Origin of the sequence: Companilactobacillus metriopterae, assembly GCF_002762335.1 — a bacterium.
Lineage (GTDB): Bacteria > Bacillota > Bacilli > Lactobacillales > Lactobacillaceae > Companilactobacillus > Companilactobacillus metriopterae.
Genome location: NZ_CP024610.1, coordinates 634,386 through 692,056, shown reverse-complemented (window position 1 = coordinate 692,056; position 57,671 = coordinate 634,386). Strand labels below are relative to the sequence as shown.

The following is a 57,671-nucleotide window of genomic DNA, read 5'->3' as shown; positions in this document are numbered from 1 at the left end:
ACTACATGACTGCTCAAGAAGCAAAAGATTATGGTTTAATCGATGAGATTATGATCAACAAAAAATAATTTTTGACCCCAACATTTTTGATGTTGGGATTTTTTAGTTCATTTATTTGTTAATTTACTTTATCTGCCCTAATCTATAACTAGATAAGGGGGTAATTAAGATGAATACAACTAGCAGAATAGTAAACAGGAAGGCATTCATAATAACACTTTTAGCTGGTACATTTACTATGTCAATTAGTCAGTCATCGCTTTCAACTGCCTATCCCAATTTGATGAAATACTTCAACGTAGGTCCAACAACTATTCAATGGCTAACAACAGGATTCACGCTAGTAATGTGTTTGACAATGCCTATAAGTCCTTGGTTATTAAATAATGTTTCTTTTAAAAAACTATACTTAGGAATTATTTCTATATTTTCAATTGGTACCGTAATTATTATGCTCGCTCCAAACTTTCCTGTAGCGATGCTAGGTAGAATTCTTGAGGCACTAGCCGTTGGTATTTTATTCCCTTCATTTCAATCAGTATTACTTGAAATAACAACCAAAGATCAACGTGCAAGGACTATGGGTATTGCCGGTTTAGTCATGGGTTCAGCACTAGCATCTGGACCTATTATCTCAGGAATTGTTTTGAAGTTTGTTTCCTGGCAAGGACTTTTTGCATTCTTTCTAATCATTATGATTATTATTTTTATCAGCTCACTATTTTACATTACAGATGTATCGGAAAAACATAGTTATACATTTGATATATACTCAACTGTTAGTTTAATCGGTATTGTGGGATTATTGTATGTAATCAATCAAGCGGGAACATCTATGTCTTTAAATATTGAACTAATTGCAATTTTAATTGTCAGTCTGGTTCTATCGACATTATTTATTCACCGTCAATTAACAATTCCACAACCACTTTTAGATTTAAAAGTTATGAAAAATATAAATTTTGATTTAGCAGTTCTACTGACTGGATTTTCTTATATTTCTTTAATTGTAGTTACTATTATTTATCCACTATATTATCAAAATGTATTACACATGAGTGTTCTTAATTCAGGTCTATCTCTAGTTCCACCCGCAATATTATTAAGTATTTTAAATCCTATATCTGGACGTTTAGCCAAGTCATTAGGATTCAAACGTTTATTACTACTAGGAATGATAATTATCACCATAGGATGGTTATCACTGGTAATAATACCTAACAAGAATTTTATAGAAATGATTATCATTGCCTGCTTAATTGAAGGGGGAAATGCTTTCGTCATGATGCCTGCCACTACTCTAGGTGGTAACTCATTACCTAATAATTTAATCTCTCATGGAACAGCAATAATTACAACCGTCAGACAAATCCTCGGATCTCTTGGCGTAAGTCTAGCAACGATAATTCTTTCGTCTACAAATAAAAATTTTAACTTGCCTGAAGACTCAGGACAAATTGAATATAAATATGTGTTTATTACATTCTTTGTTCTGGCATTAATCGGTTGTTGCTTTGCAATTTTAATAAGGAATTATTCAAATAAAAAAGAGTCGTAAGTATAAACTTACGACTCTTTTTTATTTATATTTTTAAACTTTTGCTTCTTCTGCAATTTGATTTAGTTTTCTTAACCTATGATTAATACCTGACTTGGAAATAGCACCACTAGGTACCATATCCCCAAGTTCCTTAAGTGAAACTTCAGGATTATCCATTCTTAAAATTGCAATTTCTTTTAATTTTTGTGGTAAAGAATCTAAACCAACTGTATCGCGTAAAAATTTGATATTGTCAATTTGCTTTTCTGCAGCTTCAACAGTTTTATTTATATTAGCATTCTCGCAGTTAACAAGACGATTCACAGAATTTCTCATATCTCTAACAATTCTGATATCTTCAAATTTTAACATTGCATTCGTTGCACCGATTAACTGCAAAAATTCTGCTATTTTTTCAGCTTCTTTCAAATAAACAATGAAACCATTACGTCTGTTTGTAGTTTTAGCATTCAATCCAAATTTGTTCATCATAGAAGCAATATCATCATTATGTGATTCATATAATGAATAAATTTCTAAATGATATCTTGATGTTTCAGGATTATTCACACTTCCTGTAGCCAAAAACGCACCACGAAGGTATGAGCGCATACGCTGTTTTTCTTCCAACATATCTTTTGGAACGTCTGTATTAATTCCAAAACTATTTTTATCAATAATACCTAAATCGCTTAAAATAAGTTCTGTATCATATTTTAATCTTACTAAATATTGATTGTTCTTTTTTAATTTCATTTTCTTGCGAACCAATAATTCTGATTCGACACCATAATTTTGTTTGATTAAAGAAAAAATTCTTCGAGCAATAGCAGGATTTTCAGTGACTGCTGTCAGAACAAAATGATGATTTTGTAAACTGACTGATCCATTCATGCGCAACAATGCAGATAACTCTACTCTGGCATGTTCCGGATGAACTTCTAATCCTGTTAATTCTTTCTTTACTTCACTTGCATATGAAGACACTACGATCTCACCTCATTTTTTCTATTACCTGATCTCATAGCTAGGTTTAATATTTCTTCTGTTATTTTATCTCCGTTATGGAAAGCTCCCTTATTGTGTAACGACAAGAAATTATCTTGTACAACTCGACAGCCCATTTCACGAAGACGTTTGTAATCTGTTTCTACTTGTTTTACATACTCATCATACTTTTTCAAATCCATGTAATCATTTGGAATTGGTGCCGTATTAACTAAAACAGTATCTACGTAATTACCACCTAAATGATCATTAATCACTTGGACATGGTCAGCATCTGTAAAGCCTTCTGTTTCACCAATTTGCGTCATAATATTGCAAACATAAACTATTTCTGCAGAAGTTTGACGCATGGCTTCCCCTAACTCTTTAATCATCAAATTAGGAAGAATGCTTGTAAATAAACTACCTGGTCCTAAAACTATTACGTCTGCTTGCATAATTGATGCAATAACAGGTAACAATGATTCTGGTTCTTTTTCTGGTTCTTCTGAGTTGGTAACCCAAACTCTCTTAACATGCTTACCAGAATGGGTAATATCATGTTCTCCAGAAATAACACTTCCATCAGTGAATTCAGCATTCAAAGTTAATTTAGTATTACTGGCTGGAAATACTCGACCATCTATCTTCATCATTTTTGACAACTCTTGAACTGCATCAAAAATATTAGGTGACATTTCTGTAAGTGCAGCAATAATCAAATTACCTATTGCGTGACCTGCAAAAAAGTCGTCATTACTTTTGAAACGATATTGAAAAACATCAAGTTCAACATCTGGTAAATCTGATAGAGATGCTAGAACATTACGAATATCCCCAGGTGGAACCACATTAATATAGTCTCGGATAATTCCTGAAGATCCTCCATCATCAGCCACAGTAACAATAGCGGTGATTTCAGCATCTTTATTCCTCAAACTATTTAAAATAACTGGTAATCCTGTTCCCCCACCTATAACAACAACTTTAGGTCGACGTCCTTTTACAACTCGGACAATTCTATTTGTTGCCATGCTCAATTACCTTCTTTTGAGATTTTTCCATATCACGATGTGATATATCGGTGTTATATCCTAACTTAGCTAAATCTTTTGATAAGCGTTCTGTAATAGCTACAGAGCGATGTTGACCACCTGTACAACCAATAGCAATTGTCAGATTACTCTTACCTTCTGCTTTGTAACCAGGAACTATATCCTTTAGTAAATCAAAGAATTTAGTATAAAAATTCTCAGTTCCATCAGCGTTCATAACATAATCATAAACTTCTTTATCTTGACCAGTTTTGGCTTTTAATTCATCGATATAAAATGGATTTTTTAAAAATCTCACATCCATCACAATATCAGCGTCTATTGGTAAACCATATTTAAACCCAAATGACATTGTTTGAATTTGAAAAGTGGGTTTTGTATTACTATTTTGGAAATTTTCAAAAATTTGTTCACGCAATTCTCTAGGAGACAAATCACTCGTATCAATTCTGACACTAGCACGGTGTTTTAATTCAGAAAGAAGTTTTCTTTCCATATTTATTCCATCAAGTAGTCGACCTTCACCTGCTAGCGGATGACTACGTCTGGTTTCTTTGTATCTTGAAACCAATACTTGATTAGATGAATCTAGAAATAGAATTTTCATTTCTACTTCTTCACCTAATTCAATTTCATCAGCTTCTACTTTAGAAATCATTGAAAAAATTTCATCATAAAAATCTCTAGAACGAATATCTACAACAAGGGCGACTTTATTGATATTACCTGATTCATAAACTAGTTCCCAAAATTTTGGTAGTAAGTTTGGAGGCATATTATCGATACAAAAGTATCCCATATCTTCAAATGCCTTCATGGCTACTGATTTACCAGCGCCACTCATTCCCGTTACAACTACTAGTTTCATTGGTTCTCTTGACATGTTTGCACCTCTCATTATTTGTTAATTATAACACAGCAACCCTGGTGTGTCTTTTAGAAAAAATAACCTCATTTCTATTATGAAATGAGGTTATTTTTATTTACTCTTTTTTGTTCTTTCAATATCACGCTTCAAAATTGGAGCAAGGTACTTACCAGTATAACTTTCGTCTACTTTAACTACTTGTTCCGGTGTTCCGGTAGCAATGATTGTTCCACCACCATCTCCTCCTTCTGGTCCTAAATCAATTAACCAATCAGAAGATTTTATAACGTCCAAATTATGTTCAATAACCAAGACAGTATTACCTTCATCAACTAATCTTTGAAGTACCTCTAACAGTCTCTTTATATCATCAGTATGTAAACCTGTTGTTGGTTCATCTAAGATATAGAAGTTTTTTCCGCTAGATTTTTTGTATAATTCAGAAGCTAATTTCATACGTTGAGCTTCTCCACCAGACAATTGTGTCGCTGATTGTCCAAGTGCAACATATCCTAATCCAACATCAACAATTGTTTGTAGTTTACGTTTAATCTTTGGAATAGTATTGAAGAACTCTAAAGCATCTTCAACTTTCATATCTAAAATTTCAGAGATATTTTTATCCTTATAAGTTACTTCTAAAGTTTCTGAATTATATCTAGTACCATGACAAACTTCACAAGGAACATAAACATCTGGCAAGAAATTCATCTCAATTTTGATAATTCCATCACCACGACAGTTTTCACAACGACCGCCCTTAACGTTAAATGAGAAGCGACCTTTTTTATAACCACGTAATTTGGCTTCATTTGTTTGTGCAAATAAATCACGTACGTCATCAAATACTCCAGTATAAGTAGCAGGATTACTTCTAGGAGTTCTACCAATAGGACTTTGATCAATCGCTATCAGTTTTTCGAGTCCTTCATATCCCTTAATAGACTTATACTTTCCAGGTTTTTCTGAGTTATTATTCATTTTCTGAGCTAAGGCTCTTTTTAGAATCATGTTAACTAATGTAGATTTACCTGAACCAGAAACACCAGTGACTGAAATAAATTTACCTAACGGGAAGTTAACTTTTAAATTCTTCAAATTATTTTCTGAAGCTCCAGTAATTTGAATTTTGTCTCCATTCCCCTTACGACGTTTTAATGGAACTGGGACAAATTTTTCACCTGATAAATACTTACCCGTTAATGAATTAGGATTATTTTTCACTTCTTCAGGTGTTCCTGCTGCCATAATTTCTCCACCATGTGATCCTGCACCTGGTCCGACATCTATTAAGTAATCTGATGCCAACATAGTATCTTCATCATGTTCAACAACAATCAAAGTATTGCCAAGATCACGCATCTGTTTCAATGAAGTAATCAATCGATCATTATCTCTTTGATGAAGTCCGATAGATGGTTCATCTAAGATATACATAACTCCTGACAAATTAGAACCTATTTGTGTTGCCAAGCGAATACGCTGAGCTTCTCCACCAGATAGTGTTCCAGCTGAACGAGAGAGTGTTAGATAATCTAAACCAACGTTGATCAAGAAGCTAATACGATCTCTAACTTCTTTTAATATTGGTTTTGCGATAACAGTTTTTTGTTCACCTAAAGTTAGATTGTCAAAGAAAGGCATATCTTCCTTGATAGAGAAACTTGAAACTTCAGCAATATCTTTTCCATCAATTTTAACAGCAAGGGCTTTTTCGTTTAGTCTCTTACCTTTACAAACAGGACATTTTAACTCTGTCATGTATTTACGCATAGTTTCTCTTACGAAATCACTATTTGTTTCGTGATAACGACGATCAATATTTGTAATCACACCTTCAAATGGTACGTCCACATCTCTAACACCACCAAAATCATTTTCGTAGTGGAAATGGAAAGTTTTGTCTCCTGCACCGTAAAGTATCATGTTCTTTTCTTTTTCAGATAACTTTTTAAAAGGTTTATCCATATCGATTTTGAATTCTTTACAAAATTGTGCCAACATTTCTGGATAATATTGTGAACTGATAGGATTCCAAGGCACTATAACACCGTCATTTAGGGTAAGAGTATCATCTTGAATTACTAGATCAATATCTACTTCTAACTTAACGCCAAGACCGTCACATCCCTCACAAGCACCAAAAGGAGCATTAAATGAGAACAATCTAGGCTCTACTTCTCCAACTGTGAATCCACATTTTGGACAAGAATTATTCTCTGAAAATATCATTGGTTCTGAACCAATAACATCGACATTCATGTAGCCATCTGACAATCTTAGAGCAGCTTCAACTGAATCAAATAATCTAGAACGAACTGAATCACTAACAACAATGCGGTCAACAACAACATCGATATCATGTTTTTTATTCTTATCTAACTCAATTTCATCATTGACGTCCATTGTTTCTCCATCAACTCTGATACGAACATAGCCTTGTTTTTTGATTTGTTCTAATTGCTTTTTATGTTGACCTTTTTTACCCCTAACAACTGGAGATAGAACTTGAATCTTAGTTTTTTCTTCAAGATTCATAATTTCATCAACCATTTGTTGAGCAGATTGGCTAGTTATTTCAGTCCCATCATTTGGACAAATAGGTGTACCAGCTCTAGCCCACAATAATCTTAAGTAATCATTGATTTCAGTAACTGTACCTACCGTAGAACGAGGATTTTTTGAGGTAGTTTTTTGATCAATTGAAATAGATGGACTTAACCCATCAATAGAATCTACATCTGGTTTATCCATTTGACCTAAAAATTGTCGTGCGTATGATGAAAGACTTTCGACGTATCGTCTTTGACCTTCGGCATACAATGTATCAAACGCCAAAGAACTTTTTCCAGATCCAGATAATCCTGTAACAACCACAAATTCATTACGTGGAATAGTAACATCAATATCTTTCAAATTATGTTCTCTAGCGCCATGAATAATTATTTTGTCATTTAACATAATTAATCAATTTCCGCCTTTAATTCTAAAATAGTATCTCTCAAATTGGCAGCAGCTTCGAAATCTAATTTCTTGGCGGCATTCTCCATTTGTTCATTCAAATTAACAAGTAATTCTTGTTTTTCTTTCTTAGTCATATCTGCAAAGCTAACATCATCTTGAATAATACTTTCACTTTCTGAAGCAGTATTATCAACTTTTTGAACTGCAGTAATAGCATCACGGATTGGTTTAATAATAGTTGTAGGTGTAACACCATGTTCTTTATTAAAGGCCATCTGTCTTTCTCTTCTATCCATGGTTTTATCAATAGCACCTTGCATAGAGTCTGTAACGCTATCCGCATACATGATTACTTTACCAGAAGAATTACGCGCAGCACGTCCAATGATTTGAACAAGTGATCTCTCTGATCGCAAGAAACCTTCCTTGTCAGCATCCAAAATAGCTATCAAGGAAACTTCTGGCACATCGATACCTTCTCTAAGTAGATTGATACCAATCAAAACATCAAACTTGCCTAATCGGAGATCACGAATTATTTCTGTACGCTCAAGTGTTTTGATATCACTGTGTAAATATTTGACTTTAATTCCTAAATCTTTGAAATAATCTGTTAAATCTTCAGCCATTTTCTTGGTTAAAGTTGTTACAAATACACGTTCATTTTTTTCAACACGTTCATTGATTTCACCGACAAGATCATCAATTTGTCCCATAATTGGTCGAACTTCAATCTCAGGATCTAATAGTCCAGTAGGACGAATGATTTGTTCAGCAACTTTGTCAGTACGTTCCATTTCGTAAGGCCCAGGAGTGGCAGAAACATACATAATTTGGTTAACATGTGTTTCAAATTCATCAAGAGTCAATGGTCTATTATCCAACGCACTAGGTAATCTAAATCCATAATCTACAAGCATTTGTTTTCTGGCACGATCACCATTATACATCCCTCTAATTTGAGGCATAGTAACATGGGACTCATCAATCATGATATTAAAATCATCTGGGAAAAAGTCTAGCAACGTATATGGTGGTTCGCCTTCAGCTCTGCCTTCCATATGTCTAGAGTAATTTTCAATACCAGATGTATAACCCATTTCGCGCATCATCTCAATATCGTATTCTGTTCTTTGTTTTAGACGTTGTGCTTCCAGAAGTTTACCTTCTTTGGTAAACAATGCTACTTGTTCTTCCATCTCTTTTTGAATTCTCTCAAGAGCGGCTTCCATAACTTCTTCATTGATCATAAAGTGAGTTGCCGGGAAGATTTCTACACGATTTAAAGTACCTGCAACTTCACCAGTCAATGCATTCATTTCAACAATACGATCAATTTCGTCACCAAAAAATTCAATACGATATGCATTGTCATCTCGTGAAGCTGGGAAAATATCGACAATATCACCGCGTACTCTAAATCTTCCACGTTGAAAATCGATATCATTTCTTTCAAATTGATTAGTTACTAATTCTTCTAGTAATTTATCTCGACTAATTTCTTGACCAACTTTTAAAGAAATAACACTTGCAGCATATTCTCTAGGATCACCCAATCCAAATATACAAGAAACAGATGCAACAATAATTACATCATTTCTCTCAAGTAACGCACTTGTTGCCGCATGTCGTAACTTATCAATCTCATCATTGATACTAGAATCTTTTTCGATGTAGGTATCACTTGAAGGCACATATGCTTCTGGTTGGTAGTAATCGTAGTAACTGACAAAATACTCAACTGCATTGTTAGGGAAAAATTCTTTGAATTCTCCATACAATTGTCCGGCCAAAGTTTTATTATGAGAAATAATTAAAGTCGGCTTGTTTAAATCCTTGATAATATTTGCCATAGTAAATGTTTTACCAGTACCTGTAGCACCCTCTAAAATCATCTCTTTATCGCCAGCTCTAAATTCTTTTTCAAGTTTTTCAATTGCTTGACCTTGATCGCCAGCAGGAGAATATTTAGAGACTAGTTCAAATTTGTGAGTATCATCTCTTTCAAGCATATATCTAACCTCCATTTAATCGCACATAGTAACCCATTATAATTTATTGAATATTTTAACATAACAAACGTATGTTCGCCATTATTAGCAACCTAAAAAAAGAGACCTTTAAAGGTCTCTTTTTAATCCCAACTTTTAATTGTTTTTACATACTCATTTAATTTATTCTCAGATTTTGCTTCAGTATCAGCAGTTACTCCAACATAAAACTTCATCTTGGGTTCTGTACCTGATGGTCTTATAGCTACCCATGTACCATCTTCCAAGATATATTTAAGCACATCTGCTTTAGGAAGATCAGTTTCTCCTAGATAATCAATTGTTTTGGTAACTTTCACACCATTGATATCTGATAAACCATCTTCACGAAATTCCTTCATAATCTCTTGCATGCGATCTTTTCCAGATATACCGTCAAATGTCTTGGAAATAGTCTCTTCATGATAAAAGCCGAGTTTGTTATACAACTCTTGCAATGCATCATAAATTGTCATGCCTTTTGATTCATAATATGCAGCTACTTCTGTTAATAAAATAGTTGCTTGCATTGCATCTTTGTCACGGACAAACGGTTTAACTAAGTAACCATAACTCTCCTCAAATCCAAATAGGAATTCATGACTATTAGTTTCTTCAAAATCTTCAATTTTTTCTGCAATATATTTGAAGCCAGTAAGTACATCAAAAATTTCGATATCGTAACTCTTAGCAACAGCTGCTGCTAATTCTGATGAGACAATTGATTTTATCACTGCCCCATTAGCTGGCAATTGACCTAACTCCTTCTTGGCTTGGAGTAAGTAGTTAAGCATTACTGCAGCAATTTGATTACCTGTCATTAAAGCATATGATCCATCAGGTTGGCGAACAGCAGCACCTAAACGATCAGCATCTGGATCTGTGGCAATAAGAATATTAGCGTCTACTTTTTCACCTTCAGCAATTGCCATATCAAAAGCTTGGGCAAATTCTGGATTAGGTGCTGGTGTAGTAGCAAACTCTGGATCCAATATTGCCTGCTTTGCGACCATAGAAAATTGTTTAAATCCTAAATTTTCAAATACTCGAGGAGCAATCATTTTACCAGTTCCATGTAGTGGAGTGTATACCACTTTAATTTTATCAGCTACTTTTTCAATCAAATCATGATTTACAATTACACTGTTCAGTTCTTTAAGATATAGTTGGTCAACATCTTCACCTATTATCTGTAATAAGTTTTCATCACGCAATTGTGAAATAGACTTCACCTTAATTGCAAATAAATCATTCGCTGCACGAGCATAATTAGTTATGTTATCAGATTCTTCTGGTGGCATTTGTCCACCATCTGGACCGTATATTTTAAATCCATTGTATTGTTTAGGATTATGACTAGCTGTAATCATAATTCCGGCATAAGTATTTAGTCTTCTTACTGCAAATGATAATTCTGGTGTTGGACGCAAACTATCAAAAACGAAAGAATTAATATTGTGTTGTCCTAGAACTCTTGCTGATTCATAAGCAAATACTTGAGAATAGTATCTAGAGTCATAGCTGATTGCCACACCTCTTTTTTTGATATCATCTCCCAAAGTATCCATAAATGATGCTAGTCCTTCAGTGGCTTGACGGACTGTATAAATATTCATTCTGTTTATTCCAGGTCCAATAAGTCCGCGCATACCTGCTGTACCAAATTCCATAGGTGCATAGAATGCTTCTTGGGCAACTGCTTCATCTTTTTGCATATCTAATAATTGATTTTTTAATTCAGGATCCATATTTTCGTAATTAATCCATGTTTGCATTGTATCTTGCCAAGACATATTGGTTCCTCCTGTTATGTAAGTCCTTACATTTGATTATATCAATCAATCTGTCATTTTTAAAATCGTTTTTTATATGATAGAAAATTAATCTTAAATTGTTCTTAAATGTAAAAATATTATTCAGATAAATAAAAAAAGACTGTCTCCAGTCTTTATTTTTGTGCAACAATTTTTCTACGATTGTAAAGCATTAATGCCAATGTAGCTATACCTAAAACAATAACTCCGATGATAGTAGCATTTACAGACAATTCATATGTTACCCAAGCAATCAAACTTCCCGCGAAGTCCAACGAGGCTACACCATTAGTACCATGAGGTATTAATTTGGGACTAACAGTATGAACTGCTTTTGTAAATGTAGGTGCTAGTGCAGTAGCAAACCACAAACTGCACATGATACCAACTATACCAGTAATTAGAGTTCTAAATGCATTTCCTTTTGTATAAGGAAGTACCAAAGGAAATACATAGATTAAACCTGCCAATGAAGCAAGTGGTAAAAACATGTTCCCTGGTAAGATAACTGACAAGAATAGTGTAATAGGAACTAATAATAATCCTACTGCCAATGTAACTGGATGACCAATGATAACTGAAGGTGTAATACCTATACTAATATCACGGTTTGTTTTGTATTTGTTAACAAGCAAGTATTGAGCTCTCTGTGAAGTAGGGTTCAATCCTTCCATGAATACTTTAGTAATTCTAGGTATCAATACCATAACAGCTGCCATAGTGATACCAAGCGTTAGCATCTTAGCAACAGTATAATGGGCAATTAATCCTAATAAAATACCAATTATAACACCCAAAAATGCTGGATCTCCGAATAATCCGTATCTCTTTTGCATTTTTTCTGCATCAATATCTATTTTATTGATTACAGGAATACGCTCAATAATCCAGTTTACAGCAATAGCAAATGGAATGAATCCGACCGAAAATGCTTGAGGGAATGACACTCCCTTGTATTCTTCACCATAAAATTCTTCCATTTTTTTCTGTGATAAATCACATCCTACTAATGTAAATACTATTGTAACAACTAATGCAAAGAATCCTAACCAAAAACTATTTGTAGCAATAGTTACAAGAGTTCCAACAAAAGCATAGTGCCAGTAACTCCATAAATTGATGTTCATTGTATTTGTAGTTTTAGTGAATAACATGATCATATTAATAACTAGTCCTACTGGAATGACGATAGCTCCTAATTTTGTACCATAAGATACTGTAGCAGCTGCTGGCCAACCAATATCCAAAACCTTTAAGTTCAATCCATATATCTGAACCATTTTGTTAACTGCTGGTCCAAGATTTTCAGCTAATAATTCTGTAACAATTGTAAGACCAACAAAACCAACACCGACCATAATACCAGATTTGATAGATTTCGCTACTCCAAGTCCTAAACAAAGTCCTAAAATAATGAAAACAATGGGCATCATAACATTGGCACCCAAGCTCATTATGTAATTAATAACAACCATAATTCCCTCCCAATAATAAAGCGCTACTTGTAAGTATCATTTAAATTACGAGGTTATTCAAGAACTATTTTAAATAAATAAAAAAAGAGTAACTTTTTATGAGTTACTCTTTTTATTTTACATCTGCTAAATCAGCATCTGATAATGTTTGAATGTAATTGAAAGCTTCTTGTCCGGCAATACCACCGTCTCCAACTGCTGTTGTAATTTGTCGTAAATCTTTTTTACGAACATCTCCAATAGCATAAACTCCTGGAACTGAAGTTTCCATTTTATCATTTGTTTCAATCCAGTTTTCTGAATCCAAAATACCTAAATCTTGGAATGGATCTGTCATTGGTTGGATACCGACATAAATAAAGGCACCACTTGCAGGAACTACTTTTTCATCGCCAGTTTCTTTGTCTACGTATTTAACTCCACTAACTTTTCCATCTTCACTAGTGATTTCTTCGACGTCTGCATTCCAAACAAAATTAATTTTGTCATTTTTAAATGCACGATCTTGAAGAATTTTTTGAGCACGTAATTGATCACGACGGTGAATGATTGTAACTGATTTAGCTAATTGAGTTAGGTAAACACCCTCTTCAACGGCTGAATCTCCCCCACCAATTACTGCTACATCTTGATTTTTGAAGAAAGCACCATCACATACAGCACAGTAAGATACTCCTCGTCCAGACATCTCTTCTTCTCCAGGAACACCAATCTTTTTATATTGTGATCCTGTAGCGATAATTACTACACTAGTTTCATAGTCCCCATCATCAGTATGGATAATTTTCTTTGATCCTTTATCCTCAATACTTTCAACAGTTCCATATTCAAAAGTTGCTCCGAATCTAGTTGAAGAATTATACATCTTTTCACTTAAGTCTGGTCCTAAAATAGAATCAAAACCAGGATAATTCTCTATCTCTGCTGTATTGTTCATTTGACCGCCGTAAATCCCGCGATCTAAAATTGCTACCGAAAGATTTGCACGTGAAGCATAAAGTGCGGCAGTTAGTCCCCCAGGACCTGCACCAATAACTACAACATCATAATTTTTCATTATTGACACCCTCCTTTAATCATTACCACATGATAGCACTTTAATTATAAAATGCTATTTTATTTGCTCATAATATGGTTCATCATATTTTTTTCTACGATAAATAAATAATGTTACTGCTACTATCAAGAATACCAACGATAATAATTGAGATATTCTCAACCCGGGAATTATGTACAGACTATCTGTTCTCATTCCTTCTATAAAAATTCTGCCCACTGGATACCAGATTAGATATGATAAGAAAACCTCTCCACGTTTCAAAAAGTTTTTCCTGTGCCTAATGGAAAGAATTATAATCAGTCCTATTAAATTCCATAGAGATTCATACAGAAAAGTAGGTTGACGATATGCTCCGTCAATAAACATCTGATTAATAATAAAGTTAGGTAGATGCAAACTTTGTAGAAAAGATAAACTCACTTTGGCACCATAAGCTTCCTGATTCATAAAGTTACCCCAACGACCAACAATCTGACCAATCATCACAGCTGGTGCTGCAATATCCAGCATAGTCCACGCTGATATATTTCTTTTCTTGGATAATACTAATAACACTATAAAAGCAGCTATTAAACCACCATATATGGCTATACCACCATGCCAAATTTTTATTATTTCACCTGGGTTAGCTAAGTAAAAAGGTAACTCAAATACTACATAGTACAATCTTGCACCAATTATAGCTATTGGAACACCGTATAATACTAAATCTAGGATATTCTCGGTATCTACACCTAGATGTTTTGCTTCACTAATTGCTAATGCAATTCCTAAGATTGCGCCTAAGGCAATTATCAAACCATACCAATGAACTTGTAAGCTACCAACAGTAAAAGCTATTGGATTCAAAGATAAAAATTCTAAGTTCATCATTTTTCACTATTCCTTATCATTTTCTTCGTTTTCTTTGATCAAATTATTAAGGTTCTGTTCAAATTTTTCTGTGGCATCATATCCCATACGTTTAGCACGGAAGTTCATTGCTGCTACTTCAATAATAATTGAGATATTACGACCCACTTTAACAGGTATATTAATTCTTGGTACAGTAACATCAAAATATTTTCTACTGTCTTCCATTGTTCCTAAGCGGTCATAATTCTGATCTGGTGACCAATCTTCTAGATTGATAATAAGCTGAACTTCACTACGTGAGCGAACTGCACCTGCACCAAAGAGATTCATAACATCTATTATTCCAATTCCACGAATTTCCAACAAATGATTTAAAATTTTGGGTGCTTCACCCATTAAAGTTTTTTCATCCTGTTGATATACATCAACACGGTCATCTGCAATTAATCTGTGCCCTCTTTTTACTAATTCAAGAGCTGTTTCACTTTTACCAATTCCTGAATGACCAGTTAGCATTATTCCAATTCCGTAAACATCAACCAAAACACCATGAACAGATTCTCTAGGTGCTAACTCGCGATCCAAATAGTCTGTAATAATACTTGATAGTCTAGTTGTAGGAATTTTTGAACCAACTACTGGAACCTTATTTTCAGCTGCTGCTTTTAAAAGTTCAGGAGTGGGTTCGATATCTCTAGCTACTAGCAGCATTGGTGTATCTTCGCGACATAATTCAAGCATTACTTTATAACGATTGTTAGAAGTCATTGTTTTAGAGTACGCAAATTCAGTTTGTCCAAATAATTGAATTCGTTCACTAGGATAATAGTCAAAGTACCCTGTCAATTCAATACCTGGTCTTGATATATCACTAGTTGTGATTTTCTTATTTGCAGCAAATTCTTCTCCACCAAGATAAGTTAAATCATTTTCCTTAACAAATTTTGAAACTGTAACAAAATCAGCCATAATTATGCCTCACTTCTTATTAGTTATATTCTATTTTATCATTTTAAAGTATATAAAAAAAACGTGTAATTTATACACGTTTTTGAAAATTCTTCATCAAATATGAATTTATAATGGAATTACATATTGAAATTAATATTGCTATGAACAATGCTGACCAAAAACTCGTAAAATTAAATCTTGTTGATCCTACTATCCAAGATGTTAGCTCCAAAGTAATGGCACTTATTATAAAAGTGAAAAAACCAAAAGTTAACATTGTTATAGGTAACGAAACAAAATTTAGAAACGGTTTAATGGTTGCATTTAAAATTACTAAAATAACACTAGCAATTAGAGCAGATCCAAAACTACTTATAAAGAAGTATCTAGGAAATAGTGCAGTTATTGCTAGAAATAAAACAGTATAAATTCCAACTCTTGCGATAAAGCGTAACATTATTTTTTCTCCTCATCTGAAACCTTGACTGAATTAGTAACATCTTTTCTACTACCATCAGTGATCTGTATATTTCTAGTTTCTGGAATTAGGAATATAGCCACTATATAAGCTATAACAGTTAAAAAATAAGTTAGCGGAGTTAGGATAATCAAAATTAATCTGACCCATACTACGTCAATACCTAAATAATCGGCAATACCTCCGCAAACACCAGCTAAAATTCTATTTTTACTTGATCTTGTTAATTTCTTTTTCATCTCTCAACCTCAGTATAGTCAATGTACAACAGTCTAAGATTGTTTTCAATATTAATCTTCAGATTCAATATCCTTTGAATAAAGTTCTACAACATGTCCTGTTTCTAGGTAGACAACCCATTCACAAAGATTCTTAGCATAGTCACCAATACGTTCTAGATAACTTGAAACTAGCATATATGAAGTTCCACTTAATACTGAATCACTATCTTCTTGCATTGCTTTTATACAGTCATCTACTATCTCAGCAGATTTTTTATCTATTTTGAAATCTCCAGCAGAAACCCTTTCAGCCATTTCTTTATCTTTTTTCAGATAAGCTTCAAGTGCGTTTTCGACAATATTGGTACTCATATCGCCTAATTCAGCAATCTTCTTTTCAATTTCAGGAATACGATGTTCACCTTTAACTCGAATGGTTTCTTGCGCAATACTTACCGCATGATCACCCATTCTCTCTAAATCAGAACTTGCTTTCAAAACAGTCACAATCATACGCAAATCAGATGTAACTGGTTGTTGTAGAGCAATAGTTTCAAAAGAACTCTTCTCTAACTCTGTTTCTCGGGAATTTAGATTTTGATCAGCATCGATAACTTCTTGTGCAATTACCTTATCATGTGCAATATATGCTTCTACAGCCTTTGTTGTTGCCTCAATGGCCATCATACCCATTTCTGAAAATCTAAGATGTAAATCATTTAATCTTTCTTCTAAATTTCCTGCCATAATTATCCTCCTACCCGAATTTTCCTGAAATATAATCTTCGGTTTCTTGTTTTTCTGGATTTAAGAAAATCTTCTTAGTTTCAGCAACTTCTATCAAATCACCGTTTAAAAAAAATGCAGTTTTATCAGCAATTCTTGAAGCTTGCTGCATGCTATGTGTAACAATGATTATTGTGTATTCTTTTTTTAAAGATAATAACATATCTTCAATCTTACCAGAAGATATTGGATCCAGAGCACTTGTAGGTTCATCTAAAAGAATAATTTCTGGTTTTACTGCTAGAACTCTAGCAATACATACTCTTTGTTGTTGACCACCAGATAAAGAAAGAGCGTTCTCATGTAACTTATCTTTTACATCTTCCCAAACCGCTGCTTGTTTTAAACTAGATTCAACGGCTTCATCAATGTAAGTTTTGTCCTTAATTCCAGCTAATCTCAAACCATATGCTACATTTTCATAAATGGAAAAGGGAAAAGGATTAGGCTGTTGGAATACCATCCCTACTTTTTTACGTAGTTCAACAGTATCAACATTTGGGGCATAGAGATTTTTATCTTCCATTTCGATATTTCCAGTAATAGTAACATTAGGTATTAAGTCATTCATCCTATTTAAACATCTAAGATAAGTAGACTTACCGCAACCTGATGGTCCAATAAGTGCTGTAATTTCGTTCTTTTTGAAAAATAAATTAATCCCCTTTAGCGCTTCTTTTTTACCATAGAATAAGTGAACATTAGAAGATGTTAAAATTGTTGGATTTTCTGCCATTTTTTGAAGCCCCCTTATCCAAAATGTCCTGAAACATAGTCTTCAGTTAGTTGAATCTTTGGTCTAGTAAAGATCTTTCTTGTTTCATCAAACTCTACAGCTTTTCCCATGTTGAAAAAGGCTGTATAGTCGCTAACACGTGATGCTTGTTGCATATTATGTGTAACGATAATAATTGTGTAGTTATCTTTTAAATTTAACATTGTCTCTTCAATGTTTGCTGTTGAAATTGGATCTAGCGCACTAGCAGGTTCGTCCATTAACAAAACGTCTGGTTTCATTGCGATAGCTCTTGCAATACAAAGTCTTTGTTGTTGACCACCTGACAAAGCCAAAGCACTCTTGTTAAGATCATCCTTAACTTGTTCCCACAAAGATGCTTGTTTTAGTGTTGTTTCAACAATTTCATCTAATTCATTTTTATCTTTCATACCGTGTCGTTTAAGTGCAAAAGTTATATTTTCATAGATAGATTTAGAAAAAGGATTAGGTCTTTGGAATACCATTCCGATATGTTTTCTCGTTTCATAAATATCAATATCATTTTTATTGATATCTAAACCTCTATAGATGATTTCTCCTTTAACACTTGCACCAGGAACATTATCATTCATACGATTAAGTGATCTTAAGAATGTAGACTTACCAGATCCAGAAGAGCCAATAAGAGAAGTGATTTTGTATCTTTCAAATTGCATTGATGTTTTTTCTAAGGCTTCTTTTTCACCATAGAAAACTTGAACATTCTTTGTTTCCATAGCAATTTCGTGTTTATTACTATCTAGTTCCAGAATATATTTATCTGCCATCCCTATTCACCCCCTGTTATCTTCTTATATACTTTGTTTCCAATATATCTTGCTAATAAGTTAAATATCAAAACAGCAATAATCAAGATAGCAGATGATCCTGCGGAAACTTGATCAGCATTAGCAACTAGTCCTTCAGAATTAACCTTCCAAATATGTACAGCTAATGTTTCAGCTGGTCTCATCAAGTTAAGTGGATTAGTAGGACTGAAAATATTAAAGTTACTAAATTCCAGTGGTGGAGCACTTTGACCGGCTGTGTAGATAAGAGCAGCAGCTTCACCGAAAATTCTACCCGCTCCTAAAACCATACCTGTGATGATACCAGGCAATGCACTAGGGATAATTACATGAATCACTGTTTCCCATTTTGATAAGCCAAGTGATAGACCAGCTTCACGTTGTGAGCCAGGTACAGCTTTTAGAGAGTCTTCAACACTTCTTGTTAAAATTGGTAGATTGAATACCGTAAGAGTTAGAGCACCTGATAAAATTGAAAATCCCATGTGAAAATATATTACGAAAACTAAAAATCCAAATAAACCAACCACGATTGATGGTAATGAACTTAAAACTTCTATTGAGATTCTAATGACATTTACAATTTTACTTTTTCCAGCATATTCTGATAGATATATTCCTGAAGAAACAGAGATAGGAATAGAAATCAGCATTGATATAACTAGAAGATAAAACGAGTTGAACAATTGAACACCAACACCACTACCCTTTGAAAAATCCGATGAAGTAGATGTTAGAAAATCCCAGTTCACGTAGCGAAGTCCGCTACCCAAAATATAAAGTAGTAGTGAAGCAAGAATTATAACAATAATTCCTGACAGAGTATAAATAATTCCTGTGGCTATTTTATCTTTTACTTTTGCATTAAACACTAGAACTCACCTCGCTTAGCAATGGCTCTTGTAACAGTATTAAAAATAAGTGACATAAGTAATAAAATTAGCGCAAGTGACCATAGTGCGTTGTTAGAAGTTGATCCTTGAACAGAATTCCCCATATTCATTGTTAGAACTGATGTTAGTGTAGACGAAGGTGATACCAAACTCGTTGGCATCAACATAGCATTACCAATAACCATTTGAACAGCAAGTGCTTCACCGAATGCACGTGACATTCCAAAAATAATTGCTGTCAAAATTCCTGGTGTGGCAGCACGTAAGACCACTTTGCTAGTAGTTTGCCATCGTGTGGCACCCAGAGCCAATGAAGCTTCACGATAGTTGCGTGGCACAGCCTTTAGAGCATCAACAGTCATTGATGTAATAGTTGGTAAAATCATAACAAATAATACAAACGCACCTGAAAGTACACCCAGTCCACTTCCTCCGGCAACGTCCTTTACAAAAGGTACAACAACTGTCAAACCAATAAATCCATAAACAACTGATGGAATACCAACTAGTAGTTCAATAACAGGTTGAAGAATTTTCTTACCCCATTTTGATGATATTTCAGTCATATATACAGCTGCTGCAATAGCAAAAGGTGTAGCAATAATTGCAGCGAAAAGTGTAACAACAAACGATCCAACAATCATCGGAGCTGCTCCGATAATTGGATGACCATTTGCATCCAGTGTGTTAGGCTTCCATGTTGTATGTGTCAAAAAATCAAAAGGATTAACCCCGTCCTTAATAAAAATTAATGATCCTTTAGCAGCAACAAATCCAATAATTGAAATAACTAAAATAACAATTACAGCAGTAAAACTTAGTGAGATAATTTTCCCACGTGTTTCAAGTTTTGCTGATTTAGATCTCTGTGTCAGACTCTCTCTAATAGTATCTTTCAAAGTGATATCCCCTTATAAAACTATTTTTTTATCAATTTGTTATTTGCATCTTTTTCATATTGCATATCTTTTATTGGAACATATTTCATTTCTTTAACAATTTTATTCTGAACTTCATCTGTCATTAGATATGCTAAAAATTTCTTAGTAAGACCTTTTGGTTCGCCTTTAGTATAAAGATGTTCATATGACCAGATAGGCCAAGCATTTGATTGAACATTTTCCACAGTAGCTTTTACCCCATTAACTTTTAATGGCTTAGTATTGTTATCTAGATAAGGCATTGAAACATAACTGATAGCGCCATCTGTATTTTTAACGATTTGACGTACAGTTCCAGTTGAATCTTGTTCTTGAGAACTAGCAAATTCTGTATCACCCATAACATCATTTGCAAATGCTGTTCTTGTTCCACTACCGTCTGCACGATTGACAATTGTTATATCTAAATTTTGTCCGCCGACTTCTTTCCAATTTTTAATCTTTCCAGAAAAAATATCTTTTAGTTGAGTAAGTGTCAAATTGTTAATTTTCACTTCTTTATTAACAATCGGTACCATACCAACCGCACAGATTCGATGATCCACTAATTTTGATGCATCAATTCCCTTTTTCTGTTCAGCATACAAATCAGAGCTACCTATATCAACAGCTCCTTGTTGAATCTGACTTAACCCAGTACCAGATCCTCCACCTTGAACATTGATATAAGTATTGTCATGTTCAAGATCGTATTTGCTTGCAGCCTGTTCAACTAATGGTTGAACAGCAGTGGAACCAACTGCTGTTATTGATTCATATGAACTTTTTCCACATCCACTTAAAATTAAGATAAGTGAAAGCATAGATACTATTACTGCTATTTTTTTATTTTTCACTATTTTCACCCCGTATGATTAATAATACGTTTTAAATGTATATTTTTTGTATACAAATAAAAAAAAACAGCAATAAATTTGCTGTTTTTATAAAGGTAAATCAACGATAAATTTCGTACCCAATCCCAAATGAGACTCAATATAAATATCACCATTCATTTTTTCTACAGTTTCTTTAACAATAGATAATCCTAGACCCGTACCACCGACTTTTTTGCTTCTAGATTCATCAACTTGGTAGAATCGTTCGAAAATTCTTTGTTCATCTGCCTCTTTAATACCTATACCAGTATCTTCAACAGATAATCTCACACGATTTTTAATCTCATCATGGTGGAATTCAATCTTGATTTCACCACCATCTTTGTTGTAAGAAATTGCATTTTTTAGTAGGTTTTCAATAATTTTATTTAACCTAGATTTACTAATTTCAACAGTTTTTCTTCCAAAAAATTCTGTCTCAACTCTAATATTTTTATTGTAAATCGATAGCGCCTGATGCTGAATATTTTTATCAATTAATGCTTTAACGTCAACATATTCTAATTCATCATCTTGTGTCTGAATTTTTGAAATAGATAAAATATCTTGAACCAGATCGTTTAGGTGAACAGATTCATCATAGATTATATCCAAGAAATGATCTAGCATTTGTGGATCATTCTTTGCACCATTCTTCAATGTTTCTGCAAATCCTTGAATCGATGTAATTGGTGTTTTTAATTCATGACTTACATTGTTCACAAAATCTTCTTGTTGTTTCTCAGCTAATTTTGTATCAGTTAGATCATATAGAATTAACATTATTTGTTGATCTATCATCTCTTCACTAGAGTGTGCAAGTCTAGTAACTGTGGCATCAACATAGCGATTAGTATTTCCTACTAACTGAATTATCTTATGATAGTTTTGATTCTTTCGAAGAGTCTTTTCAATCATTTGAGAAAGCTCATATGTTTTAACATCTTCAACAAATGGGTGAATTTCACTTGAAATATTAACTCCTAACAAATTAGCCATGGCCTGATTATGCAGCAAAACTTGTCCAGTCTTACTCATTAACATAACTCCTACAGGCAAATGACCAATCAAACTTTCAAATCGACGTTTTCTTAATCTTGAAGCTATTCTTATATTATTTAGATCTTCTCCTAGACTATTTATTTCTTGGGAAAGATCATAAAGTTTATCGTCAGGAGGCAAAATAATTGAGTTATAGTCATTAGATTTTCTAACACTATTTATATAATTTGTAACTTCTTCAATGTCTCTCTCTGTATTTCTTTGATTTCTGTAATACAGATAAATTATTAAGTTAACGATAATAAAATATGCAATCGTAACAACAATAAATCTAGCTCTATTAAAATTCCATAATCTTGGGAATCTCTCTGAGACTAAATCTCTATCATTTCCTGTCTTAAAGTAGATATATCTCTCATCAAAATCAGTAAATGTTGTTATTTCATTATCAGTATCTAATTTCCCACGTTTGGATAATTCTAAAGCTCCATTACTATATGAGGATTTGTCTTTTGCAGGATCATATATATACTTCACTCTTGCTAATCTTGCTGCTTCTGGCTTATCGTAATTTTTCTTAAGTTCTTTATATATCTGAATCTTTCGATCAAACATATCTCTTTGAACATTTGAAATAACATTGTCTGATGCCACAACTATCGCAAAGAAAACTATCACTGATAATATTACTGATAATACTAATTTAAAATTATTCTTCAAATTCTATTCCCCTAAAATATATCCAAAACCATGAACTGTTTTTATAATTTCTGGTTCTTTACTATTTATTTCAATTTTATCTCTCAAATGACTGATTTGAATATCAACCATTCTTATTTGTGAGTCAGAATTAAGACCCCAAATATTTTCAAAGATTTGGTCTCTTGATAATATCTGACCACTATTGCTGACCAAATATTCTAAAACTTTGTATTCTTTTTTAGTAAGTGGTATTTTCTCGCCACGAACCTCAACTGATTTTCCAGTTAATGTTAAATTTGTTTTTTGACTATCTGATTTATCCATAGTTCTTCTTAAAACAACATCAATTCTTGCCAATAATTCATTTATACTAAATGGTTTAGTTATATAATCATCCGCTCCATTAACTAAACCTTCTATTTTCTTATCTTCTGTATCCAATGCTGTTAAGAAAATAACAGGTGTAGTTATGCCATTGAGTCTAAGCTTTTTTAGGGTTTCTATACCACTTAACTCAGGTAGCATTTGATCTAAAATGATTAGATCGTAATCTCCTGACAATGACATTTCATATGCAGACAATCCATCGTACGCTTCATCCACATCATAACCAGATTCTTCTAGGTTGTATTTAAGAAGTTCTACTATAGATTTTTGATCATCAACTACCAAAATTTTTGCATTACTAGTCTGGGTTTTCATCTTTTAACTTCCATTGTAAGTATGAGTATATAAATGGATCTAAGTCACCGTCCATGACAGCTTGTCCGTTTCCAGTTTCATAATCAGTTCGGTGATCTTTCACCATAGTATAAGGATGAAATACATATGATCTTATCTGTGAACCCCAACCAATTTCAAGTTGTTCACCTTTGATCTCTGCATTTCGTTTTGCTTGTTCTTCTTGTTCTTTTTGAAATAATTTTGCTTTCAACATATTCATAGCAGTTTCTCTATTTTGAAGCTGTGATCTTTGTGCTTGAGAACTAACTACAAACCCTGTTGGTAAGTGAGTTATTCTAACAGCCGATGATGTTTTATTAACGTGCTGACCTCCAGCACCAGAAGCTCTAAAGACATCTACGCGCAAATCGTCATCATTTATTTCTATATCTATGCTATCATCAATTTCTGGCATAACATCTACAGAAGCAAATGATGTATGTCTTCTTCCAGCTGAATCAAATGGAGAAATTCTTACTAATCGATGAACTCCCTGTTCTGATCTAAGTCTTCCATATGCATTTTCTCCACTTATCATCAAGGTAACACTTTTAATACCAGCTTCTTCACCTGGTTGATAATCTTCCACTTCAACTTTTAATCCGTGTTGTTCTGACCAACGTTCATACATTCTAAGTAACATCGAACCCCAATCTTGAGATTCTGTTCCACCAGCACCAGGGTGTATTTCGAGGATAGCATTACTTTGATCATATTCTCCTGATAGCAGCATAGTCATTTCATATTCTTGAACTTGTTGCTCAACTGTATCAACTTCAGATATTAATTGTTCAAATATTTCAGGATCTTGATCCTCTTGATATAGTTCTACTAGTACTTGTAAATTTTCTAACTGATCATTCAATTGATTAAAATTATCAAATTTACTTTTTAGAAAATTATTTTCATCAATGATTTTTTGAGCACCTTGTTGATCATTCCAAAAATTAGGTTCCGCCATCTTTGACTCATTCTCTGCAATATTTTCTTCCAAGGCTTCTAAGTCAAAGAGACCCCCTAAATTGATTTATTTTTTCAGATATTACATTTATTCTGTTAGTTAATTCACCTAACTCCATATTTATTTACCTATAAAAAAAGCAGGCCTAAGGCCTGCTTTTTATCTTTCCATGTTTTGTCTAATTTCGGCCTTCATGAATAATCTAGTTACATCTTTTTCAGTTTCTGCAACCATTTCTTCAAACATGCTATAACCTTCATCTTGGTATTCAACAAGTGGATTTAGTTGTCCATATCCACGTAGTCCAATAGATTGACGAAGTTGATCCATAGCATCAATATGGTCTGTCCAGTGTTCATCAACAACTCTAAGGATAACAACCTTTTCAAATTCTAACATTTGATTTGGATCACCCAATTGTTCAACTTTACCATCATAGTTCTTTTGAACAAATCCATAGAGATAATCAACCATGTCTTCAGGTGTTCTTCTTTGAAGATCTACAACACTCATTTCATCTTCATTTACAAGATAACCTTTGGCAAATTCAGCAATTGCTTCAAGATCCCAATCTTCTTCTTTACCTTGTGTATGAATATCAACTTGTGTTTGAATTGTACGCTTGATAATTGGTAGTAATACTCTATCAAGGTCTTCTTCTTCATTGATAACTTCCATACGTTGTTTATAGATAACTTCACGTTGTTCACGCATAACATCATCATATTGAAGTGTGTTCTTACGTGTATCGTAGTTATTACCTTCGACACGTTTTTGTGCTGATTCAACTTGTCTAGTCATCAAACGACTTTGAATAACAGCATCATCGTCTTCAATTTTTAGTGAACTAAGAACACGTTTGATTCTTTCTGAACCAAATCGCTTCATAAGATCATCTTCAAGAGACATGTAGAATTGTGATACACCAGGATCACCTTGACGACCTGAACGTCCACGAAGTTGGTTATCAATACGACGTGATTCATGACGTTCTGTACCAATAACTGATAATCCACCAAGATCTGTAACACCAGGTCCAAGTTTAATATCAGTACCACGACCAGCCATATTTGTAGCGATTGTAACTGCTCCACGTTGTCCTGCATTTTGGACAATTTCAGCTTCTTTAGCATGGTTCTTAGCATTTAGAACTGCGTGCGGAATGCCTTGTTCTGTTAACATTTTTGATAGATATTCTGAAGATTCAACAGCAACAGTACCAACAAGAATTGGTTGGCCTTTTGAATGACGTTCACGAATATCTTCAACAACAGCATTAAATTTACTTCTTAGTGTTGGGTATAGAACATCGTCACGATCCACACGAGCAATTGGCTTGTTAGTTGGGATAGTGATGATTTCCATGTTATAGATTTCTCTAAATTCTTCTGCTTCAGTTTTAGCTGTACCAGTCATACCAGCAAGCTTATCGTACATACGGAAGAAGTTTTGATATGTGATATTGGCCATTGTTTTTGTTTCATCTTGGATTTCAACGCCTTCTTTAGCTTCAATAGCTTGGTGAAGACCATCTGAATAACGACGTCCATCCATAACACGACCAGTAAATTGGTCAACAATTTTTACTTCATTATCTTGAACCACGTAATCAATATCTAGTGACATAACATAGTTAGCACGTAGAGCTTGATCCATATGGTGATTTAAAACTGTATTGTCAATGTCATACAAGTTATCTAAACCGAAGTTGTCTTCAGCTTTTCTGATACCTGTTTCAGTTAAACTGATTGATTTAGTAGGCCAATCAATAGCATAATCATCTTCATCAAGTGTCTTAACAAAACGATCTGTACGAACGTACATAGCAGTTGATTTTTCAGCACCACCAGAAATAATCAAAGGTGTTCTAGCTTCATCAATAAGAATTGAGTCAACCTCATCGACAATAGCAAATTGCAGATGACGTTGAACCATTTCTTCCTTGTAGACAACCATGTTGTCACGTAGGTAATCGAATCCTAGTTCACTGTTTGTTGAATATGTGATATCACAATTGTATGCTTCACGTTTTTGATCTGAGTCTAGTTGGTTAACGTTAAGTCCAACAGTTAGACCTAACCACTTGTATAACTCACCCATCTCTTCAGCATCACGAGATGAAAGGTACTCATTAACAGTAACAACGTGTACACCGTTACCAGATAGAGCATTTAAGTATACTGGTAGTGTAGCAGTAAGTGTCTTACCTTCACCAGTCTTCATTTCAGCAATATTACCTTCGTGAAGTGTAATACCACCAATCAATTGAACTCTAAATGGATATAGTCCTAGAACACGCTTTGCTCCTTCACGAGCAGTAGCAAATGCTTCTGGTAAAATATCATCTAAAGTTTCACCTTTTTCTAATCTTTCTTTGAATTCAGGTGTTTTAGCTTTTAGCTGATCATCAGTTAGTTTGCTGTATGCATCTGAATAGCTTTCAATCTTGTCAGCTATTCTTCCCATACGTCTTAGTTCACGGTTATCACTTTCGACCCATTTTCTTAAGGGATTTGCCATAGTATAATTCTCTCCTAAATGTTTAAAACAATACTAATATCATAGCATTTTTTATATCAATTTAAAACCACTATTAGTGTGTAATTAAAAAACACTTTCAGAACTATTATATTACACCCTGACAAAGTTATTCACAAGGAATAAAAAAAGAACTTAATTATAATATTAAGTTCTTTTTTGTTATATAAACCTATTCGTTTGTTTCCAATAGACCATATTTTCCGTCATTTCTCTTGTATACAATACTTGCTCCATTTGTTTCTGAATCTTCAAAAATAAAGAATTCATGACCAAGCATTTCCATTTGTAAAATAGCTTCTTGAGCATCCATTGGTTTTAGAGAAAGTCTCTTTGTTCTAACGATATTTTGTTCTGCATCTTTTACATCTTCGTCCACATCATCAAATAAATCTGCAGAAAAATCACCATCAACATCATCCAATGAAATAGCTTTGATTCCACCAGAATCACGTGTTTTACGATTTACCTTTGTCTTAAATTTTCTGATTTGACGTTCTAGTTTATCAATCACTAGATCAATACCAGCATACATGTCATCGTTTAATTCTTCAGCTCTTAATGTTACATATGAAAGAGGAATAGTAACTTCCACTTTTGTTCCTTTTGTGGGATATGTCTTTAAATTAACATGAGCAACAGGAGTGCTACCATCGTTAAAATATTTATTCAATTTTTCAAGCTTCTTTTCAACATACTCACGCATTGCAGGTGTTACTTCAACGTTTTCGCCACGTACATTAATTTTTAGCATAATTCTTTCTCCTTACAACTATTGGAAATTTAAGAGCTATCTAACTCTTGGGTTAATTATATACTTTTTATGCAAACATTGGCAACGTTTTCAAGAACGAACTAGTGAAAAAGTTAATATTTTTTTATAACCAGCTTTATTTAATGCTTTTTGTGCGTGTGTTATTGTACGTCCACTTGTATAAATGTCATCTATCAATAATATTTTAGAATTTTCAGAAATTTGATTTTGTTTAACTGTAAAACTCTGTACTGTTGAAACTCTCTCTTTAAATGATTTACGAGATTGGAAATCTTCAATATCATTTTTTTCTAACATACTTTCCAACTTAAATACACGGTTGTACATTTCAAAAACATGGTCAAACCCTCTATAATCGTAATGGCTTCTGGCATTTGGAACAAAAGTTACAATATCGAAATCAAGCTGTTTTTTAAACTTTTCTAGCTCATTATCAAATAGTCTTGATAACTCTAAATCCCCCATAAATTTATAGGTACGAAAGTATTCTTTCATCTGCAAATTATATTTAAATATCGATTTATGATTAACTAATATATTTTCTGTTTTCTCCCACATAATGCAATTACCACAGATGCTTTGGTTACTATTACCCATGCAACGTAAACAAATATTTCGACTCTCAATAGTTTGAAACCTACTTAAGCAAAAATCACATAGTTCACTATTTCGGATATTAAAGGTAATGATGTCTCTCCATCTGGGAATATCATTAATTATGCTATTGCACAGCAGACAATTCATTATTTAATTAACCTGTTCATTCTATTTATTTCTTTCACCGCACCTGAAATATTTTTATTGTACTGATTATAGAAAAAAGAAATTTGGTCACTTCCTGGCACTGAATCTCTACCCACTCTTCCAGCAATTTGGATTAGAGCCATCTTTGAATATCTAGCAGAATCTGCATCTATTACAATCACATCAATTTGTTTAAACGTGACGCCTCTTTCTAATATAGTTGTTGTTAAAAGTATATCCACTTCTGAATCTCTAAATTTTTGAATTTTTTCAATTCTTTGTGGATCTTTTGAATGAACTTGATCGATTTTAATATCAGGATATATTTTCTTTAAATTTAAATAGAATCTGTTCATATGTTCAATATCAGGGAAAAATATCAAGCCTCTTGTATTTGACTTAACCCATTGATTTATCAAATACCGTATTCGTGGATTAACATTCATAAATAAAGCATTGCGGAACAGTAGTTTCAGCTTAGGTACTGGCAATGATCTTCCATGGAATCTCTGGTAAAGTTTTGATAAATTTAGTTTATTTGACCTAACTTCGTCTAGTAAATTAGTTGGAGGAGTTGCCGATAGGTAAATAACGCTAGCGTTAGCAGATTGTGATTTTTGGATAGCATTCCAAAGTATCTGATTTCCATTTAGTGGAAAAGCATCTACTTCGTCAATAATCAATAAATCAAATGCTTTAGAAAATTTAATCAATTGGTGCACAGTAGCAATGAGAACTTGTGTCATGTGATAATTATCTTCAATTTTTCCATGCGAAATAGACATCGATGTATAGGGAAAAGCACTCTTCAAACGAGGATATAATTTATTGCAAACATCCAGTCTAGGAGAACATATTGCTACTCTTTTTCCATCGATTATTGCTTGTTTTAACAAAGGAAATATAATTTCCGTTTTCCCCGCACCTGTGACTGCCCACACCAAATGATTTTCTTGTAACTTATAACTTTCTAATAGTTCTTGAGAAACTCTCTTTTGAAGTGTAGTAAGCTCACTCAGCCAATATAATGGATTCAAATTCTTTTCAAAATTAACATCAGCATTACTAACTAATATCTGATCACCGAGCTTTATCCTGCCTAAATTTATACAATTTCGACAATAAATCATTTTTGATTTAAAATTAACTTTATTAAATTCAGATATACACCTATTACATCTATAACTTATCTCATTTAATTGCTCAATTCCGGGAATTTCTTTAACCCCTATCTGGTTAAGATAATTGATAGTATCCAAATCTAAAGAGTTTTTAAAAGTGATTCGTCCACCTAAATACTGATTAATATTTTCCATATTTAAAATTACGAATAGGAGTATGATATTGCCTAATTATTTAACAATCAAAGAACCATTTGCTTTTGAACAAGAAATAAAAAAATCTAAATTCATTGCACATTTGGCTCCTACAAACTCTGAACAAGAAGCAAAAGAATTTATTGAAAAAATAAAACTTCAAGAAAAGAATGCTACACATAATTGTTCAGCCTATGTTGTTCTAGAAAATATAGAAATAGAAAGAATGAGTGATGACGGCGAACCTAGTGGTACTGCAGGAGCACCAATTTTAAACGTTATTCAGCAAAATAATCTAAAAAACATTAGTGTAGTAGTAACGAGGTATTTTGGAGGTATCAAACTTGGAGCTGGAGGACTAATCAGAGCCTATTCTTCATCCACCTCAAAGGCAATAGATGAAATTCCTATTTTTGAAAATAGAATTCAACAAGGATTTAATTTGAATATTCCTTATTCTTTATTTGATAAATTTGAAAACTTTTCTAAAAAAGAAAATATTAATCTACTCAACAAAGCTTTTTCTGAGAATGTGAATCTTGATATTTTTTTAGATTTAGAAAATTGTGATGAAATTATAGCAAACATAAATAATGAATTCCAAGGGAAAATTGATATTTTAAAAACAAATACTGAAGAATTATTAGTTCCTATAAAAAAATAGGCATCCTAACGGATGTCTATTTTTTTTCATCTAATTTGCTAATAAATTTTTGGAAGATATGCAGTAGGGGCTGCCTATTTTCCCCAATCAATCCTATGGTTTCAACGAAAAGTTCCAAACCAATAAGAACAAATATCGTTAGTAAAATGCTACCCCAGAAACTTGAAATTGGATAAAGCATTGAAATAAAGGCAAATATTAATGCGATACCATATATAGCAAGCACTGTTTGTCGATGACTTAATCCAAGCTGCATCAATCTATGATGTAAGTGATGCTTATCAGCTTGTGTAATAGGTTTTTTATTCAAAAATCGTCTTAACATTGCATAAACGGTATCAGTTATAGGAACACCCATTATCACAACCGGGATCAACACTGTAACGAATGTTACATTTTTTAGTCCCTTTAAAGAAAATACTGCCATCATAAATCCAATAAATAGTGATCCTGTATCACCCAAAAATATTTTGGCAGGGTTAAAGTTGTGTGGTAAGAATCCAATAAGCGAAGCTACAAGAGCAAATATCCATATGGAAATATAAATATTATTTGTATTAAGGAAGAAATATCCTACTATTCCCATAGTGAAAAGAGAAATTATTGAAACTCCAGTTGCCAATCCATCTAAACCATCAATTAAGTTAACTGCATTAGTTATGGCTAAGATCCAAATAATTGTTATTGGGAAACTCCACCAACCTAAATTAAATGATCCGATAAATGGAAGACTAACTTCGTTCATCTTGATATCAGCTAAGAAATATATAACCAAAGCTGCTGCAAGAATACCTGCCATCTTTGCCTTGGGAGAAAGCTCTCTAATATCGTCAATCAATCCGGTCAAAATAATAATACATTCAGCTAAAAACACACTGAATAATTCGTGAGTGGGAAGTTGCCCCCTCAGCAAGACAAAGGTAGAAAAAGTAAATGCAATAAATATAGCTAATCCACCAATAGTGGGCATAGGCTTTTTATTAACTCGGCGAGCATTGGGCTTATCAACTGCACCCAAAATAAATGCCAATTTAACTACAAATGGTGTGATAACTGCAGACAATATCATTGTCAAAAAAAGCGACACAATTACGTTAAACATACTTTCCCAAAACTCTCTTTCAATCTAATGTATTTATTATACCTTATATGTATATCTATGATCAGTATTTAAAAAAAGATTAAGTGTTTATACACTTAATCTTTTTATTTAGCTAATTCAACTTTTCTGACTTCACGAATAACTGTAACTTTGATATGACCTGGATAATCCAAATCTTTTTCAATTTCATTTTTGATATCACGTGAAAGAATTGTAGCTTGTTCATCTGATACTTGTTCAGGTTTAACCATAATTCTAATTTCATGACCAGCTTGAATGGCATATGTCGTATCGACACCATCGTGTTTCAAGGCAATCTCTTCAAGTTTTTCTAATCTATGAATATAATTTTCCATTGATTCAGATCTTGCTCCAGGTCGAGCAGCTGATATAGCATCTGCTGCCGCAACAATTGTAGCAATCAATGATGTAGGTTCTACATCACCATGATGTGAAGCAATAGTATTTATTATGACATCAGGAAGTTTGTACTTCTTGGCAATATCAACACCAATATCAACATGAGATCCTTGAACCTCACGATCAATAGCCTTCCCAATATCGTGTAGCAATCCTGCTCGTTTAGCTAACATAACATCTTCACCTAATTCAGCTGCCATAATTGCGGATAATTTAGCAACCTCAATTGAGTGATTTAAAACATTCTGACCATAACTTGTTCTATATTTCATACGTCCAATGATCTTAATAAGATCGGGATTCATAGATGGTAATCCTAACCCATATAGAGTTTGTTCTCCAACTTCTCGGATATAGTCATCCATCTCTTTACGAGATTTATCAACCATCTCTTCAATTCTAGCTGGATGAATTCTTCCATCTTCGATTAATTTTTCAAGTGTACTCTTTGCAATCTCTCGACGAACGGGATCAAACGCACTAAGTGAAACAATCTCTGGCGTATCATCAATGATAAGATCTACACCTGTCAGGGCTTCAATAGTACGGATATTTCTACCCTCTCGACCAATAATACGTCCCTTCATATCTTCGTTTGGAAGTGTAACTGTAGATACTGTAGTTTCAGACACTGTATCAGCTGCACTTCTTTGAATTGCAGATACGATAAGACTCTTAGCCTCTTTAGAAGCACGCTGATGAGCAATTTCATTACTTTCATTAATCATTTTAGCTCGTTCTGCTACAAGCTCTTGATTTAGTTCATCAAGAATTATTTCTCTTGCTTCATCATGAGTTAAATTACTGATTCTGTTTAATTCCGCTTGTTGTTGTTCTAATGTTTCCGTCAGTTGTTTTTTAATTTCATCAAGTTTATTTTTTTCAGAAGCTAAATTAGATTCATTTTTTTCAAGATTTTCTTCACGTTTTTCAAGTGATTGATCTTTACGATCTAGAATTTCTTGACGTTCCAACATGCGATCTTCTTGCTTTTGAACGTCTTTACGACGTTCTTTAAGATCAGCTTCTTGTTGGTCACGATATTCATGAACACTTTCTTTGGCTTCTAAGATTTTTTCCTTTTTTATTGCTTCTGCACTAGCTTTTGCATTGGCAATAATATCATCGGAATTTTGTTTTGCTTGAGAAAGTTTATTATTAATTGTCTTTTGTCCACCGAAATATCCGGCGCCAATTCCAATTATTAATGTTATTAAAGCAAATGAGAGGATAACGATAGCACTAGACATGCTATCACCTCCAAATAGTTTATTTTTCTGTGTGTTATATATTAACTTTTCATTACAATTTAATACATATTACATATTATAGAATAAATATGTTCTGTGCACCACATAAATAAAAAAAAAGAGACTAAAAATGTCTCTTTTTTTATTCTTCAATATCATCGTCAGGAATTAATTCTGTAACTACTTCATCCTTTGATGACTCTTCTTCAGTACTCTTGTCCATACTGTAAGCTTCACGAACAGCTTTGCGAATTTCTAACATCTTATCTTGATTTTCAGATAGATACTTCTTGGCGTTCTCTCTACCTTGGCCAATTCTCTCATCATTGTATGAATACCATGATCCACTTTTATCGATGATATCTTTTTCAACGGCCATATCTACTAGTTCCCCAGTTTGAGAAATACCATGTCCATACATAATATCCACCAAAGCAACCTTAAATGGAGGAGCAACTTTATTTTTAACAACTTTTATTTTTGTACGGTTACCAATAACATCTGATCCGTCTTTAATTTGTTCAGATCTTCTAACTTCCAAACGAATAGTTGAATAAAATTTTAATGCTCGTCCACCAGGAGTAGTCTCGGGATTTCCAAACATAATTCCGACTTTTTCACGAATTTGGTTGATAAATAGTGCAATTGTTTTTGTTTTGTTGATAGAACCTGATAGTTTACGCAATGCCTGTGACATAAGTCTAGCTTGCAACCCAACATGAGAGTCCCCCATGTCACCTTCAATTTCAGCTCGTGGTACCAAAGCAGCAACCGAATCAACAACAACGATATCTACGGCACCACTGGAAACTAGTGCATCGGCTATTTCTAATCCTTGCTCTCCAGTATCTGGTTGTGACAATAGTAAATCATCAATATTTACACCCAATGCTGTAGCATAGGCAGGATCCATAGCATTTTCAGCATCAATATATGCAGCTGTACCACCATTTTTTTGTACTTCAGCAACAGCATGCAATGCTACTGTAGTTTTACCAGAACTTTCTGGTCCATAGATTTCAACAATTCTTCCTCGTGGAAATCCACCTACTCCAAGAGCATCATCCAAAGCCAATGATCCAGAAGAAACAGTTTGGACTTGAGTATTCAAGTCCTCACCCATTCTCATAATGGCTCCCTTACCAAAATCCTTTTCAATTTGTTTAATGGCTGTTTCTAGAGCCTTTTCTCTTTCGTCTTTGACCAAAATTTCTTCCTCCTACGAAGACAAGTTATTCTTTAAAGATAATATAACAGATTTTTTACTAAAAAGCGAACAAATGTTTGCTTTTATTTAAGAACATTTTTTATCATTAGAAAAGCACTTAGAACGGACTTATTTCTAATTAATTCCCTATCTCCTGTAAAATGAAATTCTTCAGTTACAACATTATCTTCCAAACTTACGCCTATAAACACTGTTCCCACTGGGTTACCTTCTAGTGGATCAGGTCCAGCAACACCAGTCAAACCAACACCCAAATTTGCATTCATTTTTCTTGCAGATTTAGTAGCCATATCAGCAGCAACTTCAGAACTTACAACGGTATTTTCTTCAATGACATTTTTTGATACACCAATCAAATCAATCTTGGACTGATCTGAATATGTTACAAAACCTCCCTCCAAGATTTCAGATGCTCCTGGAACATTTGCAACTGTTGCCAAAAATAACCCTGAAGTTAGACTTTCAGCAGCTGTAATTTTGATATTTCTCAATTTCAATTGATTTACAACTTCTTCAAATAAAAAAGAAAAATCAACTAAATTAAATTTAGCTAATTTTTCTATTTGAGTGAAATTTTCAATTTTATTATTCATAATCATTACTCTTTTAAAGTACGTTTTATTTTTTGAAAAGATCTTTTGTCTGTCTAAAGTAGTCATATCCTGAATACAAGGTAAATATTAGACAGATGTATAGCATAATCTCACCAAGTGGAATATGGATCATACTAAAGAAAATATTATGTAGCAACAGGAAAATAATTGCTAACATTTGTGTAACTGTTTTTATTTTACCAGGCATTTGAGCTGCCATAACAGTTCCGCCTTCTTCAAGAACCAACATTCTCAAACCAGTAACTGCTAATTCACGACAGACAATAATTGCGATAACCCATGCAGGAGCCATACCCAATTCTACCAAGAAGATAAAAGCAGTCATGACTAACATTTTATCAGCCAATGGATCAGCAAATTTTCCAAAATTTGTAACTAATTTATTCTTTCGTGCAATCTTACCATCAGCTAAATCTGTAAGAGACGCAATAATAAATACAATTGCAGCAAGTATATGATTACAAGGGATTAAGTCATTAAAAACATAAACATCCCCCAAATTTGTCCAACTAAATGCCAACAAAATAATAAATACCGGAATTAAAAGAATTCTGAATAACGTTAATTTATTAGGTAAATTCCATTCCATTTGATTTCTCGATTCTCTTTTTATTTAACTTTAAATGTATAAGTCTTTACTAAAGCTGAACTGGTAGATGATGAACTTGCTGTGCCTAAGTCCACATCTTTGTTGTTCAATTTGATAGTTGTGATGTTTGCATTACCTGTATGTACAGTAAATTGTTTAACATCCTTAGGAACAGTCGTTGATTTACTTTGTCCAGATGACAAGGCTTGTTGCCAAATGGTTTCTGAATCTTCTTCAACTTGAATCCAAGCTTGACCGCCAGTAGCTGTTACTTCTAGAGGTACACCATCACTAGGAATGTTTTCGATATTAAATGTATCATCTTCACTAGCTGCTTTTACAGAAAACTCTGTACTCTTAGTTTCTGTAGATTTTTTAGGTGTTGTTTTCTTTTTAGTTGCTGACTTAGTTTGAGAAGAACTATCCTTTGGAATCGTTACTTGAGAAGAATCATTTGAACGATGAGTCATTCCAAATACAACTACCCCAACTATCAAAATAATTACTACAACTACAATGATTTGTGGGATGTAATCTCTCATACGACTAAATAATGAAGGAGTATCATCCTTAACAGATCTAGTCTTAGTTTCAGTTTTTTCAGGTTGCTTGGGCTGTGAATCAGGAATGATCGATTTGTATTCTTCTAACAATTCATCACTTGATAAGTCAACAGCTTCCGCATATTGTTTTATAAATGCGCGCACATAAAAATCACCAGGAAGATGGTCAAATTGACCTTCTTCAATGGCAATCAAATATCTCTTTTGTAATTTTGTGATTTGTTGTAAATCATCAATTGTATAGCCTTTTTTAATACGTGCACTTCTTAATTTTTGACCGATTTCGTCCATGTCATACCACCGTATAAATAATTTAAATAATTATAACATATAACTTCTTATAATCGCTACTACTACAATAACCAGCCACCCGCAAAATAAATAGTTTGACCAGTTAAATAATTGGATTCCGAATTTACTATATAACTTACAAAATTTGCAATTTCTTGAGGTTGAGCCAATCGATTAGCTGGAATCTCATCTTTTATAGACTGCAAATCTTCTTTAGAAAATTCATTGTTCATCTTTGTTGCCACTGCACCAGGTGCAATAACGTTAACACTAATACCAAGTGATGCTACTTCTTTAGAATAGGCGTCTGCAAAAGTATTTATAGCACCTTTGACAGTACTGTAAACCACTTCCATTGCAGAACCAATTTTGCCATAGATTGAACCTATAAAAACTACTCTTCCGTGACCTGATTTTGCCAGCTTATCTTGGATATTCTTCAAAATAAGGATGGGGGTTTTTATATGTATATTAATTAAAGAACTAACTTCTGACTCATCTATGTCTGTTAATAATTTGTAGTACGTATTACCTTGAGCAAAAACAACGGCATCCACTTGAAAAAGTTGATCCAGCAAGCTGCTTACTTCACCATGATCCATATCAAATTGCACTGGAATAAAATCTTGATTTGGATACAAACTTTGCAATTCTGACAAAAGATCATCTATTCTAGACTTATTTTTATTGTAATGAAGATACAATGACCAACCATCTTGAGCTAATTTTTTTGCTACTTCATTTCCAATATCACCAGAACTCCCTATTATAAGTGCAAACATTATTTTTTCTCCGATAGTAAATGATAGTAAGTATAGTTATCCGGATTTAACACTAATTCTGCTACCTCATTCAAATCATTTATAGTGATACCGTCAATAATATCAATCAACTTCAAATAATCTGTGTCATAGAAATACAATTCTGCTACTTGATTAGCTATAGATTCAGGTGAATTTTGAGCAAAAACATATGAGCCTATTGCATCAAGTTTTATTTGTTGAAATTTAGTAGCAGTCAAAGCATTTTTTAGTATTTCTGTTGTTAAATGGCTACTCATAAATTCTCTGAATCCATCTGGTTTTGGTGTTGTTCCACTGATTATCACAAAACAATAATTGCTTTCTGCTACGACGTTGTATGAAAAACTGTCATCGATTATTCCTGAATTAGTTAACTCTTCATAATAATCTGAAGATTCTCCAACTAATGTCTCCATAACCATATTGATCTCAAATTGTAACTCAACCAATGATTTTGAAGTTTTATCTAAGTCAACACGAATACCAAATGAACTTCTGCTCTGACTAATTTCCATAGTATTTTGTCCACCGTCAGAAATTGGTTCAAAAGGTCGCATAATCTTGTTAGGCATAGGATCAGTGGCTTCAAGATCAAATTCATTTGCAATTTCTTCCACCTTGTCTATATCCACATTTCCTACTAGAACAAGATTCATATTTTTTGGTTGATAGTAGCGATAATATGTTGAAAGTAAATTTTCATTATTTATTTCTTTGAGTGATTCACTAGTTCCAGCAATATCAGCACTTATAGGATCATTTGGATAAAGCTGAGATAATATTTTTTGCTCTAAAACCCATTCAGGCATATCTAAGTACATCTGAATTTCTTGATCAATTATTCCTCTTTCAGAATTGACATTTTTCTTAGTGAAATAAGGATTACTTACTAAATCTAGCAAGATTCTCAAATTATCATATGGATTTTCAATTGTTTGAAATAAATATGCAGTCTTTGTATAGCTAGTATATGCATTAGTGTTAGCACCATATTCAGCAAATTTTTCGCTAACATCGTAACCAGGTTTAGCAAATAGTTTATGCTCAATAAAATGAGCTATCCCAGCAGGAAGTTGCTCACCATCTTCAAGCAATGTATTTACTGATCCAAAATTAACCATAACTAAACCATATATTTGGTTAAAATTAGGCATCTGAATTACTTGAATTTCAAATCCATTTTTTAATTTTCTTGTAACTTTTTCTAACTTTGCGACCATTGTTTAGTCTCCAATTAATTGATATTGTGCAATTACTTTCATAGAACTAGCTACCTCTGCAACTTGTGCAACATCTACTTTTTCTAACTCTACTCTAAATTTCTCATCATCTAATAATGATTGAGGATAAATAATATCCCAAATACTACGATTTATGTAGTGCTGAATTGAGTCACTTCCTATTAAGCGTCTAGTAGACATTACTTTTTTAGCGTGTTCAATCTGATCAGCTGATACATTACCATTTTTTATATAGTCTATTTGATCCGAAATTAATTCTACAGTTTTATTCAAAGAATTAGCATCTAACCCAGCGTGAATTGTAACTAATCGACTAATAGGTTGATACGAGCTTGATACAGAATAAGCTAAGCTATTCTTCTCACGCACTTCTTGGAATAACTGAGACTGATCATCCCCACCTAAGATAAGATTCATAATTTGTGGAGCCAAAAAACTGATATCTTCAGATATTTTTTCAGTAGTAAAAGCCTCAGCTATCCTACTTTGGTTGAGTTTTTTATGCTCTTTTTGAATAGCAGGAGTTTCCTTTAGTTCATCAAAATTATCAAATTTCAAATCTAAAGTAGGTCGTTCTTTTTGGAAAAATTCGGCTAACTGGCCATCTTCAAAAATATTGATGATTTCTTGTTCATCAACATCACCAACAACATTGATCACAACTGTGTCTTCAGAAATAACTTTTTTATAGTAATCTAATAATCCCTGATTAGTAATATTTTCAACTTGCTCAACTGTACCAAAAATAGGTAATTGTTTATTAACATTGTTCTTGTAAATCAAACGATTCAATGCCAAAGAACTAACTAAATCTTGATTGTCATCTATTGATAATAAATTGGAAATTAAGTTACTTTTCTCAGTATCAAAAGCAGTTTTTTCAAATAAATCGTTTTCAATATTAAGATTTATAATAATTTCTGACAATAATTCCAAATTTTCTTTTATTAAATTATCTCCACCAATCAAAAATTGTGGATCTGCAAATTCTGCACTGATAGCTAAATCGTTGTAATTAATTAATCCTCTAGTGTAAACATTAATTTCTGTACCGTAAAGTTCCATTTCACGGTCATTTAATTTCTTAAATGTAGGATATTTTTTTGTAGAATTAGACAATACATTTGCTAATAATCTACGTTGTGCGTTTTCATCCTTCAACAAAGGGCGTAAAAAATCTATTTGTACCTTGATAGTTCTAAATTTCTTCATTGGGATTATATTTAACACAACATTTTTTGCTATTTCTTTTCTCAAATCTAATTATCCGCCTGATTATTTTTTAGTTGTTCTAATTGTTCAGGAGTAATCAAAACTTTCCTTTGCTTACTTCCTTCTGATGGTCCAACAATTCCTTTTTCTTCCATCAAGTCTACAATTCTAGCTGCTCGATTGTAACCTATTTGGAATCTTCTTTGTAACATAGATGTACTTGCACCTTGTTGGTTTACGACTAATTCTAGCGCGTCATTCCAGTATTCATCATTAGGTTTTTCGTTACTTTCAGATGAATTTTCTTCTATATCTGTTGGTATCATTTCTTCATTGTACTCTGCTTCTTGCTGATCGCTAACAAAGTTTACAACATTTTCAACTTCTGTTTCAGAAATATAGGCACCTTGAACACGAGTAGGTTTACTTTTACCTATTGGTTGGAATAACATATCTCCTCTACCCAATAGTTTTTCTGCACCAACAGAATCTAAAATGGTTCTAGAATCAACACCACTTGATACAGCAAAGGCTATTCTTGATGGGATATTAGCTTTAATCAAACCGGTAATAACATCAACAGATGGACGTTGCGTAGCAATTATAATATGCAATCCAGCTGCACGAGCCATTTGTGCCAAACGAACAATTGCTGCTTCTACTTCATGTCCTGCTACCATCATCAGATCTGATAACTCATCTACAATTACGACTATGAATGGCAAACGTTCCATTTGTTGATCTTTTGAAGCTGTCTTATTAAATTCATCGACAGAGGAATTGTATTCGCCAATATTTCGATGATTTGTTTCTGCAAAGAGCTTATATCTTCTTTCCATCTCTTGTACAGCTTTTTGTAGCGCACCAGCAGCACGTCTTGAGTCTGTAACTACCGGAATTAACAAATGAGGTATACCATTATAAATATTTAACTCAACCATTTTAGGATCAATAAGAATTAATTTGACTTCATTTGGCTTAGATTTCATTAAAATACCAGTAATTATAGTGTTAATTGCAACAGATTTACCTGAACCTGTAGAACCAGCTATAAGTAAATGCGGCATTTTTGTGATATCTGCTTCTATTATGTTACCTGTAACATCCTTACCCAAAGGAACGGTTAATGGATGAATCTTATCGGGTTGTCTTTCAGTTATTTCTTTAAATGAAACTGTGGAAACTGTTGTATTAGGAACTTCAATACCTACAAATGATTTACCTGGAATTGGTGCCTCAATACGAATATCCTTAGCAGCCAATGCTAAGGCAAGATCGTCTGCAAGATTGACAATTTTACTTACTTTTACACCAACAGCAGGCTGAATTTCATATTTTGTAACTGCGGGACCCAAACTAGCTTTTTTAACTTCAACATCTACACCAAAACTCTTGAATGTAGCTTTTAATTTGTCTTTGTTTTGATCAATTAATCTTACTTCATCACTTTGATCAGCTTGAACAACATCAGTCAACAGATCAACAGATGGTAATTCATAGTTTTCATCTATAGAATTATTTGATTTTGTTTTATTTTCTACGGGTGTAGGTAAATCCTTATCTCCAGAGTTTCCCATGCCATGAGGCTGAGACATAATGGTTGCTGAAGGTTTTTCAGTAGGTTTTGTAGTTGATACAGTAGGTTGGTTAGGGATATCAATATGAAATTCTGATTCTGGCTCTTCCTTTTGAGTATCGTTAGCAAAAGTATTAATATCTTGAAATTTACTGTCATCCCTAACAACATCTTTTTGTGGTTTGTTTTCTGTATTTGATTTTTGATTTTCCTCACGTGTTTCTCGATAATTGTCTAATCCCTTGGAAGTAGATTCTTTCATCGATTTCATGCCATTCTTTATTTTAACAAGGACACTGGTTGTAAATATAGCAACCTGCTTCATTGTGAAATTAAATAACATCAAAATACCCACAACAATTAAAAATATTGTTACAAAGTAAGTCCCTGCGGTTGAAAACATTGGCATAAAGAAACCATATAGATAAGCTCCAATCATACCTCCACCTACAGATTGTTGAACAGCAACTTTAGCTATATCCGCAGATAATATGTTCCAAGTTACTTGAGCAAAGTTATGATACAGCTTCATTTGACCAAATAGTATGGCATGTAATAATACCAGAGAACCTAAATAAGTTATCAAAAAGCCAACATTTCGTTTCAGATTCATCATCGGGAATCGACCTGTGGCTATAACAAATACACTTGCAAAAATTGTTATTATTAATAGAACTGGATAACTATCCCCTACGAATATTCTATAAATATTATCGAAAAAGCGTCCTACTAAACCAAATTGAAACAATCCTAATACTGATAAGACAATAAATACTAAACTAACAACAGAACCTACTATACGTTCATTCTGGTTAGTTTTTTTACTAGAATTTTTGCTAGTTTTTTTAGACTTTTTCTTTGCTACTTTTTTAGCCATTAATTATTCACCCATTTTGCTCAATATTACTTTAAATTATACCTTTATCTCATAAGAAAAAGAGATTTCTAAAATTAATCTTAAAAAAATAACAGCCTATAGGCTGTTATTTTTTATTGATTTTCATTTGCTGTGAAGTTAAGTGAAACACCTTTGTTCAAAGTTATTGCTGTTACTTGATATGTAAGAGTTTCAATATACTCTATTAGTGGTCGACTTAATCTTTTGATTTCTTCTCCATCAATTTCAGAAGCATCACCATGGAAATCTACCAATTGAATTACTTGTCCAAGCAATCCGGTTACCCTAAATGGTGCATTTTCTGTGTGAATATCAAAAGGAATCACAATTTGGAAAAATGCACCTTCTGAATCATCTAATACATTTCCATCTTGATCTTTTAAGTCAGGTTTTACCATATTAACTTGAATATCTTGGCTAACCTCAGCTGTTTGTGCTTCAACGTCGTAGTGAAAACTGTCAACTTGAATTGGTCCCCTATTTGCCTTCATAAATAAAAACTCCTTTAATCTAATTTATCATTTTCATAATGGTGCGATAATTCTAATCCTGCAAAGTTTTGTTGTCTTATAGCTTCATAAATAACTAGTGCACAACTATTTGCTAGATTCAACGCGCGAATATTATAACTCATAGGAATACGTAAACATTTTTCAGGATTCTTACGCATAAATTTTTCAGGCAATCCAGTAGTTTCTTTACCAAATAAGAAATAATGATCAACATCTGTATCAGAAAAATCGTTGTCACTATAAATTTTATCTGAAAATTTTGTAATGAGGTATAAGTATTGATCATCAGGAACGGAATCCAGAAATTCGTCCAAATCATCATGATAAGTTATCTTAACCTTATCCCAATAATCCAAACCAGCACGCTTCATCTGTGCATCATCTGTACTAAATCCTAATGGTCTAATAAGATGTAATTCCGTATTAGTTCCCGCACACGTTCTTGCTATATTACCAGTATTTGCTGGCATTAGGGGTTCATATAATACAATATGATTTGTCATTTTTGAATATCCTTTATTTTTTTATTAAAAAAACGCATACCCTCGGTTATAAACACAGCAAGGGCATACGTTAGTGATCTTCATGATTTATTTGCTTTTATCAAAACTTATTCTGAGAAAAACAGATAAACGTAAAGTATAAACTATATTATAGACACAACATCTATGTTTATCAACCCATATAAACTTACTTCTCTGTATCTTCTGTTTCTTCAACTATTACTTCTGGTTCATCATACCAATCATTATTTTTCTTTACCCATTCAAACACTCTTACGAACAGGATTTTCAAAATAGCAAAGATTGGAATACCAGCTATCATTCCAACTAATCCATACATTCCTGCTGAAACTAGCAGAACCAAAATAGTTGTGACTGGATGCATTTGCATCTTGTTACCAACAATAATTGGTGAAACAACACGAGTTTCAATAGTTTGCTCAACCACAAACACAATCAAAACTTTCAATATCATTGAAGGAGCGACAAATGCAGCAATAACTAATGAAGGGATTAAAGCCAATGTTGAACCAACATAAGGAATTAAGTTTAAAATACCCGCAATAATTCCTAGCACTAGAGCATACTTTTGACCGATTATTAGATAACCAACAAAGAACATTACTGCTACCCAGAAAGCGACTGTCAACTGACCTGTAATATATGAGCTAAGAGACTGACTAATTTCTGATAAAGTTTCGCCAGTTGATTTCTTTAACTTTGTAGGTACATATTTCAAAATTGATTGTTTAAACTTCTTATCATCTTTTAACATGAAGAATAAAATAAATGGAGCTGTCAACAAGATAACAACAATATTTGTAACGATCCCTACAGCAGAACCGATGTTATTAAATGCACTCGGTGCCATTTTCTTCAAGGCGTCTTGTAAATGAGCTGATATACTACCATCAGATCCTTCAAAATTCTTCTTAAAGTAGCCTAACTTTGGATCATCTAATAATTTATCTAAACTATTATTCACTGAAGTCCAGTATTGTGGCCAATTCTTTATCAATGAATCTATTTGATTTTGCAAAAATGGAATTAACGACATAACTCCCCAAACCAACAAAATGGCAATGATAACAAAAACAAAACTTATTGAGATAACTCGATTAATATTAAATTTTCTTTCTAAAACATTAATCAGTGGATTGATTAGATAGTAAAGAACAAGTGCCAGTAGTACTGGCGGCAAAATAATATTTAAAATTCCCCATAGAGGATTAAAAACAGATTGAATTTTTGTAAATACAAAAATTATTAAAAACAGTAAAAAGATATTAAAAAGAATTACAGTTGCTCTATTATTTAAAAATAATCGATAGAACCAACTTTTTTCATTATCACGTTGAGATTTCATAATGGCTCCTAGTAGTATCAAAAATTTATTAAGAATATTATACTGTATACTATATCATTATCGGAGGTAAATTTTATGCAAGAAAATGTCTTATTTAGTGGTTATACAAAAAACGATGGTAAAGGTGTCTACAAATCATCTCTAGATACTGAGACAAATACTCTGACTACACCTGAACTATTAGTTGAACTTAACAATCCTACATACATCGATGTAACGAATGATTTAAAATTAATTGCCTTGGCAAAGGATGGCGATAAAGGTGGAATCGTTGTCTACGACATAAATAACGAACCAACTCTTTTGGATAGTGATTTTTCAGAATCTACCTCTCCTTCTCACGTTAAGTTCGATGAGAGCAGACGTCTAATCTTCAGTGCTTACTTCCATTTAAGTAAAGTAAAGATTGATCGTCTCAATGAAGAAAATAAAATTGAACATCTATCAGAGATCAACTTCACAGGATCAGGTCCTAGACCTGAACAAGATCAATCTAAACCTCACTATAGTGCACTTACACCAGATGGTAAATTAATAATTTGTGATTATGGTAATGATCATATCTCTATTTACGATATTGACGATCCGTACAATCCTAAATTATTAACTGATTGCCTTGCACCATCTGGATATGCTCCTAGACATTTGGTATTCCACCCTGAGGAATCTATTGCATACGTTGCATGTGAGTTATCTTCAAAGGTCTTAGTCATGAAATATGATGAAGAAGACTCAAGACTTACATTGATTGATGAAGTTTCTGCCACTAAAGATGAACAAAAAAATACCACTGCTGCTATCAGAATAAGTAAAGATGGTAAATATGTATATGTCTCTACTCGTGGTGCAGATACTATAGCCATTTTTGAAACATCTGATTATGGTAAAAGATTACGTAAAATTACTACCCTCAAAACTTTAGGTCAAGGACCTAGAGACTTCGATCTTGATCCCACAAATGATTATTTGGTTGTTGCTAACCAAGATTCAAATAATGCTACACTATTCAAACGTAATCCAAATAAAGGAGTACTTACTGAAATTCAAAAAGATATTGCACTTCCTGAATCAGTTTGTGTACACTTTATTTAATCAATGAATAGGAGAATATTATGATAGTAGAATTATTTAAAACAATAATTTTGGGAATTATCGAAGGTTTCACAGAATTTCTACCAATCAGTTCTACCGGGCATCTTTACCTAGCTGATGAATTTGTTCGTTTGAATGAACCAAAAGCATTTATTGACATGTTCATGGTTGTAATTCAATTTGGTGCTATATTGGCGGTTATTCTCATTTACTTCCACAAGTTGAATCCATTTTCACCAAGAAAAGATTCTCTAGAAAAACGTCAAACTTGGGATATTTGGTTTAAGGTTATCATTGCAATATTACCATCTGTAATTGTTGGGCTTCCTCTTAACAACTGGATGGAACAAAATCTTACTAGTTGGCAAGTTATAGCTTCCACATTGCTTATCTACGGTATTTTATTCATCGTTATTGAAAACTACGCCAAGGATAAAAAACCAAGCACTACTTCCTTAAATAGTTTGTCATATAAAACAGCTTTTGCAATTGGATTATTCCAAGTATTGGCATTAGTTCCTGGTACTTCTAGATCTGGTGCTACTATCCTCGGTGGTATAGTAATCGGTGTTTCAAGATTTGTTGTTACTGAATTTTCATTCTTCCTAGCAATACCAACTATGTTTGGTGCCTCACTTTTGAAGATCGTTAAATACTTAGTTGATGGCAATACTTTCTCAATGGATCAAACTATTATTTTACTAGTTGGTACATTAGTTTCATTTATTGTTGCTTATATCTCAATTAAGTTCTTATTAGACTACATCAAGAAAAACGACTTCAAAATATTTGGTTGGTACAGAATCATACTTGCAATTATTGTTATCTTATATTTCGGATTTGTTAGATAAATTAGAGAGCTATTTTTATAGCTCTTTTTTTATTGACCTGTATAATGTAACTATTATGTTTACAAAAGGACGTGAATATCATTTATAAAGAAGTTGCAGTTGAGAATTTTAGTGATATCCCATTGATGGTGATGTCTGGCGCTAATAGAATTGAATTAAATGACAACCTTGCTGTTGGGGGAACAACCCCAAGTCTAGGTATCGTTCAAGAGACTAGCAAATACCTTCAGGAAAAGGGTATTCCACTAGTAGAAATGATTCGCCCTCGTGGGGGTAATTTTGTCTATAACGATATAGAATTAAAAATGATGGAAGCCGATTTATTTCAAGCACAAAAACTTGGAATAGATGCTGTTACATTTGGTGCATTAACTAAAGATGGAGATATTGACGAAGAAGCCATGGAATTATTAATTGGTTCTTCATATGGCATGCAGATAGTATTCCACATGGCATTTGACGCTATTCCTCTTGAAAAACAATTTCACGCTATTGATTGGTTAATTGAAAACAATGTAGATCGTATCTTAACACATGGTGGCGCATTGGATATTCCAATTGAAAATACGATTGATCATCTTAAAGAAATCATCGAATATGCTGCTGGAAGAATAGAAATTCTTCCAGGTGGAGGTATCAACTATGATAACTGTGATGATATTGCAAAAGAGCTAAACGTCAATGCTCTTCATGGAACACAAATTATCAATCCAAAATAAAAAGTCGACCTATATTGGTCGACTTTTTATTTAGAAGAAATTATATCCAATTCATTATCAAACTCATAAATTACTGGATCTCCATTTTCAACTTCAATCCCATCTATTCCTTCATCACTTATTTGTTCGATATATTTCATCAGAGCACGTATTGTACTTCCATGAGCAACTACTAATTGATTCTTACCATCCTTCAACTTAGGAGCGATAACATCTTGAAAATATGGCATTATTCTAAGATAAGAATCATAAAGACTTTCTGATTTAGGCATTATCTCTGGATCTAAATTTCTATACGGTCCGACTAACTCATCTCTTCTATCTAACAATGGTGGCCTAGAATAGAAACTTCTTCGCCACAATTGTACTTGTTCTTTACCGTACTCTATTCGAGTAGCATCTTTATTCTTGCCTCTGAGAGCTCCATAGTGACGTTCATTCAATCTCCACGTCTTAGTTATAGGAAGTGAATTAAGATCGTTATAATCTGCAATTATATACGCCGTTTTGATAGCTCTTTTTAAAACCGATGTATGTATTTCAGATATTGGAATATTGCTTATTATTTTAGCGGCATCACGTGCCTGCTGTTCACCCTTCGGAGTTAAATCAACATCATTCCAACCGGTATATTCATTTTTTGCATTGGCAGTACTTTCGCCATGCCTAATCAAAATTAATTTTGCCATATATTATTCCTATTCAATTAGAGGTTTATCCAGACCTCTGTCACATTCAGCCTGTAGCGTGACATGCGAAATATTAAACTTCTCTTTCAACAAATTACCTACTCTAGAATAAATCTCATCTAGTTCTGATAAATTTAAATTCTTTTGTACGTTTATATGGGCATCAAGAATACAGTAGTTCTCATCAATCATCCAAATATGAACATGATGTATTCCAACAATTTCAGGTATTTCAAGAAGAGTTGACTGAACTTCTTCCAAATCTATTTCTGGACTGGACTCCATCAAAATATTTGTGGATTCTTTTATTACGTCAAATGCTTCTTTTAAAAGCCATATAGCTATAACAATAGTGATGACGGGATCAACCCAAGTCCAATTGAACAATGTCACAAATACTGAAGCAATAACAACTCCTACAGATGACAAAGTATCTGATAACATATGTAAGAAAGTAGCCCTAATATTCAAATTATTCTTTGTGCCTGAAAATAGAATAAGCATTGAGATAAAGTTAGCAACTAAACCGACAATAGCTACAATCATCATCAATTTTCCATCAATTCTTTGTGGCGAACCTAAACGATTTATTGACTCTACAACCATGAAAACAGTTATAACTATCAGAACACTAGCGTTTACAAAGGCAGCTATAATTTCTGCTCTCTTGTAACCAAAAGTTTTAGCGGCATCATTTTTCTTTCCACTAATGAGATCAGCTATGTATGCAATTATTATCGATAAAGTATCTTGTAAATTATGTAATGCATCAGATAATAACCCCAGACTACCTGACACAAGACCACCTATAAATTCAGCAATGGTAATTACAACATTTAATAATGTAACTATCAAAAACTTACTTCCTGATGTTTTATGTGTTTCATCCATGATTGTCACCTCTAAGTCATATGATAGCAAAAACGCACAAAAAAAGAACCTCCTACATGTAGAAGGTTCTTTAAAATAAAGATTATTTAGAAGTCTTACTTGCAATAATTTTAATTGGCGCTGTACAGTCTATTGTTTCAGAAAATGTACGAGTAATATAACTCATCATACCTTCACGGGCTTCTTTCTTAGAAACGTTATGACAAACGCGCTTCTTAGCAATTGATTGGCCAGATTTACTATGAAATTGACATGTTACTTCATAATCACCATTATCATTACCAAAAAACAACATCAGCCTATCCCCCTAGTTAATATTTATTTTAATATATATGTTTTTTCGACTAGATAGTTATACCACTTTTTAAAAATGTATTCAATATTTTCAGACGTATATTTTTAAAAAAAATTATTAAATTTAGAACAGAAGATTTTGTTCACAAATAGTATAATGAAAATAGATTAATTTCAGAGGAGACATCATGGATAATAGCAAATTACCATCTAGACGTTCCATGCGAAAAAGAAAGCAACCTTTTTATAAAAAACGTAGCTTTTTAATTAGCTTAATAGTTGTTATTTTTATAATAGTAGTTGGAGGTTTAACTTATTATTTCAATCATGACAACAAGACAAATGATACTCAAGTTGAAAATGTTCAAAAAAATAAGAGTAAGCCTAAAAAAAATACCAAAAAATCTGCTAAGCAAGCAGATGCTAATGTCACTGATGACACTCAATCTGATAACTCCACTTCTAGTGAAATTAAAAACGCAGGTACTTATAATGCTTTAACTTATAAGTCAGATTGGTTTACATTCAAAATATCAAATGATGTGAAATTAGTAAAAGATGCTAGTGGTTCTCCTGCACTACTTATCAAATATAATTACACAAATAAAACAAATTCAAAACAAACACCGCAAGTTGTTCAAGCCAACTATATGGTAATCAAACAAGACGGAGTTGAATTACAACCTACTACAGCTGCTAGTGATTACGCAGATATAGTAAATGGATCAAATAACGGGCTTGTTCTTCCTAACCAGTCATTTGATGGTGCTCTATTAGTAAAAGTTAACGACACTGAAACGCAAGTTAATATGTACTTCAAGAACATTAAAACAAATGAGCTACTAGATACAAATCAACCATTCAATCTTAAGTAAAAATACCCAATCCATAAGGATTGGGTATTTTTTATTTCTGGAACAAAAAAAATCCTAGCCTCGCAAGCTAGGATTTTATATATATAAAAGTTAATCATTACCAGAACAAGAAATGAACTATTCGATTTCTTGATAATTAACTTAATTCTCTTATTTTATATAATTGATTTTTAGGGAAAATCGTTTGAGAAGTTTTATTTGTTTAATAAGAGAAATACTATATTCACATGAAAATGTAACACCAGCATCTGTTTCTTATTCATACCTTAATCTTGTGCTAACAAATCAGAATTAAATGCCCCCGCAAAGTTATCTGAAAAATTAGGTATGAGTGTAACAAATGAATTACATCAAGGATGTAAGTTTCGCATAACTAACTTACAAGTAATATTATATAGCCTATATATTACCAATGACCAAAAAAAATATAAACGTATCGATTTCCGATATAAACGTTTATATTTTCGCTTTTGATCATTTATTAGTTAATTTTATTAAGATTTTTTGATAATTCTTTGGCTTTTCTTACCGAAACATTAGCTTCCATTCCGTTATCGAAAAATAATTTTTTCTCATCTATATCAAATGATTCAATATTATCTAGATTAACCAAGTAACTGCGATCTGTTCTAAATAAATGATCAAACTGTTCTTCAATTGTATTCAAGTTAGATTTAAAGATGGTCTCTTTTGTTTTAGATACCAAGATTACCTTTCCCGGATTCTCTTTTGTAGTGTACAACATCAAAACATCATCCATGGGAATAGAGAATACTCTAGAACCTATCTTGTAACTAAAAATATTCTTTTGCACAAGTGAAGATTGCTCAAACTTTTTCATTGATAACTCAATATCATCAGCAATATGCTTTCTAATATTCTCATATCCCTCATCTTTGATTACATAGTCTAGAGGACCAATTCTTCTATCTAAGGTTAAGAGAGTCATTTCTGAATGAGTAGTTATAAAAACTATATCAGCGAATGGCATTTCAGATCTAATATACTCAGCTGTTTCAAGACCAGCCTTGCTATTTTCACCAATTTCCATGTCCAAAAAGAACAGTCCATTCTCGCTAGGTTCAAAATTTTCTTTGAAACTATCGACACTCTGAGCTGCATAAACTAGATTAGCAGACAAATCGTTAATCATTATATAATTTGAAATAAAATCACGATAAAATTCTATTTGCTTTGGATTATCTTCCATTACATAAATTGGAAACAACTAATTATCCTCCAAAATCCCCAATGTCATAATCAATTGATTATTTTTTACTTCCGCATCTAAATATAAATTGTCATCTTCATCGACAATTCTTTTTACGTTAGACAATCCAACTCCGCGGTCTTCACCCTTTGTCGAATATCCCATTTTAAATAATCTACTAACATTGACATCCTCAACCAGTTCATTTGCAACTGATATTTCTAGATTATCGCCATAGTCAACAATAGCACAAGTAATGCTATTTAGATCATGCTTTTCAGCATATTCTAAGGCATTATCGATAAATATACCCACAATTCTAACGATAGACAGCGAGTTATGTTTAATTTGAATATCAGAATCTAATTCTAGTTTCAGACTTATATCTTTTGAGTTAGCTTCAAAATATTTTTGTACAATTATTCCTTTTAGTGGTGCATTAAGTATTCTCTTAGCCTCCACAATCGAGCTATCTTGAACATCCATAATCGAATTATTTTCAACTAATTGATCATAGTATTCTTTAAAATCATTTTTGTCGGAATCCATTTCGCTCATTGAAAGAACTATATTTTTAAAATCATGCCGGAATCTTCTTATATCTGTATATTGTTTTTCAATACTTTTTAAATATATTTCAAGTTGTTGATTTTGTTTTATTTCATTGGCAGTTTCCTGTTTAAGAACGTAAGCACTGGTAAATTGGCTAATTATAATACCCATTAAAATGATAAAAATTGTGAAAATGATAACCAGAGCAAATAAAAATACAGCAGTAACTTGTTCTATATCACACACTATTAACAAAATCTCTAGCGAAACAAATAATCCTGATACTAGCCAAAAAATCTGATTGTGCATATTGTACTGTGAAAGTTGTAAGTTCCAATTTTCAAAGTAGGATTTGTCTTTTTTTATAATAATAGCAAAAATAATGGACAGAATATAATTTAGAACTATTGCTAAAACAATTATTCCACCATATTTGATATTATTAGAGTTCAAATTCCAATCATTATTAATCAGAGCAAAAATCACTCTAAATATAAAAACTGAAATGATATTTGAAATCATCTGTAGAATAGTTATTAAAATTAGAACATTAGTATCTTGTATATTAATCCAGATTTTCCTTTGAAGAAGCATTGCCAATATTATATTAAAAATCACGAATAGTATTATACCGGCATTCCCAACAAAAATTGTTATGAAACCAAAGAAAGCCGAAGTAACAACGGATATACCTATTGTTCTCCAGCTTAATTTTCTTGTAACAAAATATGTTAGCAAACTAATAATGAAATAGTTTGAGAAATTCTGGACTAATAACAACCATACGTTGACATTAATCACAAAAAATCACCTCAATTATTATTTAAAGATTGCCATGATTTGACCCCATGGGTCTTTTGTTGTTGCACCATACATATATGATGATGTAGCTGATGTACCTAATAAACTTGCGATGTTTGACATGTGAATACCTCCAATTTATATATACTATAGCACTATACTACTACAATTCTATTATAAAAAAAATCAAATTCAGTAAATTTATTTATTAATTTTAAACTTCCCACAATTTAACTCTTTGATCGTTGTTCAACCACATACCATCTTTAGGTGTAATTCCATAAGTATCATAGAATGCATCTAAATTTTGTAAATTAACATTTACACGATATACACTTGGTGCATGAACATCATTTATTGTAGCAAGAACGTAATTTGATCCTTCTTTTGATTTATTAACTGAAGCATAGTTTTCAAAGAATTCCTTAGCATCAAAACCATCAACTTTAGATGCAGCTTCATAAGCTACTGATAGACCGCCGTTATCCGCTAAGTTTTCATCAACGGTATTGACTCCACTGACAGTTAATCCTTGATCTTGTAATCCTTCAAATTCATTTTCCATGGCTTGGACGATTTTGTTATAGGCTGCTTTATCACTTGCAGTCCACCAGTTATTCTCAATACCGTTTTCATCATACATTGAACCTTTGCTATCAAATGCATGTGACAATTCGTGTCCGATAACTGTACCTAAGCCACCATAATTCTTAGATGCATCTTGATTAACATCAAAGAATGGGGAATTCATAATTCCAGCAAATATGAAGATTGAATTTGATTGACGGCTGTACATTGCGTTAGAAGAAAGTGAACTATTTCCACCCCAATCAGAACGATCAACTGGTGAATAATAATTATTAAATTTATTCATTCTAGATAATGTAGCTAAATCAACTGTATTTTCATATACACTCTTCGCAGAATCAATACTATATTTACTAAAGTATGAAAAATCCTGTTTTGGATAGCCTACGTTAACAGAAATATTATTTAATTTATCCAGTGCAGCTGATTTAGTTTCATCACTCATCCAGCTACTATTTGAGATAGCATCAGAATAAGAGTCCATGATATTTTGAGTCATGTCAGTTACAGCATTTATCTGTGCATTAGTTGTAAATTTACTACCAAAATGTTGGCTAAATGCATCATTGAAAGCATAACTAGTTAAGAAATATGCAAACTTAGAATGATCAGTTTCAGTTGATTTATCAGATGCATATTCATTAGCAAAACTATTTAGATAAAATGCTCTTTGAATAATTTGTGCTGTTAACATCCAATCTCTCAAATATGAAAAATTATCTGGTGTTAAAATCTGATTTAAGCTGTAGAAATAAGATGGATTTTCAATATATAGATGATCTGGAACGCCACCTATCAATTCGTTAAAGAAACTATCAAAATCAAGATATGTACTTAGTTTACTGAAATCTTCTCCACTATACTGTGTGTACCCAGAATATGTGTCCCCTTCAGAATCTTGATCTTCATATTCATTTAAATCAGAAGGATTTTGAATTTTAATAAGTAATTCATCAAACTTTTTAGTGCTTGTAATAATATCTTCTATATCAGAAAATGAATAACCTAAACTTGTCAGAATTTGACCGATATTATTTTGATATTGTTGCAATGTTTCATCATCAGAACCATCTGCACTAGTTAATAAAGGACCTATACCCTTCATATATAAAGCATATCGTGTATAGTCATTTTGATCTCTCGCAATATCAACATCAAATGGTAAGACATATCCCTCTTTATAATAAGCGTAAAGCATATTGCTTAGTTCACCAATATTTTGCAAATTAGAAATAGCCTTTACTTCAGCTGCTAATCCGTTGGAAGCTGTATCGTTATTAATAGGTGTATTTACTAGATAGTTGTAATATTCAACTGCCTTATTGATATTTGCATCAGATGTTTTTTCATTGCCGTTAACATAATCCATGAATGCATTATATGTTTTATCATCAATACTTTTATTTGCATCTGCTATAGTTCCAGCAAAACTGTCAGGGTCAACATTAGTAGATGAAATCCAGCTACCATTTTCCCCGTAATAGTAATTATCCTCTGGAGATACGTTGGAAACATTGTTTACCTGTGAACCACCCACTGTACCCTTAACATCTGAAGAATCATCAGTGCTGGTAGCTGTTGTCGAACTATCTGTAGTAGATGATTTTGTAGTAGTGCTTAAACTGGCATCAGAGCTAGACACACTTGTTGTTTCTGCCGGACTGATTGTGTCAGCCTTTACTACGTCTTGTGAAACAACAGTTCCCAGAAGCACTGCTGAAAATAGAAATACTGATTTAATTAACTTTTGCTTTTTCATTAATAACATCCTCACATATAATTACCATTTTCAACTATATTACAAAATTATGCAACAAAATCTTATGATAAAAATAATAAAAAAAAGAGCATAAATATTATGCTCTTTTACTTGTTCTTTTTTCTACTAAATAGATTTTTCAAACCATTAGATAATACTTTGAAGAATCCTAGTGATTTAACAATCTTATCTGGATCGATATAAACTCTTATTGCACGTAAAACACTTTTAGGATCTTTAGCAGAAAATGTATATGTTCCGTTTGTCTTTGTCTTTAAGGCAAATCTAGGTATCCATTTGCCTCCAAAGAGAACAGATACAATTACTATATCAACTTCGTCCCAAGGTAGTTGAATATAATTATTTATATTTCTATCGCTATAAAATTCAAAACCCTTATCACCGACCATGATTTTCCCATAGTCTGATAATCCTAAATGTGAAGTTCCGTTTATAACTAAATCTGATTTTGTATTGATTGATTGAACCATTTAATAATGCTCCATTTCTATATATGCCTTTTTAAATTATAACAAAGTAATAAAAAAGATGAACTCAAAATGAGATCATCTTTTTTATTTATTACATAAGATTTAATAGATGAAAAATAATACCAACAAAGAACAATCCAAAAATAATGATAATTGGAGAGATCTTCTTCTTAAGTAACCACATACAGAAGAATGTTAGTAGCAATGCTGCAAGACCTGGAATTAAACTATCCAAATTATCTTGAAGTGTTGTTACTTTTGTTGATGTCAAAGATAGACCTTGTCCTTGTTGAATCAAAGCTTGTTGTATACCCTTAGCACCATGTGCTAGGCTATCCCAATGAATATAAGCATTCTTATCTAATGGGGCTGTAGATACTACTGGGGTAAATTTAATTGAAACCCACCTATTTACTAGTGCTCCCAATATGAACATACCTAGAATAGATGCACCTTTGGTAATATCTTGTAAAACACCGCCTGACAAGTCATCAGTAATTCTTGAACCAGCTCTATAACCTAATTCTTGTGTATACCATGTAAATAGCATACGAATAACATTCCATGCTACGAAGAAAATGATTGGTCCCATGATGTTTCCAGCGATAGCCATTGATGCACCTAGAGCACCAATAATAGGTCTAACTGTAAACCAGAAAACTGGATCACCGATACCAGCAAGAGGTCCCATCATACCAACTTTAACACCTTGAATAGCTGCATCATCAACAGGTGCACCAGTTGCTCTTTCTTCTTCAAGGGCAAGCGTAACACCCAAGATTGGTGAAGCTACATAAGGATGAGTATTAAAGAATTCCAAGTGACGTTCTAGAGCTGCCGCACGGTCTTCCTTAGTTTTATATAATTTTTTGATAGCTGGAATCATTGAGTAAGCCCAACCACCATTTTGCATACGTTCGTAGTTCCATGATCCTTGTAAGAAAGTCGAACGCCACCATACTGACAATCGATCTCTTCTTGTTAATTTCTTAGTATTATCTGCCATAATCGTTCTCCCTCCTAATAGTTATCTATTATATCTCCGACTGGATCACCTGTGTTACTACCACCGTTACTTCCGTTATCACCTGAACCACCTTGTTTTGAAAGTGTTAGGTAGATAAATGCAAGAGCAAGACCAATAGCACCTAGTCCAATAAGAGTTAATTGTTCAATTGTTGCAAGTACAAAACCAATTGCAAAGAATGGCCATACTTCTCTAGTAGCCATCATATTGATAACCATGGCATAACCAACAGCAACAACCATTCCACCACCAACTGCAAGTCCTTGAGTTAAAAATGGTGGGATAGAATTTAGAGCAGAACTAACTGGTCCGGCACCAATAGCCAGAATAAGTGCAGCTGGAATAGCGATACGAATTCCTTGAAGACAAATGGCAATCCATTGCCAAACTTCAATTTTTCTATAGCTACCTTCTTTAGCAGCAGCATCCATAATATGGACAATAGCTGTAGAGATTGTACGTACCAAGATTGTAAGTAATAGTCCTGCAACCGCAATAGGAATAGCAATCGCATAGGCTGACGTGACACCAGCTCTTCCTTGACCTCCGAGTACAAGGATAATAGCTGAAGCTACAGATGCCAAAGCAGCATCAGGAGCAACAGCGGCACCGATATTTGCCCATCCTAGAGCAATCATTTGTAGAGTTCCACCAAGGATAAGACAAGGTATTAATTGACCTGAAACAAGACCAATTAGAGTACAAGCAATAACTGGTTGATGGAATTGGAACATATCCAAAATACCTTCAACACCAGCTAAAAATGATATAAGCACTATTAATATTAGTTGTATTATATTTAGATGCATTATATTAAGCCTCCATATTTTATGTAATTATTTATTTAATTCATTTTGAGCTTTTTTAAGGATGTTATCCATATTATCTTTTGTATCTG

Annotated in this window: 55 protein-coding genes (2 of these 55 cut by a window edge); 7 read left to right on the top strand and 48 right to left on the bottom strand. The window is 32.9% G+C overall.

Annotation, left to right across the window (positions count from 1 at the left end; all coding sequences use genetic code 11):
- On the top strand, nucleotides 1-68 hold the 3' portion of the coding sequence (gene clpP, locus CS873_RS03345; RefSeq protein ID WP_099974463.1) for an ATP-dependent Clp endopeptidase proteolytic subunit ClpP. 514 nt of this gene lie to the left of the window's left edge; 68 of the gene's 582 nt are visible here — the last part of the coding sequence; the start codon falls outside the window, past its left edge; the stop codon is at nucleotides 66-68.
- 101 nt (nucleotides 69-169) lie between these two features.
- The gene (locus CS873_RS03340) at nucleotides 170-1,558 is read left to right on the top strand and encodes an MFS transporter (RefSeq protein ID WP_099974462.1); all 1,389 of its coding nucleotides are present in this window, start codon (nucleotides 170-172) and stop codon (nucleotides 1,556-1,558) included.
- A gap of 33 nt (nucleotides 1,559-1,591) precedes the next feature.
- Here the strand turns inward: CS873_RS03340 and whiA are convergent, their stop codons facing one another.
- The 25 genes from whiA to CS873_RS03215 form a co-directional block, all read right to left on the bottom strand.
- Entirely contained in the window at nucleotides 1,592-2,527 is a 936-nt protein-coding gene (whiA, locus tag CS873_RS03335; RefSeq protein ID WP_099974461.1) for a DNA-binding protein WhiA, read from the bottom strand.
- Complete coding sequence (locus CS873_RS03330; protein WP_425435971.1) at nucleotides 2,527-3,567, bottom strand: gluconeogenesis morphogenetic factor MgfK; 1,041 nt, start codon at nucleotides 3,565-3,567, stop codon at nucleotides 2,527-2,529. The genes whiA and CS873_RS03330 overlap by 1 nt, the downstream gene beginning before the upstream one ends.
- On the bottom strand, nucleotides 3,548-4,465 hold the full coding sequence (gene rapZ / locus CS873_RS03325) for an RNase adapter RapZ (protein ID WP_099974459.1): 918 nt from the start codon (nucleotides 4,463-4,465) through the stop codon (nucleotides 3,548-3,550). The genes CS873_RS03330 and rapZ overlap by 20 nt, the downstream gene beginning before the upstream one ends.
- Before the next feature lie 96 nt (nucleotides 4,466-4,561).
- Nucleotides 4,562-7,411, bottom strand: coding sequence for an excinuclease ABC subunit UvrA (gene uvrA / locus CS873_RS03320; protein WP_099974458.1), 2,850 nt, complete (start codon nucleotides 7,409-7,411; stop codon nucleotides 4,562-4,564).
- Between the two features lie 2 nt (nucleotides 7,412-7,413).
- Nucleotides 7,414-9,426: an excinuclease ABC subunit UvrB gene (uvrB, locus tag CS873_RS03315; protein ID WP_099974457.1), complete on the bottom strand. Its 2,013-nt coding sequence runs from the start codon at nucleotides 9,424-9,426 to the stop codon at nucleotides 7,414-7,416.
- Between the two features lie 122 nt (nucleotides 9,427-9,548).
- Entirely contained in the window at nucleotides 9,549-11,237 is a 1,689-nt protein-coding gene (locus CS873_RS03310; RefSeq protein WP_099974456.1) for a phospho-sugar mutase, read from the bottom strand.
- 155 nt (nucleotides 11,238-11,392) lie between these two features.
- Nucleotides 11,393-12,733 (bottom strand): PTS galactitol transporter subunit IIC, encoded by a 1,341-nt coding sequence (locus CS873_RS03305; RefSeq protein ID WP_099974455.1) that lies wholly within the window; start codon nucleotides 12,731-12,733, stop codon nucleotides 11,393-11,395.
- A gap of 112 nt (nucleotides 12,734-12,845) precedes the next feature.
- Nucleotides 12,846-13,793, bottom strand: coding sequence for a thioredoxin-disulfide reductase (gene trxB, locus CS873_RS03300; protein WP_169922477.1), 948 nt, complete (start codon nucleotides 13,791-13,793; stop codon nucleotides 12,846-12,848).
- Nucleotides 13,794-13,844: 51 nt separating this feature from the next.
- A complete protein-coding gene (gene lgt / locus CS873_RS03295; RefSeq protein ID WP_425435970.1) occupies nucleotides 13,845-14,666 on the bottom strand; it encodes a prolipoprotein diacylglyceryl transferase in 822 nt (273 codons plus the stop codon).
- Nucleotides 14,667-14,672: 6 nt separating this feature from the next.
- Nucleotides 14,673-15,617: an HPr(Ser) kinase/phosphatase gene (gene hprK, locus CS873_RS03290; protein ID WP_099974453.1), complete on the bottom strand. Its 945-nt coding sequence runs from the start codon at nucleotides 15,615-15,617 to the stop codon at nucleotides 14,673-14,675.
- Between the two features lie 70 nt (nucleotides 15,618-15,687).
- The gene (locus CS873_RS03285) at nucleotides 15,688-16,056 is read right to left on the bottom strand and encodes a phage holin family protein (RefSeq protein WP_099974452.1); all 369 of its coding nucleotides are present in this window, start codon (nucleotides 16,054-16,056) and stop codon (nucleotides 15,688-15,690) included.
- Nucleotides 16,056-16,316, bottom strand: a complete 261-nt coding sequence (locus tag CS873_RS03280) for a PspC domain-containing protein (protein ID WP_099974451.1) — start codon at nucleotides 16,314-16,316, stop codon at nucleotides 16,056-16,058. Before CS873_RS03280 ends, CS873_RS03285 begins: the two co-directional genes overlap by 1 nt.
- Nucleotides 16,317-16,367: 51 nt before the next feature.
- Nucleotides 16,368-17,045 carry a phosphate signaling complex protein PhoU gene (gene phoU, locus CS873_RS03275; RefSeq protein WP_099974450.1) on the bottom strand — a complete coding sequence of 226 codons (678 nt, stop codon included), beginning with the start codon at nucleotides 17,043-17,045 and terminating at the stop codon, nucleotides 16,368-16,370.
- 10 nt (nucleotides 17,046-17,055) lie between these two features.
- Nucleotides 17,056-17,820: a phosphate ABC transporter ATP-binding protein PstB gene (gene pstB / locus CS873_RS03270; RefSeq protein WP_099974449.1), complete on the bottom strand. Its 765-nt coding sequence runs from the start codon at nucleotides 17,818-17,820 to the stop codon at nucleotides 17,056-17,058.
- Nucleotides 17,821-17,834: 14 nt separating this feature from the next.
- Entirely contained in the window at nucleotides 17,835-18,629 is a 795-nt protein-coding gene (gene pstB / locus CS873_RS03265) for a phosphate ABC transporter ATP-binding protein PstB (protein WP_099974448.1), read from the bottom strand.
- Nucleotides 18,630-18,631: 2 nt separating this feature from the next.
- Complete coding sequence (gene pstA, locus CS873_RS03260) at nucleotides 18,632-19,522, bottom strand: phosphate ABC transporter permease PstA (protein WP_099974447.1); 891 nt, start codon at nucleotides 19,520-19,522, stop codon at nucleotides 18,632-18,634.
- A complete protein-coding gene (pstC, locus tag CS873_RS03255) occupies nucleotides 19,522-20,442 on the bottom strand; it encodes a phosphate ABC transporter permease subunit PstC (protein ID WP_099974446.1) in 921 nt (306 codons plus the stop codon). The genes pstA and pstC overlap by 1 nt, the downstream gene beginning before the upstream one ends.
- A 20-nt stretch (nucleotides 20,443-20,462) precedes the next feature.
- Nucleotides 20,463-21,287, bottom strand: a complete 825-nt coding sequence (locus CS873_RS03250) for a phosphate ABC transporter substrate-binding protein (RefSeq protein WP_099975337.1) — start codon at nucleotides 21,285-21,287, stop codon at nucleotides 20,463-20,465.
- A gap of 120 nt (nucleotides 21,288-21,407) precedes the next feature.
- The gene (locus CS873_RS03245) at nucleotides 21,408-23,063 is read right to left on the bottom strand and encodes a sensor histidine kinase (RefSeq protein WP_245823080.1); all 1,656 of its coding nucleotides are present in this window, start codon (nucleotides 23,061-23,063) and stop codon (nucleotides 21,408-21,410) included.
- 3 nt (nucleotides 23,064-23,066) lie between these two features.
- Nucleotides 23,067-23,747, bottom strand: a complete 681-nt coding sequence (locus CS873_RS03240) for a response regulator transcription factor (RefSeq protein ID WP_099974445.1) — start codon at nucleotides 23,745-23,747, stop codon at nucleotides 23,067-23,069.
- Nucleotides 23,731-24,847, bottom strand: a protein-coding gene (gene prfB, locus CS873_RS03235; protein WP_099974444.1) for a peptide chain release factor 2 whose coding sequence is annotated in 2 segments (ribosomal slippage) — nucleotides 23,731-24,774 and nucleotides 24,776-24,847 — 1,116 coding nt in all. Because the reading frame shifts where the segments join, the coding sequence is not laid out codon by codon here. Before prfB ends, CS873_RS03240 begins: the two co-directional genes overlap by 17 nt.
- A 41-nt stretch (nucleotides 24,848-24,888) precedes the next feature.
- Nucleotides 24,889-27,249, bottom strand: coding sequence for a preprotein translocase subunit SecA (gene secA, locus CS873_RS03230; protein ID WP_099974443.1), 2,361 nt, complete (start codon nucleotides 27,247-27,249; stop codon nucleotides 24,889-24,891).
- 190 nt (nucleotides 27,250-27,439) lie between these two features.
- Nucleotides 27,440-28,021 carry a ribosome hibernation-promoting factor, HPF/YfiA family gene (gene hpf, locus CS873_RS03225; protein ID WP_099974442.1) on the bottom strand — a complete coding sequence of 194 codons (582 nt, stop codon included), beginning with the start codon at nucleotides 28,019-28,021 and terminating at the stop codon, nucleotides 27,440-27,442.
- Nucleotides 28,022-28,111: 90 nt separating this feature from the next.
- Nucleotides 28,112-28,600, bottom strand: a complete 489-nt coding sequence (locus CS873_RS03220; protein ID WP_099974441.1) for a ComF family protein — start codon at nucleotides 28,598-28,600, stop codon at nucleotides 28,112-28,114.
- Between the two features lie 185 nt (nucleotides 28,601-28,785).
- A complete protein-coding gene (locus CS873_RS03215) occupies nucleotides 28,786-30,102 on the bottom strand; it encodes a DEAD/DEAH box helicase (protein ID WP_099974440.1) in 1,317 nt (438 codons plus the stop codon).
- A 28-nt stretch (nucleotides 30,103-30,130) separates the two neighbouring features.
- Here CS873_RS03215 and CS873_RS03210 point away from each other — a divergent pair, with 28 nt between their 5' ends.
- Entirely contained in the window at nucleotides 30,131-30,766 is a 636-nt protein-coding gene (locus CS873_RS03210) for a YigZ family protein (protein ID WP_099974439.1), read from the top strand.
- A gap of 16 nt (nucleotides 30,767-30,782) precedes the next feature.
- Here the strand turns inward: CS873_RS03210 and CS873_RS03205 are convergent, their stop codons facing one another.
- The 13 genes from CS873_RS03205 to CS873_RS03145 all read right to left on the bottom strand — a co-directional run bounded on the left by CS873_RS03205 (nucleotide 30,783) and on the right by CS873_RS03145 (nucleotide 44,934).
- Nucleotides 30,783-31,868 carry a glycosyltransferase family 4 protein gene (locus tag CS873_RS03205; protein WP_099974438.1) on the bottom strand — a complete coding sequence of 362 codons (1,086 nt, stop codon included), beginning with the start codon at nucleotides 31,866-31,868 and terminating at the stop codon, nucleotides 30,783-30,785.
- A gap of 104 nt (nucleotides 31,869-31,972) precedes the next feature.
- Complete coding sequence (gene rny, locus CS873_RS03200; protein ID WP_099974437.1) at nucleotides 31,973-33,538, bottom strand: ribonuclease Y; 1,566 nt, start codon at nucleotides 33,536-33,538, stop codon at nucleotides 31,973-31,975.
- Nucleotides 33,539-33,680: 142 nt separating this feature from the next.
- A complete protein-coding gene (gene recA, locus CS873_RS03195) occupies nucleotides 33,681-34,745 on the bottom strand; it encodes a recombinase RecA (protein ID WP_099974436.1) in 1,065 nt (354 codons plus the stop codon).
- An 83-nt stretch (nucleotides 34,746-34,828) separates the two neighbouring features.
- Nucleotides 34,829-35,359, bottom strand: a complete 531-nt coding sequence (locus tag CS873_RS03190) for a CinA family protein (protein ID WP_099974435.1) — start codon at nucleotides 35,357-35,359, stop codon at nucleotides 34,829-34,831.
- Nucleotides 35,360-35,384: 25 nt separating this feature from the next.
- Nucleotides 35,385-35,969, bottom strand: coding sequence for a CDP-diacylglycerol--glycerol-3-phosphate 3-phosphatidyltransferase (gene pgsA, locus CS873_RS03185; protein ID WP_099974434.1), 585 nt, complete (start codon nucleotides 35,967-35,969; stop codon nucleotides 35,385-35,387).
- Between the two features lie 20 nt (nucleotides 35,970-35,989).
- Nucleotides 35,990-36,823 carry a helix-turn-helix domain-containing protein gene (locus CS873_RS03180; RefSeq protein WP_099974433.1) on the bottom strand — a complete coding sequence of 278 codons (834 nt, stop codon included), beginning with the start codon at nucleotides 36,821-36,823 and terminating at the stop codon, nucleotides 35,990-35,992.
- Between the two features lie 62 nt (nucleotides 36,824-36,885).
- On the bottom strand, nucleotides 36,886-37,608 hold the full coding sequence (ymfI, locus tag CS873_RS03175; RefSeq protein WP_169922476.1) for an elongation factor P 5-aminopentanone reductase: 723 nt from the start codon (nucleotides 37,606-37,608) through the stop codon (nucleotides 36,886-36,888).
- Complete coding sequence (gene yfmH / locus CS873_RS03170; protein ID WP_099974431.1) at nucleotides 37,605-38,846, bottom strand: EF-P 5-aminopentanol modification-associated protein YfmH; 1,242 nt, start codon at nucleotides 38,844-38,846, stop codon at nucleotides 37,605-37,607. Before yfmH ends, ymfI begins: the two co-directional genes overlap by 4 nt.
- Nucleotides 38,847-38,849: 3 nt before the next feature.
- Nucleotides 38,850-40,124, bottom strand: coding sequence for an EF-P 5-aminopentanol modification-associated protein YfmF (yfmF, locus tag CS873_RS03165; RefSeq protein WP_099974430.1), 1,275 nt, complete (start codon nucleotides 40,122-40,124; stop codon nucleotides 38,850-38,852).
- Between the two features lie 2 nt (nucleotides 40,125-40,126).
- The gene (locus tag CS873_RS03160; protein WP_099974429.1) at nucleotides 40,127-42,532 is read right to left on the bottom strand and encodes a DNA translocase FtsK; all 2,406 of its coding nucleotides are present in this window, start codon (nucleotides 42,530-42,532) and stop codon (nucleotides 40,127-40,129) included.
- A gap of 113 nt (nucleotides 42,533-42,645) precedes the next feature.
- Nucleotides 42,646-43,044: a DUF1149 family protein gene (locus CS873_RS03155; protein ID WP_099974428.1), complete on the bottom strand. Its 399-nt coding sequence runs from the start codon at nucleotides 43,042-43,044 to the stop codon at nucleotides 42,646-42,648.
- Between the two features lie 14 nt (nucleotides 43,045-43,058).
- Nucleotides 43,059-43,568, bottom strand: coding sequence for a tRNA (uridine(34)/cytosine(34)/5-carboxymethylaminomethyluridine(34)-2'-O)-methyltransferase TrmL (gene trmL, locus CS873_RS03150; protein ID WP_099974427.1), 510 nt, complete (start codon nucleotides 43,566-43,568; stop codon nucleotides 43,059-43,061).
- Nucleotides 43,569-43,755: 187 nt separating this feature from the next.
- Nucleotides 43,756-44,934 carry an AI-2E family transporter gene (locus CS873_RS03145; RefSeq protein ID WP_099974426.1) on the bottom strand — a complete coding sequence of 393 codons (1,179 nt, stop codon included), beginning with the start codon at nucleotides 44,932-44,934 and terminating at the stop codon, nucleotides 43,756-43,758.
- Between the two features lie 75 nt (nucleotides 44,935-45,009).
- On the opposite strand from CS873_RS03145, the gene CS873_RS03140 reads away from it, so the two are divergent.
- The 3 genes from CS873_RS03140 to CS873_RS03130 all read left to right on the top strand — a co-directional run bounded on the left by CS873_RS03140 (nucleotide 45,010) and on the right by CS873_RS03130 (nucleotide 47,596).
- Complete coding sequence (locus tag CS873_RS03140; protein WP_099974425.1) at nucleotides 45,010-46,026, top strand: lactonase family protein; 1,017 nt, start codon at nucleotides 45,010-45,012, stop codon at nucleotides 46,024-46,026.
- Between the two features lie 20 nt (nucleotides 46,027-46,046).
- On the top strand, nucleotides 46,047-46,877 hold the full coding sequence (locus CS873_RS03135) for an undecaprenyl-diphosphate phosphatase (RefSeq protein ID WP_425435969.1): 831 nt from the start codon (nucleotides 46,047-46,049) through the stop codon (nucleotides 46,875-46,877).
- A gap of 80 nt (nucleotides 46,878-46,957) precedes the next feature.
- Nucleotides 46,958-47,596, top strand: coding sequence for a copper homeostasis protein CutC (locus CS873_RS03130; protein WP_099975334.1), 639 nt, complete (start codon nucleotides 46,958-46,960; stop codon nucleotides 47,594-47,596).
- A 26-nt stretch (nucleotides 47,597-47,622) separates the two neighbouring features.
- Here the strand turns inward: CS873_RS03130 and CS873_RS03125 are convergent, their stop codons facing one another.
- The 3 genes from CS873_RS03125 to CS873_RS03115 all read right to left on the bottom strand — a co-directional run bounded on the left by CS873_RS03125 (nucleotide 47,623) and on the right by CS873_RS03115 (nucleotide 49,471).
- Entirely contained in the window at nucleotides 47,623-48,285 is a 663-nt protein-coding gene (locus CS873_RS03125; RefSeq protein ID WP_099974424.1) for a 2,3-bisphosphoglycerate-dependent phosphoglycerate mutase, read from the bottom strand.
- Nucleotides 48,286-48,294: 9 nt separating this feature from the next.
- Entirely contained in the window at nucleotides 48,295-49,176 is an 882-nt protein-coding gene (locus CS873_RS03120) for a cation diffusion facilitator family transporter (protein ID WP_099974423.1), read from the bottom strand.
- A gap of 82 nt (nucleotides 49,177-49,258) precedes the next feature.
- Nucleotides 49,259-49,471, bottom strand: a complete 213-nt coding sequence (locus CS873_RS03115; protein WP_099974422.1) for a hypothetical protein — start codon at nucleotides 49,469-49,471, stop codon at nucleotides 49,259-49,261.
- A gap of 187 nt (nucleotides 49,472-49,658) precedes the next feature.
- Here CS873_RS03115 and CS873_RS03110 point away from each other — a divergent pair, with 187 nt between their 5' ends.
- Complete coding sequence (locus CS873_RS03110) at nucleotides 49,659-50,345, top strand: DUF5067 domain-containing protein (RefSeq protein ID WP_099974421.1); 687 nt, start codon at nucleotides 49,659-49,661, stop codon at nucleotides 50,343-50,345.
- A gap of 481 nt (nucleotides 50,346-50,826) precedes the next feature.
- Here CS873_RS03110 and CS873_RS03105 read toward each other — a convergent pair whose 3' ends face one another.
- The 7 genes from CS873_RS03105 to CS873_RS03075 all read right to left on the bottom strand — a co-directional run.
- Nucleotides 50,827-51,573, bottom strand: a complete 747-nt coding sequence (locus tag CS873_RS03105) for a response regulator transcription factor (RefSeq protein ID WP_099974420.1) — start codon at nucleotides 51,571-51,573, stop codon at nucleotides 50,827-50,829.
- Nucleotides 51,574-52,908 carry a sensor histidine kinase gene (locus CS873_RS03100; RefSeq protein WP_099974419.1) on the bottom strand — a complete coding sequence of 445 codons (1,335 nt, stop codon included), beginning with the start codon at nucleotides 52,906-52,908 and terminating at the stop codon, nucleotides 51,574-51,576.
- Nucleotides 52,909-53,122: 214 nt separating this feature from the next.
- Entirely contained in the window at nucleotides 53,123-55,255 is a 2,133-nt protein-coding gene (locus tag CS873_RS03095; protein WP_169922440.1) for a M13 family metallopeptidase, read from the bottom strand.
- A 107-nt stretch (nucleotides 55,256-55,362) separates the two neighbouring features.
- The gene (locus CS873_RS03090; RefSeq protein ID WP_099974417.1) at nucleotides 55,363-55,746 is read right to left on the bottom strand and encodes a DUF956 family protein; all 384 of its coding nucleotides are present in this window, start codon (nucleotides 55,744-55,746) and stop codon (nucleotides 55,363-55,365) included.
- A gap of 91 nt (nucleotides 55,747-55,837) precedes the next feature.
- A complete protein-coding gene (locus CS873_RS03085; RefSeq protein WP_099974416.1) occupies nucleotides 55,838-56,752 on the bottom strand; it encodes a PTS system mannose/fructose/sorbose family transporter subunit IID in 915 nt (304 codons plus the stop codon).
- A gap of 14 nt (nucleotides 56,753-56,766) precedes the next feature.
- Entirely contained in the window at nucleotides 56,767-57,582 is an 816-nt protein-coding gene (locus CS873_RS03080) for a PTS mannose/fructose/sorbose transporter subunit IIC (RefSeq protein WP_099974415.1), read from the bottom strand.
- A 27-nt stretch (nucleotides 57,583-57,609) separates the two neighbouring features.
- Nucleotides 57,610-57,671, bottom strand: partial view of a mannose/fructose/sorbose PTS transporter subunit IIA gene (locus tag CS873_RS03075; RefSeq protein ID WP_099974414.1) — the end only. Its footprint extends 910 nt past the window's final position; the window shows 62 of its 972 coding nt (coding positions 911-972); its start codon lies off the right edge, out of view; it ends in the stop codon at nucleotides 57,610-57,612.

Coding starts and splice junctions, on each gene's coding strand:
- CS873_RS03340 (WP_099974462.1), top strand. CDS start 170: ATGAATACAACTAGCAGAATAGTAAACAGGAAGGCATTCATAATAACA.
- CS873_RS03115 (WP_099974422.1), bottom strand. CDS start 49,471: ATGTTGTTTTTTGGTAATGATAATGGTGATTATGAAGTAACATGTCAA.
- secA (WP_099974443.1), bottom strand. CDS start 27,249: ATGGCAAATCCCTTAAGAAAATGGGTCGAAAGTGATAACCGTGAACTA.
- yfmH (WP_099974431.1), bottom strand. CDS start 38,846: ATGGTCGCAAAGTTAGAAAAAGTTACAAGAAAATTAAAAAATGGATTT.
- hprK (WP_099974453.1), bottom strand. CDS start 15,617: ATGGCTGATTTTGTTACAGTTTCAAAATTTGTTAAGGAAAATGATTTA.
- CS873_RS03080 (WP_099974415.1), bottom strand. CDS start 57,582: ATGCATCTAAATATAATACAACTAATATTAATAGTGCTTATATCATTT.
- CS873_RS03305 (WP_099974455.1), bottom strand. CDS start 12,733: ATGGTTGTTATTAATTACATAATGAGCTTGGGTGCCAATGTTATGATG.
- phoU (WP_099974450.1), bottom strand. CDS start 17,045: ATGGCAGGAAATTTAGAAGAAAGATTAAATGATTTACATCTTAGATTT.
- lgt (WP_425435970.1), bottom strand. CDS start 14,666: ATGATGAACTTAGAATTTTTATCTTTGAATCCAATAGCTTTTACTGTT.
- CS873_RS03205 (WP_099974438.1), bottom strand. CDS start 31,868: ATGTTTAACGTAATTGTGTCGCTTTTTTTGACAATGATATTGTCTGCA.
- CS873_RS03250 (WP_099975337.1), bottom strand. CDS start 21,287: ATGCTTTCACTTATCTTAATTTTAAGTGGATGTGGAAAAAGTTCATAT.
- CS873_RS03310 (WP_099974456.1), bottom strand. CDS start 11,237: ATGTCTTGGCAAGATACAATGCAAACATGGATTAATTACGAAAATATG.
- CS873_RS03095 (WP_169922440.1), bottom strand. CDS start 55,255: ATGAAAAAGCAAAAGTTAATTAAATCAGTATTTCTATTTTCAGCAGTG.
- CS873_RS03215 (WP_099974440.1), bottom strand. CDS start 30,102: ATGGAAAATATTAATCAGTATTTAGGTGGACGAATCACTTTTAAAAAC.
- CS873_RS03090 (WP_099974417.1), bottom strand. CDS start 55,746: ATGGTTCAATCAATCAATACAAAATCAGATTTAGTTATAAACGGAACT.
- CS873_RS03110 (WP_099974421.1), top strand. CDS start 49,659: ATGGATAATAGCAAATTACCATCTAGACGTTCCATGCGAAAAAGAAAG.
- CS873_RS03160 (WP_099974429.1), bottom strand. CDS start 42,532: ATGGCTAAAAAAGTAGCAAAGAAAAAGTCTAAAAAAACTAGCAAAAAT.
- CS873_RS03135 (WP_425435969.1), top strand. CDS start 46,047: ATGATAGTAGAATTATTTAAAACAATAATTTTGGGAATTATCGAAGGT.
- CS873_RS03220 (WP_099974441.1), bottom strand. CDS start 28,600: ATGTGGGAGAAAACAGAAAATATATTAGTTAATCATAAATCGATATTT.
- CS873_RS03140 (WP_099974425.1), top strand. CDS start 45,010: ATGCAAGAAAATGTCTTATTTAGTGGTTATACAAAAAACGATGGTAAA.
- trmL (WP_099974427.1), bottom strand. CDS start 43,568: ATGACAAATCATATTGTATTATATGAACCCCTAATGCCAGCAAATACT.
- CS873_RS03285 (WP_099974452.1), bottom strand. CDS start 16,056: ATGTTACGCTTTATCGCAAGAGTTGGAATTTATACTGTTTTATTTCTA.
- CS873_RS03180 (WP_099974433.1), bottom strand. CDS start 36,823: ATGGACGAAATCGGTCAAAAATTAAGAAGTGCACGTATTAAAAAAGGC.
- CS873_RS03155 (WP_099974428.1), bottom strand. CDS start 43,044: ATGAAGGCAAATAGGGGACCAATTCAAGTTGACAGTTTTCACTACGAC.
- CS873_RS03190 (WP_099974435.1), bottom strand. CDS start 35,359: ATGAATAATAAAATTGAAAATTTCACTCAAATAGAAAAATTAGCTAAA.
- CS873_RS03120 (WP_099974423.1), bottom strand. CDS start 49,176: ATGGATGAAACACATAAAACATCAGGAAGTAAGTTTTTGATAGTTACA.
- CS873_RS03125 (WP_099974424.1), bottom strand. CDS start 48,285: ATGGCAAAATTAATTTTGATTAGGCATGGCGAAAGTACTGCCAATGCA.
- pstB (WP_099974449.1), bottom strand. CDS start 17,820: ATGGCAGAAAATCCAACAATTTTAACATCTTCTAATGTTCACTTATTC.
- pgsA (WP_099974434.1), bottom strand. CDS start 35,969: ATGGAATGGAATTTACCTAATAAATTAACGTTATTCAGAATTCTTTTA.
- CS873_RS03280 (WP_099974451.1), bottom strand. CDS start 16,316: ATGAAAAAGAAATTAACAAGATCAAGTAAAAATAGAATTTTAGCTGGT.
- hpf (WP_099974442.1), bottom strand. CDS start 28,021: ATGCTAAAAATTAATGTACGTGGCGAAAACGTTGAAGTAACACCTGCA.
- rny (WP_099974437.1), bottom strand. CDS start 33,538: ATGTCTAGTGCTATCGTTATCCTCTCATTTGCTTTAATAACATTAATA.
- CS873_RS03240 (WP_099974445.1), bottom strand. CDS start 23,747: ATGAAAACCCAGACTAGTAATGCAAAAATTTTGGTAGTTGATGATCAA.
- CS873_RS03145 (WP_099974426.1), bottom strand. CDS start 44,934: ATGAAATCTCAACGTGATAATGAAAAAAGTTGGTTCTATCGATTATTT.
- rapZ (WP_099974459.1), bottom strand. CDS start 4,465: ATGTCAAGAGAACCAATGAAACTAGTAGTTGTAACGGGAATGAGTGGC.
- uvrA (WP_099974458.1), bottom strand. CDS start 7,411: ATGTTAAATGACAAAATAATTATTCATGGCGCTAGAGAACATAATTTG.
- pstB (WP_099974448.1), bottom strand. CDS start 18,629: ATGGCAGATAAATATATTCTGGAACTAGATAGTAATAAACACGAAATT.
- CS873_RS03085 (WP_099974416.1), bottom strand. CDS start 56,752: ATGGCAGATAATACTAAGAAATTAACAAGAAGAGATCGATTGTCAGTA.
- uvrB (WP_099974457.1), bottom strand. CDS start 9,426: ATGCTTGAAAGAGATGATACTCACAAATTTGAACTAGTCTCTAAATAT.